48 protein-coding genes and 1 tRNA gene are annotated in these 57,118 nt (G+C 71.1%); 33 read left to right on the top strand and 16 right to left on the bottom strand.

Going from position 1 to position 57,118, the window contains the following annotated elements:
• Nucleotides 1-168 precede the first annotated feature (168 nt).
• A complete protein-coding gene (locus tag ACZ4XX_RS10040; protein WP_468507460.1) occupies nucleotides 169-1,305 on the bottom strand; it encodes a threonine synthase in 1,137 nt (378 codons plus the stop codon).
• A 175-nt stretch (nucleotides 1,306-1,480) separates the two neighbouring features.
• Between ACZ4XX_RS10040 and ACZ4XX_RS10045 the strand changes: the two genes are divergently transcribed.
• The gene (locus ACZ4XX_RS10045) at nucleotides 1,481-3,052 is read left to right on the top strand and encodes a S8 family peptidase (protein WP_468507461.1); all 1,572 of its coding nucleotides are present in this window, start codon (nucleotides 1,481-1,483) and stop codon (nucleotides 3,050-3,052) included.
• Between the two features lie 86 nt (nucleotides 3,053-3,138).
• On the opposite strand, the gene ACZ4XX_RS10050 is transcribed toward ACZ4XX_RS10045, so the two are convergent.
• Nucleotides 3,139-4,524, bottom strand: coding sequence for a serpin family protein (locus ACZ4XX_RS10050; RefSeq protein ID WP_468507462.1), 1,386 nt, complete (start codon nucleotides 4,522-4,524; stop codon nucleotides 3,139-3,141).
• A gap of 178 nt (nucleotides 4,525-4,702) precedes the next feature.
• On the opposite strand from ACZ4XX_RS10050, the gene ACZ4XX_RS10055 reads away from it, so the two are divergent.
• A complete protein-coding gene (locus tag ACZ4XX_RS10055; RefSeq protein WP_468507463.1) occupies nucleotides 4,703-5,803 on the top strand; it encodes a DUF4190 domain-containing protein in 1,101 nt (366 codons plus the stop codon).
• A gap of 294 nt (nucleotides 5,804-6,097) precedes the next feature.
• On the opposite strand, the gene ACZ4XX_RS10060 is transcribed toward ACZ4XX_RS10055, so the two are convergent.
• A complete protein-coding gene (locus ACZ4XX_RS10060) occupies nucleotides 6,098-7,435 on the bottom strand; it encodes a glycoside hydrolase family 18 protein (protein ID WP_468507464.1) in 1,338 nt (445 codons plus the stop codon).
• Nucleotides 7,436-7,716: 281 nt separating this feature from the next.
• Here ACZ4XX_RS10060 and ACZ4XX_RS10065 point away from each other — a divergent pair, with 281 nt between their 5' ends.
• The 5 genes from ACZ4XX_RS10065 (at nucleotide 7,717) to ACZ4XX_RS10085 (ending at nucleotide 13,096) form a co-directional block, all read left to right on the top strand.
• The gene (locus tag ACZ4XX_RS10065) at nucleotides 7,717-8,469 is read left to right on the top strand and encodes a GntR family transcriptional regulator (protein WP_468507465.1); all 753 of its coding nucleotides are present in this window, start codon (nucleotides 7,717-7,719) and stop codon (nucleotides 8,467-8,469) included.
• Between the two features lie 673 nt (nucleotides 8,470-9,142).
• Nucleotides 9,143-9,322 (top strand): SPOR domain-containing protein, encoded by a 180-nt coding sequence (locus ACZ4XX_RS10070; RefSeq protein WP_468507466.1) that lies wholly within the window; start codon nucleotides 9,143-9,145, stop codon nucleotides 9,320-9,322.
• A gap of 40 nt (nucleotides 9,323-9,362) precedes the next feature.
• Nucleotides 9,363-9,815 (top strand): (deoxy)nucleoside triphosphate pyrophosphohydrolase, encoded by a 453-nt coding sequence (locus ACZ4XX_RS10075; RefSeq protein ID WP_468507467.1) that lies wholly within the window; start codon nucleotides 9,363-9,365, stop codon nucleotides 9,813-9,815.
• 143 nt (nucleotides 9,816-9,958) lie between these two features.
• Nucleotides 9,959-10,381, top strand: a complete 423-nt coding sequence (locus ACZ4XX_RS10080; protein ID WP_468507468.1) for an ATP-binding protein — start codon at nucleotides 9,959-9,961, stop codon at nucleotides 10,379-10,381.
• Between the two features lie 144 nt (nucleotides 10,382-10,525).
• Nucleotides 10,526-13,096: a SpoIIE family protein phosphatase gene (locus ACZ4XX_RS10085; protein ID WP_468507469.1), complete on the top strand. Its 2,571-nt coding sequence runs from the start codon at nucleotides 10,526-10,528 to the stop codon at nucleotides 13,094-13,096.
• A 20-nt stretch (nucleotides 13,097-13,116) separates the two neighbouring features.
• Here the strand turns inward: ACZ4XX_RS10085 and ACZ4XX_RS10090 are convergent, their stop codons facing one another.
• Complete coding sequence (locus ACZ4XX_RS10090; protein WP_468507470.1) at nucleotides 13,117-13,824, bottom strand: PspA/IM30 family protein; 708 nt, start codon at nucleotides 13,822-13,824, stop codon at nucleotides 13,117-13,119.
• A 53-nt stretch (nucleotides 13,825-13,877) separates the two neighbouring features.
• A complete protein-coding gene (locus ACZ4XX_RS10095) occupies nucleotides 13,878-15,983 on the bottom strand; it encodes a TPM domain-containing protein (protein WP_468507471.1) in 2,106 nt (701 codons plus the stop codon).
• A 193-nt stretch (nucleotides 15,984-16,176) separates the two neighbouring features.
• Here ACZ4XX_RS10095 and ACZ4XX_RS10100 point away from each other — a divergent pair, with 193 nt between their 5' ends.
• The gene (locus ACZ4XX_RS10100) at nucleotides 16,177-17,175 is read left to right on the top strand and encodes a glycoside hydrolase family 18 protein (protein ID WP_468507504.1); all 999 of its coding nucleotides are present in this window, start codon (nucleotides 16,177-16,179) and stop codon (nucleotides 17,173-17,175) included.
• Nucleotides 17,176-17,268: 93 nt separating this feature from the next.
• On the opposite strand, the gene ACZ4XX_RS10105 is transcribed toward ACZ4XX_RS10100, so the two are convergent.
• From ACZ4XX_RS10105 to ACZ4XX_RS10120, 4 genes are all read right to left on the bottom strand, one after another.
• The gene (locus ACZ4XX_RS10105; protein ID WP_468507472.1) at nucleotides 17,269-18,042 is read right to left on the bottom strand and encodes a succinate dehydrogenase/fumarate reductase iron-sulfur subunit; all 774 of its coding nucleotides are present in this window, start codon (nucleotides 18,040-18,042) and stop codon (nucleotides 17,269-17,271) included.
• The gene (locus ACZ4XX_RS10110) at nucleotides 18,039-19,943 is read right to left on the bottom strand and encodes a fumarate reductase/succinate dehydrogenase flavoprotein subunit (protein WP_468507473.1); all 1,905 of its coding nucleotides are present in this window, start codon (nucleotides 19,941-19,943) and stop codon (nucleotides 18,039-18,041) included. Before ACZ4XX_RS10110 ends, ACZ4XX_RS10105 begins: the two co-directional genes overlap by 4 nt.
• A 1-nt stretch (nucleotide 19,944) precedes the next feature.
• Complete coding sequence (locus ACZ4XX_RS10115; protein ID WP_468507474.1) at nucleotides 19,945-20,766, bottom strand: hypothetical protein; 822 nt, start codon at nucleotides 20,764-20,766, stop codon at nucleotides 19,945-19,947.
• 67 nt (nucleotides 20,767-20,833) lie between these two features.
• Nucleotides 20,834-21,061, bottom strand: a complete 228-nt coding sequence (locus tag ACZ4XX_RS10120; protein ID WP_468507475.1) for a hypothetical protein — start codon at nucleotides 21,059-21,061, stop codon at nucleotides 20,834-20,836.
• Nucleotides 21,062-21,308: 247 nt separating this feature from the next.
• Between ACZ4XX_RS10120 and ACZ4XX_RS10125 the strand changes: the two genes are divergently transcribed.
• From ACZ4XX_RS10125 to ACZ4XX_RS10185, 13 genes are all read left to right on the top strand, one after another.
• Complete coding sequence (locus tag ACZ4XX_RS10125) at nucleotides 21,309-23,741, top strand: ABC transporter family substrate-binding protein (protein WP_468507476.1); 2,433 nt, start codon at nucleotides 21,309-21,311, stop codon at nucleotides 23,739-23,741.
• A gap of 321 nt (nucleotides 23,742-24,062) precedes the next feature.
• The gene (gene typA / locus ACZ4XX_RS10130) at nucleotides 24,063-25,964 is read left to right on the top strand and encodes a translational GTPase TypA (protein ID WP_468507477.1); all 1,902 of its coding nucleotides are present in this window, start codon (nucleotides 24,063-24,065) and stop codon (nucleotides 25,962-25,964) included.
• Nucleotides 25,965-26,638: 674 nt separating this feature from the next.
• The gene (locus tag ACZ4XX_RS10135) at nucleotides 26,639-28,276 is read left to right on the top strand and encodes a peptide ABC transporter substrate-binding protein (protein WP_468507478.1); all 1,638 of its coding nucleotides are present in this window, start codon (nucleotides 26,639-26,641) and stop codon (nucleotides 28,274-28,276) included.
• 174 nt (nucleotides 28,277-28,450) lie between these two features.
• The gene (locus ACZ4XX_RS10140; RefSeq protein ID WP_030320650.1) at nucleotides 28,451-29,383 is read left to right on the top strand and encodes an ABC transporter permease; all 933 of its coding nucleotides are present in this window, start codon (nucleotides 28,451-28,453) and stop codon (nucleotides 29,381-29,383) included.
• Entirely contained in the window at nucleotides 29,376-30,323 is a 948-nt protein-coding gene (locus ACZ4XX_RS10145) for an ABC transporter permease (RefSeq protein WP_468507479.1), read from the top strand. Before ACZ4XX_RS10140 ends, ACZ4XX_RS10145 begins: the two co-directional genes overlap by 8 nt.
• 14 nt (nucleotides 30,324-30,337) lie before the next feature.
• Nucleotides 30,338-31,396, top strand: coding sequence for an ABC transporter ATP-binding protein (locus tag ACZ4XX_RS10150; protein ID WP_468507480.1), 1,059 nt, complete (start codon nucleotides 30,338-30,340; stop codon nucleotides 31,394-31,396).
• Nucleotides 31,389-32,474 (top strand): ABC transporter ATP-binding protein, encoded by a 1,086-nt coding sequence (locus ACZ4XX_RS10155; RefSeq protein ID WP_468507481.1) that lies wholly within the window; start codon nucleotides 31,389-31,391, stop codon nucleotides 32,472-32,474. The genes ACZ4XX_RS10150 and ACZ4XX_RS10155 overlap by 8 nt, the downstream gene beginning before the upstream one ends.
• A 177-nt stretch (nucleotides 32,475-32,651) precedes the next feature.
• Nucleotides 32,652-34,277: a peptide ABC transporter substrate-binding protein gene (locus tag ACZ4XX_RS10160; protein WP_468507482.1), complete on the top strand. Its 1,626-nt coding sequence runs from the start codon at nucleotides 32,652-32,654 to the stop codon at nucleotides 34,275-34,277.
• A 128-nt stretch (nucleotides 34,278-34,405) separates the two neighbouring features.
• Complete coding sequence (locus ACZ4XX_RS10165) at nucleotides 34,406-35,329, top strand: ABC transporter permease (protein WP_187622344.1); 924 nt, start codon at nucleotides 34,406-34,408, stop codon at nucleotides 35,327-35,329.
• Complete coding sequence (locus ACZ4XX_RS10170) at nucleotides 35,322-36,317, top strand: ABC transporter permease (RefSeq protein ID WP_468507483.1); 996 nt, start codon at nucleotides 35,322-35,324, stop codon at nucleotides 36,315-36,317. Before ACZ4XX_RS10165 ends, ACZ4XX_RS10170 begins: the two co-directional genes overlap by 8 nt.
• A 6-nt stretch (nucleotides 36,318-36,323) precedes the next feature.
• A complete protein-coding gene (locus ACZ4XX_RS10175; RefSeq protein WP_468507484.1) occupies nucleotides 36,324-37,307 on the top strand; it encodes an ABC transporter ATP-binding protein in 984 nt (327 codons plus the stop codon).
• Nucleotides 37,300-38,397: an ABC transporter ATP-binding protein gene (locus ACZ4XX_RS10180; protein ID WP_468507485.1), complete on the top strand. Its 1,098-nt coding sequence runs from the start codon at nucleotides 37,300-37,302 to the stop codon at nucleotides 38,395-38,397. The genes ACZ4XX_RS10175 and ACZ4XX_RS10180 overlap by 8 nt, the downstream gene beginning before the upstream one ends.
• 349 nt (nucleotides 38,398-38,746) lie before the next feature.
• Nucleotides 38,747-39,685: a hypothetical protein gene (locus ACZ4XX_RS10185; protein ID WP_468507486.1), complete on the top strand. Its 939-nt coding sequence runs from the start codon at nucleotides 38,747-38,749 to the stop codon at nucleotides 39,683-39,685.
• 13 nt (nucleotides 39,686-39,698) lie between these two features.
• On the opposite strand, the gene ACZ4XX_RS10190 is transcribed toward ACZ4XX_RS10185, so the two are convergent.
• Entirely contained in the window at nucleotides 39,699-41,864 is a 2,166-nt protein-coding gene (locus tag ACZ4XX_RS10190) for a S9 family peptidase (protein ID WP_468507487.1), read from the bottom strand.
• Nucleotides 41,865-42,045: 181 nt separating this feature from the next.
• Between ACZ4XX_RS10190 and ACZ4XX_RS10195 the strand changes: the two genes are divergently transcribed.
• From ACZ4XX_RS10195 to ACZ4XX_RS10210, 4 genes are all read left to right on the top strand, one after another.
• Nucleotides 42,046-42,240, top strand: coding sequence for a hypothetical protein (locus ACZ4XX_RS10195; RefSeq protein WP_030320669.1), 195 nt, complete (start codon nucleotides 42,046-42,048; stop codon nucleotides 42,238-42,240).
• A gap of 36 nt (nucleotides 42,241-42,276) precedes the next feature.
• Entirely contained in the window at nucleotides 42,277-43,167 is an 891-nt protein-coding gene (gene mshB, locus ACZ4XX_RS10200; RefSeq protein ID WP_468507488.1) for an N-acetyl-1-D-myo-inositol-2-amino-2-deoxy-alpha-D-glucopyranoside deacetylase, read from the top strand.
• On the top strand, nucleotides 43,164-43,589 hold the full coding sequence (locus tag ACZ4XX_RS10205) for a DUF6113 family protein (RefSeq protein ID WP_468507489.1): 426 nt from the start codon (nucleotides 43,164-43,166) through the stop codon (nucleotides 43,587-43,589). The genes mshB and ACZ4XX_RS10205 overlap by 4 nt, the downstream gene beginning before the upstream one ends.
• Nucleotides 43,590-43,764: 175 nt before the next feature.
• Nucleotides 43,765-46,056, top strand: a complete 2,292-nt coding sequence (locus tag ACZ4XX_RS10210) for a peptidoglycan binding domain-containing protein (protein ID WP_468507490.1) — start codon at nucleotides 43,765-43,767, stop codon at nucleotides 46,054-46,056.
• Nucleotides 46,057-46,218: 162 nt separating this feature from the next.
• Here the strand turns inward: ACZ4XX_RS10210 and ACZ4XX_RS10215 are convergent, their stop codons facing one another.
• Entirely contained in the window at nucleotides 46,219-46,443 is a 225-nt protein-coding gene (locus tag ACZ4XX_RS10215; protein ID WP_468507491.1) for a hypothetical protein, read from the bottom strand.
• A gap of 47 nt (nucleotides 46,444-46,490) precedes the next feature.
• On the opposite strand from ACZ4XX_RS10215, the gene ACZ4XX_RS10220 reads away from it, so the two are divergent.
• Complete coding sequence (locus tag ACZ4XX_RS10220) at nucleotides 46,491-46,643, top strand: DUF397 domain-containing protein (protein WP_468507492.1); 153 nt, start codon at nucleotides 46,491-46,493, stop codon at nucleotides 46,641-46,643.
• Here ACZ4XX_RS10220 and ACZ4XX_RS10225 read toward each other — a convergent pair.
• The gene (locus tag ACZ4XX_RS10225) at nucleotides 46,637-47,002 is read right to left on the bottom strand and encodes a DUF1304 domain-containing protein (RefSeq protein WP_266968975.1); all 366 of its coding nucleotides are present in this window, start codon (nucleotides 47,000-47,002) and stop codon (nucleotides 46,637-46,639) included. The genes ACZ4XX_RS10220 and ACZ4XX_RS10225 overlap by 7 nt on opposite strands.
• A 296-nt stretch (nucleotides 47,003-47,298) precedes the next feature.
• Here ACZ4XX_RS10225 and ACZ4XX_RS10230 point away from each other — a divergent pair, with 296 nt between their 5' ends.
• The 3 genes from ACZ4XX_RS10230 (at nucleotide 47,299) to ACZ4XX_RS10240 (ending at nucleotide 49,451) form a co-directional block, all read left to right on the top strand.
• Complete coding sequence (locus ACZ4XX_RS10230) at nucleotides 47,299-47,754, top strand: hypothetical protein (RefSeq protein ID WP_468507493.1); 456 nt, start codon at nucleotides 47,299-47,301, stop codon at nucleotides 47,752-47,754.
• Between the two features lie 1,102 nt (nucleotides 47,755-48,856).
• A tRNA-Ala gene (locus tag ACZ4XX_RS10235) sits at nucleotides 48,857-48,931 on the top strand.
• A 25-nt stretch (nucleotides 48,932-48,956) separates the two neighbouring features.
• Nucleotides 48,957-49,451: an anthrone oxygenase family protein gene (locus ACZ4XX_RS10240; RefSeq protein ID WP_468507494.1), complete on the top strand. Its 495-nt coding sequence runs from the start codon at nucleotides 48,957-48,959 to the stop codon at nucleotides 49,449-49,451.
• 68 nt (nucleotides 49,452-49,519) lie between these two features.
• On the opposite strand, the gene ACZ4XX_RS10245 is transcribed toward ACZ4XX_RS10240, so the two are convergent.
• Together ACZ4XX_RS10245 and ACZ4XX_RS10250 are read right to left on the bottom strand one after the other, a co-directional pair.
• Nucleotides 49,520-50,446: a transglutaminase family protein gene (locus tag ACZ4XX_RS10245; RefSeq protein WP_468507495.1), complete on the bottom strand. Its 927-nt coding sequence runs from the start codon at nucleotides 50,444-50,446 to the stop codon at nucleotides 49,520-49,522.
• Nucleotides 50,447-50,453: 7 nt separating this feature from the next.
• On the bottom strand, nucleotides 50,454-51,455 hold the full coding sequence (locus tag ACZ4XX_RS10250) for a GNAT family N-acetyltransferase (protein WP_468507496.1): 1,002 nt from the start codon (nucleotides 51,453-51,455) through the stop codon (nucleotides 50,454-50,456).
• A gap of 112 nt (nucleotides 51,456-51,567) precedes the next feature.
• Here ACZ4XX_RS10250 and fdxA point away from each other — a divergent pair, with 112 nt between their 5' ends.
• Together fdxA and ACZ4XX_RS10260 are read left to right on the top strand one after the other, a co-directional pair.
• Nucleotides 51,568-51,888, top strand: coding sequence for a ferredoxin (fdxA, locus tag ACZ4XX_RS10255; protein ID WP_015035968.1), 321 nt, complete (start codon nucleotides 51,568-51,570; stop codon nucleotides 51,886-51,888).
• Nucleotides 51,889-51,996: 108 nt separating this feature from the next.
• Complete coding sequence (locus ACZ4XX_RS10260) at nucleotides 51,997-53,091, top strand: bifunctional succinyldiaminopimelate transaminase/glutamate-prephenate aminotransferase (RefSeq protein WP_468507497.1); 1,095 nt, start codon at nucleotides 51,997-51,999, stop codon at nucleotides 53,089-53,091.
• A gap of 75 nt (nucleotides 53,092-53,166) precedes the next feature.
• Here the strand turns inward: ACZ4XX_RS10260 and ACZ4XX_RS10265 are convergent, their stop codons facing one another.
• Nucleotides 53,167-53,628, bottom strand: coding sequence for an ATP-binding protein (locus ACZ4XX_RS10265; protein ID WP_468507498.1), 462 nt, complete (start codon nucleotides 53,626-53,628; stop codon nucleotides 53,167-53,169).
• Nucleotides 53,629-54,046: 418 nt separating this feature from the next.
• Nucleotides 54,047-55,003 carry a VldE C-terminal domain-containing protein gene (locus tag ACZ4XX_RS10270; RefSeq protein WP_468507499.1) on the bottom strand — a complete coding sequence of 319 codons (957 nt, stop codon included), beginning with the start codon at nucleotides 55,001-55,003 and terminating at the stop codon, nucleotides 54,047-54,049.
• A gap of 29 nt (nucleotides 55,004-55,032) precedes the next feature.
• On the opposite strand from ACZ4XX_RS10270, the gene dapE reads away from it, so the two are divergent.
• Both dapE and ACZ4XX_RS10280 read left to right on the top strand, forming a co-directional pair.
• Complete coding sequence (gene dapE / locus ACZ4XX_RS10275; protein ID WP_468507500.1) at nucleotides 55,033-56,127, top strand: succinyl-diaminopimelate desuccinylase; 1,095 nt, start codon at nucleotides 55,033-55,035, stop codon at nucleotides 56,125-56,127.
• A 107-nt stretch (nucleotides 56,128-56,234) separates the two neighbouring features.
• Nucleotides 56,235-56,984, top strand: a complete 750-nt coding sequence (locus ACZ4XX_RS10280; RefSeq protein ID WP_055603473.1) for an LOG family protein — start codon at nucleotides 56,235-56,237, stop codon at nucleotides 56,982-56,984.
• Nucleotides 56,985-57,118: the final 134 nt, after the last annotated feature.

Consider the following 57,118-nt stretch of genomic DNA (forward strand, 5'->3'; position numbering starts at 1 on the left):
CGGTCCGGTCTTCGACCCGGCCCCGCACGGCGGGACGACGGTGAGACCGGGTCACTGCGCCGGTCCGGTCTTCGACCCGGCCCCGCACGGCGGGACGGTGAGACCGGGTCACTGCGCCGGTCCGGTCTTCGCCCCCGCCCCGCACGGCGGGACGACGGTGAGACCGGGTCACTGCGCCAGTCCGGTCTTCGCCCCCGCCCCGCACAGCGGGACGACGGTGAGGCCGGGCCTCGGCGCAGCCGCCCGGATCGCCGCCCAGCAGGCCACTCCGGTGGACTCCACGAAGAGGCCGCGGCGCGCCAGATCCTTCTGGGCGTCGCGGATCTGGTCCTCCGTCACCGTCAGGAACGTGCCGCCGGTCTTCCGTACCGCCCGCAGGATCTGGTGGGCGCGGGGCGGCGCCGGGATCGCGATGCCCTCGGCGAGGGTGGGGCGGACGGGGAGGGCCTCGCCCAGCTCCTCCGCGCCCGCGTGGAACGCCGCGGCCAGCGGGGAGACGGCCTCCGCCTGGACGGCGACGAGGGCGGGGTGGTTGTCCGTGAGTCCGTGGCGGTGCAGCTCGTCGAGCGCCAGGGAGGCGCCGAGGAGCAGGGTGCCGTTGCCGACGGGGACGACGATCGTGTCCGGGAGGCGGCCGCCGAGCTCCTCCCACAGCTCGTAGACGTAGGTCTTGGTGCCGTGCAGGAAGTACGGGTTGTGGACGTGCGAGGCGTAGAAGGTGCCGGGCTCGTCGGCGGCCGTCCGTGCGGCGCGGGCCGTGGCCTCGCGGTCGCCGGGGACCTCGACGACCCGGGCCCCATGTGCCCGGATCTGCTCCAGTTTCTTGGGCGAGGTGCCCTCGGGGACGTACACGAGGCAGTCGAGTCCGGCCCGCGCGCCGTAGGCGGCGACGGCCGTGCCCGCGTTCCCGCTGCTGTCGGCGACGATCCGGCGGAGGGTGCCGTTCCCTGCGAGGCGGAGGGCGTGGGCGGCGAGCATCACCGCGCCGCGGTCCTTGAACGACAGGGTCGGCATGAGGAAGTCGAGCTTGGCGGAAACCGATCCCTCCTCCCCTGCCTCCAAGGGGACGAGGGGCGTACGGCCCTCCCCGAGGGTCACCTCGGGCGCGTGCGGCATCGGCGGCAGCGCCTCCTCGTAACGCCACAACGAATTTCGTCGTGACGCGAGTGACGTGAGGGGAACCGGCTCACCCGCGAACTCCAGGTCCCAGGGGCCGCGGCACTTCGGACAACACCAGGTGAGGGCGTCCGTCGGCGAGTGAACCCGGCAGCGAGGGCACGCGTAGGCGGTCATGAAGATCAGCATGTCAGTTGTGTGGCGCGGGTGTTGCGGGCCGTCGGAAGCCCTTGTGAGATTCCTATGGATCAGTCAATCTTTCGCTCGGCAGCCGGATGTCCGAGGCGGCGTGGAGCCACGTTGCTTTGTCATGTCCCTGCTAATCCCCCACAGCAACGCACCACCAATGAGGAGGACCCCTCACATGTCAGTGATGCGTGAATCACGGCGTCGAATAGCCACCGCCGCGGCCGTCGCCGTCACCGCCCTCACCCTCGGCACCCTCTCCGCCCTCCCGGCCGCCGCCTCACCGGCCGCCCCGGAGGGCGTCATCGAGAACGCGGGAGCCGAAGGAACGATCGCGGGCAGCTACATCGTCACCCTCGACGAGTCGGCGCAGGCGGAGACCGCCAAGGGCCGTGCCGTGGCCGCCAGGTTCGGCGCGAAGATCAAGCGGACGTACACCTCGGCGATCAACGGATACTCCGTCGAACTCTCCGAGGCGCAGGCGAGGAAGCTCGCGGCCGACCCCGCCGTGACCTCCGTCGTCCAGAACCGCGTCTTCACGGTCGACGGCACGCAGCCGTCCCCGCCGTCCTGGGGCCTGGACCGGATCGACCAGAAGGCCCTTCCGCTGAACCAGAGCTACACCTACCCGGACACCGCGGGCCAGGGCGTCACCGCGTACATCATCGACACCGGCGTACGCATCACCCACAGCGACTTCGGCGGCCGCGCCTCCTACGGCTACGACGCCATCGACAACGACAACACCGCACAGGACGGCCACGGGCACGGCACCCACGTCGCCGGTACGGTCGCGGGCACGTCGTACGGCGTCGCGAAGAAGGCGAAGATCGTCGGCGTCCGCGTCCTCGACAACTCCGGCTCCGGCACGACCGAGCAGGTCGTCGCGGGCATCGACTGGGTCACGCGGAACGCCGTGAAGCCGGCCGTCGCCAACATGAGCCTCGGCGGCGGCGTCGACACCGCCCTCGACACGGCCGTCCGCAACTCGATCGCCTCCGGCGTCACGTACGCGGTCGCGGCGGGCAACGACAGCTCCAACGCCTCCAACTACTCGCCGGCGCGCGTCTCCGAGGCCATCACCGTCGGCTCCACGACCAGCACCGACGCCCGCTCCAGCTTCTCCAACTACGGCACGGTCCTGGACATCTTCGCCCCGGGCTCCTCCATCACCTCGTCCTGGAACTCCAGCGACTCCGCCACCAACACCATCTCCGGCACGTCCATGGCGACCCCGCACGTCGCGGGCGCCGCGGCCGTCTACCTCGCGGGCAACCCGACGGCGACCCCCGCGCAGGTCTCCACGGCCCTGACGACCGCCGCCACCCCGAACGTCGTCACCAACCCGGGCTCCGGCTCCCCGAACCGGCTGCTCTACGTCGGCGGCGGCACCACCACCCCGCCCGGCCCGAAGTTCGAGAACACCGCCGACTTCGCCATCGCCGACAACGCGACCGTCGAGTCCCCGGTCACCGTCAGCGGCGTCACCGGCAACGCCCCGGCCGCCCTCCAGGTGCCGGTGAACATCGTCCACACCTACATCGGTGACCTCCAGGTCCAGCTGATCGCCCCCGACGGCTCGGCGTACACCCTGAAGGGCTTCGGCACCGGCGGCAGCTCGGACAACATCAACACCACGTACACCGTGAACGCCTCCTCGGAGGTCGCCAACGGCACGTGGAAGCTCCGGGTCACGGACAACGCGAACGCCGACACCGGCAAGATCGACTCCTGGGGCCTGCAGTTCTGACCTTCTGACCCCGGTCCCGGCGGTTCGTGAGCAGGACCGCTCGTGAGCGGTGAGGGGCGGTCGCCCGAAGGCGGCCGCCCCTTCCGTCATGCGTCCCCGCGTCCGTACCCGTCCCCGTACCCGTCTTCGTCCTCGGCCCCGTCCGTCCAGTCGTCCATGGAGTCGTCGTCCTCGTACGGGACCGGCTCGGCGACCCAGCCCGCCGACAGGACCAGCCGCGAGGTCCGGTGGACGGCCAGGAAACCGAAGGGGCGGTCGATGTCCAGCTCGACCGAGCGGACCCGGTACGGAGTGTGGGGGATGCCGGTCGCCAACCCCAGGGACGACACCGAGCCCGCCTCGAAGCCCCGTGCGTCGAACCGGGCCACGGCCGCCTGACGGGCCCCCTCGACCACGAGCGGGCTGCCGCTCATCCCGGGGAACGGCGCCGGATCGAGCGCGCACGCCGCGGTGAGCCCGAACACCCCCGCGTGGGCGAGCAGATCGTGGGACGCCGTGAGAGAGAACGGCGACGTGGAGACGGCCAGCGAGGGCTCGCGGCTCGTGCTCGGCCGGATCTCGATCCGCAGCCCGGGGCCGGGCGTTCCGAGCGGCAGCAGATCGCCCGGCACCGCCTTCCGAGCCCCCGACAGGACCTCGACGCCCGCCGCGAGGACGGCTCCGCCCGCCGCCGACTCCGGGCCGAGGAGGAGATGGACGTCGACCCCGGTGTTCCCGAGCACGCGCAGCACGGTGAGCGGACCGACGGCCGTCTCCGCCACGCCGACCCGGTCGAGCAGCGCGGTGCTCCGGTGGAGCCCGGCCAGCTCGCGCCCCGCCCAGGGGCCGGTCTCCGGTGACATCCAGCCCGCGTGGAAGGGCTGGAGCCACCGTGTCCGCAGTGCCTGGGCGACCGCGAGGACGAGGTCCGTGCCCTCGTGGACCGTGACCGGCATCGAGCGGATCAGGCCGCCCGTGTGCTCCGCCGCCCATGCGTCGAGCCGGCGCTGATCGGCCTCGGCTCCGGTGCCGTCGCCGCCGAGCCGGCCGAGCGCCGTCTCCGGCAGTCCCGCCCGCCATTCCTCCCGCAACTCCAGGTCGTGGCGCGTCCAGAGGCCGACGGCCGCCGCCGAGCCCCGTATCCGGGAGAGCGCGGCGAGCAGACCGCGGGCGGCCCCGGCCGCCTCCCCCGCCCGTATCCCGAGCGCCTCCTCCAACTCGGCGCGGGCGGGGCCGGCGGCGGCGTCCGCGAGGAAGCCGAGAAGCGGCCAGAGCCCGGCGGCGGAGAGGACGGTGCCGGAGGGGGCGGCGGCGCACGGTGGTGCTTCGGACGCGGCGGAGCCGGAGGGGGCCGCGTCGGAGGGGGCCGCGTCGGACGGGGCTGCGGGATCGGGGGTCGCGGGACCGGGGGTCGCGGCGCGGGCCCATCGGGCGGTGAGGCGGTTGACGGCTCGTACCGTCGCTGCCGGGATCGTCGGAGTTGTCCCCCGCATGTCGCCCCCTCCACCCGGCCGCGTACGATGCGCGACCGATCGTTTGTTCGCGTCGTTCGCCCCGAACAGGAGCACCGTACCCGTGGAGCCGACCCCGCCGACCCCACCGCCGTCGTCCCCTCAGGGCGGCCCGCAGCAGGGGGGTTGGCCCGCGCCGGGGCCGTACACCTCGCCGGGGATGCCGTACTCGGCCGGCCCCTACGCCGGGACGCCCGGCGGACCCGGCATGCCCGGCGTCGGTCCGTACGGGCAGCCGCCCCGGCGGACCACCAACGGGCTCGCCGTCGGCTCCCTCGTCTCCGGCATCGTCTGCTGCCTGCCGCCCCTCGGCCTGGTGCTCGGTCTCGTAGCCCTTCCGCAGATCAGGAAGCGGGACCAGGCGGGCAAGGGGCTCGCCGTCGCGGGCATCGCCCTCTCCGTCGTCAGCTCTCTGCTGCTCGTGATCGGCATCGCCACCGGCGGCATCAGTACGTTCTGGGGCGGCTTCAAGGAGGGCGTCGACGAGGCGGCCCGTTCGAAGTCCCCGTTCTCGCTGCGGACCGGCCAGTGCTTCACCCCCGACGGCAAGCTGGAGGAGTACGCGACGGACGTCACCGTCGTCGACTGCGACCGGCCGCACATCGGCGAGGTCACCGGCGGCTTCAAGGTGACCGGCTTCGACAAGTGGCCCGGTGAGGACGCGATCGACAGGATCGCGGAGAAGCGCTGCGAGACGGTCAACGGCGGTTACACGCTGGACACGTGGGCCGTTCCCGCGGACGTCTGGCTCTACTACTACCTTCCCAGCAGCCAGAGTTGGCGTCTCGGCGACCGCACGGTGACCTGCGCGTTCGCAAGCGAGAAGAAGCCGTTCAGCGGCTCCGTGCGCTCCGACGCGACCCTGCTCACCGACGACCAGGAGTCCTTCCTGAAGACCGTCAACCCGATCGAGACGGTGACGTACCGGGAACCGGAGGAGGACCCGGACGAGGACTTCACCGCCAACAAGGTGTGGGCCACGGAGCTCCTCGGCGCGATCAACACGGCGTACGCGGGACTGGGGCAGCGCACCTGGCCCGCCGAGTCGGCCCCGTCCGTCGCGGCGCTCCGGAAGGAGCTCGCGGCGGCGTCGAAGCAGTGGCTGAAGCTGGCGACGGCGGCCGACGCGGACGCCTACTGGGAGGCGTACGACCCGGCGTGGGAGGCCCTGCCGGAGGACCTGGGCGCGGACGCGCGCACCGCGCTCGACCTGACCGGCACACCGCCGGCCGGTGCGGCGGGCGAGGGCACCTCCGCCTGAGCCGGCGCGCCTGCTGGCCCCGTAGCGGACGTCGTGCGCCCGCATACGCGGACGGTCGTACATCCGCATGCGGGGACGCCGTGCGCCCGCGTACGCGACGGTCGTGCACCCGCGTACGGGAGACGGGGCCGGGCCTCCCTCGGGAGGCCCGGCCCCGTCGTCTGCGGACCGGGCGGTGGTCCGGGGGAGCGGCGGCCCGTGACCGACCGCCGCTGCCGGTCCACCGCGAGCGGCGGGGCCGGTCCGCGGTTCGGGGGCCCCGGCCACCGCCGGACGGCGGCCGGGGCGGGGGTGTCAGCGCCGGGTCAGGCCCCGGTCGATGGCGGTGATCAGCTCACCGTCCGCGGTGTCCCCGTCGAGGGACCAGATCATCGCGCCGCCGAGCCCGTTCTGCCGGACGTAGGACGCCTTGGTGCGCAGCACGGTCGGGTCGTCGTACGTCCACAGGTTGGTGCCGTCGAAGAGCCAGGCGTGGCCGTTGCGGTAGCCGCGGTGGAGCTTGTACGTCCCCGAATCCGACAGCTTCTTCAGGTGCTTGTAGTCCTCCGAGCCGGCCACCCAGGTCGCGGGAGCGGGGCCGGTCGCCGGCTGGCCGAGGCCGTCGCCGCCGCCGGTGACGCCGGTCCAGCCCTGGCCGTAGAACGGCATGCCGACCACGAGCTTGTGGGCTGGGGCGCCGCGCCGCAGCCAGGCCTTGACGGTCTGGTCGACGCTGAAGTCGTTCTTGGCGAAGAGCGCGGACTGCTGGGCGGTGGTCATCTCGCCGGAGACGTGGAAGTCGTAGCCCTGGAGGTTCACGAAGTCGAAGTCCCGCATGATCTTGGAGACTTCGAAGCCCGCGTCGATCTTGGCGGGCGCGGTGGGCACGTACGCGCTGAGCTCGTAGTGCTTGCGCTGCGCCCTCGGGAGCGAGCGGCCGTAGGCGTCGAGCTGGGTGCGGAACTCGCGTACCAGCTTGGTGAAGTTGGGCTTGTCCTCGGGGCGGATCACGTTCCCGGGGGCGCCGTCCGAGCCGGGCCACTCCCAGTCGAGGTCGACGCCGTCGAAGATCCCGGCGGCGGCTCCGGCGCCGCCGCGGCTGCCGTCGACGGGCAGGTTGCCCTTGATGTACGTGTCGATGCAGGAGGCGACGAGCGTCTTGCGGCCGGCGTCGGTGCGCACCGCGTCGGAGAAGTGCGCGGAGCCGGTCCAGCCGCCCAGCGAGATCATGACCTTGAGGCCGGGGTTCTCGGCCTTCAGTTCGCGCAACTCGTTGAAGTTTCCGGCCAGTCGCTGGTCGGCGGTGTCACCGACGCCGTCCACGGAGGTGGCGGCGTCGACCGGGCGCACGTAGTCGGCCCACGGGTCGGAGCCGGGTGCGTTGCCCATCAGGCACTTGCCGTCCGAACCGATCACGCCGAAGGCGTAGTTGATGTGGCTGAGCTTGGCGGCGGTACCGCTCGTCTCCAGGTCCTTGACCTGGAAGTTCCTTCCGTAGATGCCCCATTGGGTGAAGTAGCCGATGCGCTTCAGCTCGGGCTTGTGCCCGTTCGGCTGGTGCGCGTCGGCGGTGGGGGCCAGGGTGGCGAGGAGACCGAGAGTGGCCGCGGCGGCCGCACCGAAGGTCAGCTTGGTCATGGCTCTGGGACGCATGGGCTCGTTCCTGTGCGAGGCGGGATGGCGCGTGCGGTGGAGCGTGCGGAGGTCGCGCACGGTGGGGAGCACGCGTGCGCGGTGGAACGTGCTGAGCAGGAACGTATTGGTCTGTACCAATGCAGGTCAAGAGGGTCGACGTCGCCTACTCGGGGTGACCGCGGGTAGCAAGAGGTGTGATCTCGGAGTCATCACTTCGAGTGAAACTCTGGCCCATGCTTGCGGATCGCGACCGACGGTTGCCAGGCTGTAGCTGTAAGTCAACCTGAGGGGAGTGTCCAGTGACGTTCGGTGAGCAGCCCGCCTATCTGCGCGTGGCGAGCGATCTGCGGGAGAAGATCGCGAACGGCTCGCTGCCGCCGCATACCCGTCTCCCCTCGCAGGCGCGCATCCGCGAGGAGTACGGGGTGTCGGACACCGTCGCGCTGGAAGCCCGCAAGGTGCTCATGGCCGAGGGGCTGGTGGAAGGGCGCTCCGGCTCGGGCACCTACGTCCGGGAGCGTCCGGTGCCGCGCAGGATCGCCCGCTCCGGCTACCGCCCCGCGTCGGGCGCCAGCCCGTTCCGGCAGGAGCAGGCGGCCGATGGGGCCCGCGGTACGTGGGAGTCGAACAGCGAGCAGGAGCCGGTGAGCGGCGAGGTGGCCGAGCGGCTCGGCATCGAGCCGGGGGAGCGCGTGATGCGCACGCGGTACGTGTACCGGGACGGCGGCGAGCCCATGATGGTCGCCACCTCCTGGGAGCCGCTCGCCGTCACGGGCCGGACGCCGGTCATGCTGCCCGAGGAGGGCCCCCTGGGCGGCTGTGGTGTCGTCGAGCGGATGGCGGCCATCGACGTGGTCGTGGACAACGTCGTGGAGGAGGTCGGCGCCCGGCCCGGCCTCGCCGAGGAACTCCTGGCGCTCGGCGGGGTGCCGGGTCATGTCGTGATGGTCGTGGAGCGCACGTACTACGCGTCGGGGCGGGCCGTCGAGACCGCCGACGTCGTCGTCCCGGCCGACCGCTACCGCCTCTCGTACCACCTGCCGGTGCGGTGACCGTTCGGCGGACCATGCCGTCCGGGCGGTGTGACCTCGAGTCGACGGGCCGTCAACTCCCGTAACCCCGGTGCAACCGCTCCCCGTCGCCGTCCGTCACGACCGGCTCCTGCCTTCCCCGTCGTCGGTACCGACGCCCAGGCCTTCGCCACCTTCATCGCTGCCGGTCACTCCCTCGTCCTCTGCCCCCTCGTCGCCCGGGCCACCCGGGGCCGCCGCTACCTGGCCCGCCCGACACCGTGAACGGTCCGGCCGCCGCTGTCGTCGACGATGTCGTCACCGATGTCGTCGACGAGCGGGCGACCCGCACCTGCGCGGAGTGCGAGACCGCCTGCGAACTCCCCGACATCGCCGACTGCCCGGTGCGGTCCGGCCCGGTCTGCTCCCTCTGCTGCTCGCTCGACGCCTGCTCGCTCGACGCCACGTGCGGCGACGCCTGCCGCAAGGGTCCCGAGAGCGCCGACGGTCCCGTCCTGCCGCCCGTACCGACCGTGCCCGGGGCCGGCCCCCGGGGCGTGACTTCGGCCTCCCTCCGTCGGTTCCCGGCCGATCCGTATCTCTTTGTGCAATTCCGTATCCGCTGTGTGAAGGTCAGGCGTAAGCTCCGGCATATGCGGATTGCGGTTTCACGGAGATCCTCAACGGCGCCCGGACCGGCGGAGGGAGAAGCCAGATGACCGAGAGCGGCCCTGTCCTCGCCTGGCTCGTCATTCGGCAGGACGACAACGGCAACCGCTACCGGGTGGGGCGGTACGCGACCGAGGACGAAGCGCAGAAGATCGCGGACAGCCTCGACGACCGCGGCCACAAGCAGCTGTACTGGGTCGAGCGCATCAGCAGCCCCGCGCTCTGAGCCCGACGGGCACCGGCCGGGCCGGGCTACGCTCGCGCCCATGACCGAACGCACCACCGACCCCGCCGCGCCCCAGGAACCCGTCGTGGTCGTCGTCGCGGGCGCCCTGTACGACCGGGGGCGGCTGCTCGCCGCACGCCGCAGCGCCCCCGTCGAGCTCGCCGGTCGCTGGGAACTGCCCGGCGGCAAGCTCGAACCGGGCGAGAGCCCCGAGGAGGCCCTCGTCCGAGAGCTCCGCGAGGAGCTCGGCGTCGAGATCGAGCCGGGCGAGCGGATCCCCGGAGAGTGGCCGCTGAAGCCCGGGTACGTCCTCCGGGTCTGGACGGCCCGGCTGTTCTCGGGCGAACCGCGCCCCCTCGAGGACCACGACGCGCTGCGCTGGCTCACCCGGTCCGAGCTGGACTCGGTCGACTGGCTCGACCAGGACCGCCCCGCTGTCGCCGAGGCCGCCCGGAGGCTCCCCGCGACACCCGGCACCGGAGCGCGCGGCTGACTTTCTACGCCGTTCGTGCCACCGTGCGCCCGCTGCTGCGCCCAGCGCGATATCCCGCCCTATATTCCGGGTATGTCCTGATTGACCCGTTGAAAGAGGACGTGGGCCTTCCTGCTGACGCACGGCTGGGGAAGTGATCGGGTGTGATCGACACCGACGGCGACCGCGCCGAGTGGAACTTCCCGGCGGAGGCCAACGCCGTGCGCACGGCTCGCCATGCCGTGCGCGAGACGCTGCGCGCCTGGGACCTCGACTCGGCCCTCGGCGATGTGACCGTCCTGCTGGTCAGCGAGCTGGTGACCAACTCCCTGCGGTACGCGTCCGGACCGATCGGGGTCCGGCTCGTCCGCCCCCGGTTCGACGGCAGCGACCCCACCCACCAGCCCGCGCTGCTCGTGGAGGTTTCCGATCCGCTTCCGGATCCCCCCACCGCGCGTGCCCCCGGACCCGAGGACGAAGGGGGCCGCGGACTCGGTCTGGTGGCCTGTTCCGCACGCCGATGGGGCACCCGTAAAGGAAGGACCGGCAAAACCGTATGGTTCGAGCTGGCTCTCCCTGGTGAGTAAACAGGGTGGGACAACGATCACCGGCACTCGGCGCGAAGCGAACGAGACCACCCTGTGATCGTGAACGTCGTGCCGCCGGGGCCTGCCGTATTGAATACTGCGGGCATGGCCGGTCCGGTGCGGTGAGCTGGAGGGGACGGTCGCGTGAGCGAGATACCTGAGAAGGCGAGTGGCGGCGTCGTGTGGCAGAGCAGCCCGCCCGGCTCCATCTATGACTACATCCGGGTGGCGTCCTTCTCCATCGGGCCCGACGGACTCGTCGAGCAGTGGAGCCGACGGGCCGTGGACCTCTTCGGGGTCACCGCGGCGGAGGCCAGGGGCAAGGACCCCGTCGAGGCCTTCATGCCCGCCGACCTGCGCGAGCGCGGTCACCGGCGGGTCCGGGAGATCCTCGACGGCAAGGAGTGGACAGGCCTCGTCCCCTTCCGGATCCCCGGCGACGACCGGCCCCACGGCATCGCCGAGATGTACGTCATGCCGAGCGAGACGCAGACCGGTGAACGGGCTGCGCTCTGCATCGTCGTCGACGTCCGCGCCCTGCGCCGCATCGAGACGGACCTCGCCGCCTCCCAGGCGATATTCGGCCAATCCCCCTTCGGGTTTCTCCTCTTCGGCACCGACCTCACCGTGAAGCGGGCCAACCGGCGCTTCGCCACCGTCTTCGGCGGCTCCGCCGACGACCACCGCGGCCGCACCGTCCACGACTACCTCACCCTGCCCGAGGCCGACCGGATGACCGCGGCCCTCCGCGGCGTCCTGGAGACCGGGGAGTCCGTCACCGACTTCGAGATCGTCGGCGCCGCACCCGGCTCCCGCGACCGCCGCCACTGGTCCATCAACCTCTACCGCGTGCACAGCGGATCCGGCCGCCCGATCGGCGTCGCCGGCCTCGGCATCGACGTGACCCGCCGCCACAGCGCCGCCAGGGAAGCCGCCAGCGCCCGCCGCAACCTCGCCCTGCTCAACGAGGCGGGCGCCCGCATCGGCAACTCGCTCGACCTGGAGGCCACCGCCCGCGAGCTGCTCGACGTCGCCGTCCCCGGCTTCTGCGACCTCGCCTCCGTCGACCTCTACCAGGGCCTGCTCACCGGCGACGAGGCACCGCCCGGCCGATGGGGCAGCTCCCACGACGTCGGCTACGGGGCCGGCAGCGCCGAACTCCGCAGGGTCGCCTTCGCCAGCGCCGTCTCCGACACCCCCCTGAGAACCGACGAGGGCCACGGACCCGGCAGCGGCTGTTGCGGACCCGAACCGATCGAGGTCGGCGCCGTCCACCGCTACCCCTTCAACTCGCCCTGCGCCGGGGCCCTGCGCACCGGCCGCCTCCGCACCGTCTCCGGAGCCGACGGCGAACTCGTCCAGACCACCCTGGTCGTCCCGATGGTCGCGCACGACACCGTCGTCGGACTCGTCCAGTTCTCCCGCACCAAGGGCAGCGAGTCCTTCGGGGAGCGCGACCGCGCCCTCGCCGTCGAACTCGCCGCCCGCGCCGCCGTCTGCATCGACAACGCCCGCCTCTACCGCCGCGAGCACGAGCGGGCCCTCATCCTCCAGCGCAGCCTGCTCCCGCCCGGCGACCCCGAGGCCGCCGGTCTCGACATCGCCTGCCGCTACCTCCCCGGCACCGCAGCCACCGAGGTCGGCGGCGACTGGTTCGACGTCATCGAACTCCCCGGCCACCGCACCGCCCTCGTCATCGGGGACGTCATGGGCCGGGGCCTGCGCGCCGCCGTCGCCATGGGCGAACTGCGCACCGCCGTCCGCACCCTCGCCCAGCTCGACCTGGAACCGGCCGAAGTCCTCTCCCACCTCGACGAGATCGCCCGCGGCCTCGGCGCCCCCATCGGCGCCCAGCAGTCCCGAGGTCACAAGTCCCGCGGCCCCGAACTCTCCGAGGTCTACCTCGCGACGTGCGTCTACGCCGTCTACGACCCGGTCACCCGTCGCTGCACCTTCGCCAACGCGGGACACCTCCCGCCGGTGCTCGTCGAACCCGGCGAAGAGGCCCTGCTGCTCGACGTACCCCCCGGGATGCCGCTCGGGGTCGGCGGCGAACCCTTCGAGGAGGTCGAGGTCGAACTCCCCGAGGGAGCCCTCCTCGCCCTCTACACCGACGGGCTCGTCGAATCCCGCGACCATCCCCTCGACGAGGGCCTGAGCGCCTTCCGACGCGCCCTCACCGACCCCGCCCGCCCCCTGGAGGACGTCTGCGACCGGGTCCTGACCAGCCTGGAGACCGGACACGGCGAGGACGACATCGCCCTCCTCATGGCCAGGATCCAGGGACTGCCCAGCGAGGCCGTCGGCGACTGGCGGCTGCCCAGGGAACCCCGCTCGGTCGGCCGGGCCCGTGAACTCGCCCGCACCCAGCTGAAGGCCTGGGACCTCGAACCGCTCGTCGACACCGTCGAACTCCTCGTCAGCGAGCTCGTCACCAACGCACTGCGCTACGGCGAGGGCGAGATCCGGCTGCGACTGCTCCGCGACCGCACCCTCGTCTGCGAGGTCTGGGACTCCGGCCTGGTCCAGCCGCGGCGCCGCCGCGCCAAGGACACCGACGAGGGCGGCCGGGGCCTCCAGCTGGTCGGGCTGCTCAGCTCCTCCTGGGGATCGCGCCGCACCCCGCGCGGCAAGACCGTCTGGTTCGAACTGGCCTTGCCGGACGGCGAGGGAGCGGCGGAACCCACGGTGGAACAGCTCCTCAGCATGTTCTGACGCCCGCCGCACCCACCGGATCAGCCCTTGAGCGCCGCCAGCCGGGCCTCGATCTCCGCGCTGTCGCCCAGCGCGTCCAGCTGCTCGAACTGGGCGTCCAGGGAGGAAGCCGCGAGCTCCTGCTTGCCCATCGCCCGCGCCTCCTCCCGGCGCACCTTGTCCTCGAACCGGCTCAGCTCGCTCGTCGGGTCGAGCACGTCTATGTTCTTCACGGCGTCCATCATCGTGTTCTGCGCGTGCGCCGACCGGGCGCGGGCCACCAGCTCGTCGCGCTTCGCCTGCAACTCGCCGAGCTTGGCCTTCATCTGATCGAGGCCCGTCCTGAGCTTCGACACCACCTCCGTCTGCGCGACGATCGTCGGCTCCGCCGTCCGCGCCTCCTTCTCCGACTGGAGCTGACGGCCGAGCGCCACCTTCGCCAGATGGTCGAAGCGGTCCGCCTCCGCGGACTGCCCGCCGCTCCGCAGCTCGTCGCCCTTCCGGCTGGCGGCCAGCGCCTTGCCGCCCCACTCCTTCGCCGCCTCCACGTCCTCCTGGTGGTCCTGCTCCATCAGCCGGAGGTTGCCGATGGTCGCGGCCACCGCCTCCTCCGCCTCCGCGATGTTGCCGGAGTAGTCGCGGATCAGCTGGTCCAGCATCTTCTGCGGGTCCTCCGCCTGGTCCAGCAGCGCGTTGATGTTGGCCTTCGCCAGCTGGGTGACCCGGCCGAGGATGGTCTGCTTGCTCATGGCTCTTCTCCTTGAGAGGGACAGAAAAGGGGAGGACGCGCATCGCGCCGCCCTCAGAATCGGCCTCCGCCGCCCCGCCGGCCGCGCGTGCCGCTGCCGCCGAAGCTGCCGGGCCCGCCGCCGAGACCTCCGCCCCCGAACCCCCCGCCCGAACTTCCACCGAACCCCCCATGTCCGCCTCCCCTTCCCCCGCCGAACAGCCCGCCGAGGATGATGCCGCCGAGCACCGCACCGCCGAGCCCGCCGCCACCGCCCCCTCCTACCCCTGATACACCGCCCAGGCCGTTCGGGTTCCCATACCTCCGGACGTCCTGCTCGGCGAGGTCCTGCGCCCGCCGGGCGAGAGCGTCCGCCTGCTGGGCCTCCGCGAGAGCGGCCTGCGGGTCGTCGGCCTCGGCCAGCACCCGCGCCTTCTCCCAGCGACGCCGGGCCTCGGCCAGCCGCGTACGGGCCTCACTGCCCACCGCGCCCCGGTGGGTGGTGAGGTAGTCCGAGGCCGCCCCGATCGCCGAGCGCGCAGTCAGCATCGACTGGTCGAGGAGCGCGCGGGCGCGTCGGCCGCCCGACTCGCGCTCCCGCGCGCCCTCCAGCGCCTCGTCGAGCACGGCGTCGGCCTCCTCCACCCGGCGCAGGGAGTCGAGCGGGTCGTACCGTCCGGTGTCCATGACCCGCCGCACCTCGCCGAGCACCGATTCGGCGCGGGCGATCCGGCCCCGGAGATCGGCCGTCGACCCCTCGGTCGTCCCTTGCAGCAGCCCCCGGGCCTCGGCCAGGTCGGCGTCCGTCTCCGACAGGGCGCCCGGCAGTTTGCCGACCGCCTCGGCCAGTTCCTGCGCCCGCCGGTCCACCGCCTCGACCAGCCGGGCCGCCTGGTCCACGGCACCCTCGGCGGCCCGGATGTGGACGGCGGCCCCGCCGTTGTCACCGTCGTCGATCCGCTGCCGGGCCTGGTCGATGCGGGTCGTCGCGAAGACGAGCCGGTCCTTGGCCTGTTCGACGTCGCCTGCGACGGGCGCGGCGGCCGTCTCGGCGTACCTCTCGCGCATCGCCGTCAGGGCCGCCTCGGCCATGCCCATCCGGCCGTTCTGCTCCCGGACGGCGGTCTCGACGGTGGCCAGCGCCTCCGGCGCGGTCCGTTCCAGGGCCCGCAGCCGGTCGAAGTCCTCGCTCTCGGCGTCGAGGCGGGCGTCGGCCTCCGCGCAGCGCCGCAGGATCTCCTCCAGCATGGTCCGCCGGGTCGAGTCGTCCTCGGGGAACGCGTCGTCGAGCTTCTGCCGCAGCCGGAACGAGGCCGTCAGCTGCTCCTCGGCGAAGGCGACCGCCTCGGTGAAGGGACGGACGGCCTCGTCGCCGAACTGGGCGGTCGCGAAACCGAGTTCCTCCTGGCTGGTGCGGACGGCGTCGTCGGTGGCCACCAGTGTCCGCCGGGCCTGGCCGTCGAGCTCGTCGAGGGACGGCGGTGCGGGTCCCTTCGGCGGGCCCCAGCCCTGCCCGCCCTGCGGCGTGGTGCGGGTCCCGGTGCGCCGGCGCCGCTTGGCGAACGCGTAGGCCGCCACCGCGCCGGCGCCGCCGACCAGGACCACCGGCAGGACCAGATCGGTCGCCGAGGCGCCGTCGTCGACCGCGCCGCCCGGATCGGCGGGGCCGGGGGTGACGGCCGGAGCGGGAACGGGCTGCCCGGCGAGGACGGCGGAGTAGCCGTCGGCCGCGCCGATCGCGGCGCCCGCCCAGTCGTTCTGCCGCAGAGGCGGTTCGATCGCGGTCCTGGCCACGTCGTCGAGCTGCCCCTGGGTGAGGCGCGCGTCAGGGTCGGCGGAGTAGCCGTACCGGCGGTCGTGGGTGGCGACGGCCAGCAGCACGTCGTCGACCCCGAGCCCGTTGCGCTCGGCCGTGGCGTCGGCCCAGTCCTGGCCCGTGCGGCCGGAGAAGTCCCGTACGTAGACGACGAAGAGCTGGATCCGCCGGTCGTCGTAGAGCCGGTCGAGGGCCTGGACCACGGAGGCGCGGCGGTCGCCCAGCGCGTCCACCCGGTCGGTGATCTGCCCGTCCCGGGACAGGTCGACGGGGTCGTCGGCACGGGCACCGTGAACGGCGGGCACGAGGATCCACCACGCCGCCACCAGCACCGCGAGAAGGGCTCGGGTGGCTATTCGCGTCACAAGGGGGAGGTTATGTCCGTGTATGCCGCCTCGCGACCGGACGGCCCGGCGGGGCAGGAGTGTCATCCAGGCCCCACGGAAACCATTCTCCACAGGCCTGCGTCACTGTCGGTAGCCGCGGCTACGGTGAGAAGCGGCGGGACACGTGACACGACGGCACGAGGGGGCTCGGGTGAGTGGACGACTGAGGGGAATGTGGCGACGGGGGCGCTGGTTCGTGCTCGGTCTCGTCCTCGTCCTCGTGGTGCCCCCGCTGTTCGGCGCCCTCGCCCTGCGCGTCAGCTACGCGGGCGACCTCAGGGACGACGCGAAGACCCGGGACAAGGACGCCATCTGGCTCGGCCACGCCTGGGCCGACGGGCGGAAGAAGGACGCCGACCTCGCCGCGTTCGCCGCCCGGATCAAGGACACGGGCATACGCGACCTGTACGTCCACGCCGGGCCTCTGGAGCACGACGGCACCCTGCCCGCAGCCAAGTACCCGCGCGCCAAGTGGTTCATCGACGCCGTGCACCGCACGATGCCCGGGATACGGGTGCAGGCCTGGCTCGGCGACGTCCTGGCCAACGACGGACCCGACGGACTGCACCTCGACGAGGCCGGGACCCGTGCGGCCGTGGTGACCTCGGCCCGGCAGATCCTGGACGTCGGCTTCGACGGGGTCCACTTCGACCTGGAGCCGCTGCTCTCCGACGACGCCGACTACCTCTCCCTTCTCGACGACCTCGGGGAGGTAACCCGGCCGCGGAAGGCGCAGCTCTCGATCGCCGCCCACCAGATAGACCCCCTCCCCGGCCTGCACTCGGCCAACAGCCTGCTCACGGGCAAGGAGAAGTGGTGGTCGCAGGAGTTCTTCGGCCAGGTCGCCCGGCGCGTGGACCAGATCGCCGTCATGTCGTACGACACGTGGATGCCGCTGGAGAGCCTGTACGGCGGGTACGTCGCCCAGCAGACCAGCCTCGCCCTCGAAGTGACCCCCGAGTCGACCGACCTCCTGATGGGGCTCCCCTTCTTCCACGAGGACGACCTCGGCCACCACGAGAACGCGGAGACCGTCGAGGCCGCCGTCCGGGGCGTCCGGCTCGGCCTCGGGCGCACCGACCCCGACCGCGCACGGTTCGGGGTCGCGCTGTACGTCGACTTCGCCGCGGAGGAGGGCGACTGGGCGGCCTACCGCGCCAACTGGCACTGAGTCCGGCGGGCATGACGTCACGACCCGGGCACGACGCCACGGTGCCGGTGCCGGCGGGGCATCAGCCCGCGGGGCATCAGCCCGGTACCGGCCCTACGTCGTCCGCCGCCGCCTGATCGTGTTGCCGAGCCACACCAGCGGGTCGTACTTCCGGTCCACGACCCGCTCCTTCATCGGGATCAGGGCGTTGTCGGTGATGTGGATGGACTCCGGGCACACCTCCGTACAGCACTTGGTGATGTTGCAGTAGCCGAGTCCGTGCTCCTCCTGTGCCGTCCGCCGCCGGTCGAGGCCGGCCTCCTCGGCCGCGTCCAGCGGGTGCATGTCGAGCTCCGCGACCCGCATGAGGAACCGGGGCCCGGCGAAGGCCTCCTTGTTCTCCTCGTGGTCGCGCACCACGTGGCAGGTGTCCTGACACAGGAAGCACTCGATGCACTTCCTGAACTCCTGCGAGCGCTCCACGTCCTCCTGCCGCATCCGGTACTCGCCGGGACCCACCCCGGCCGGCGGCACGAAGGCCGGGATCTCCCGGGCCTTCGCATAGTTGAAGGACACGTCCGTGACCAGGTCGCGCACGACCGGGAAGGCGCGCATCGGGGTCACGGTGATCACCTCGTCCCGGGCGAACACCGACATCCGGGTCATGCAGAGCAGCCGCGGCCTGCCGTTGATCTCGGCCGAGCACGAACCGCACTTGCCCGCCTTGCAGTTCCACCGCACCGCGAGATCCGGCGTCTGGGTGGCCTGCAGACGGTGCACCACGTCGAGGACGACCTCGCCGTCGTGGACCTCCACCGTGTAGTCGGTCAGTTCGCCGCCGTCGGCGTCTCCCCGCCACACCCGGAACCGCGCGTCGTAGGTGCTCATGCGCCGTGCCCTCCTTCCAGGCCTTCCAGCTCGTCCTCGGCGAGGTACTTGGCCAGCTCCTCCTGTTCGAACAGCGCGAGCAGATCGGGCCGTACGGGCTCCGTACGGGTCCGTTCGAGGGAGATCCCGTCGCCGTCCAGACGGCACAGCAGGTTCACCGGGCGCCAGGCGCGGTCCATCGCCGGGTAGTCCTCGCGGGTGTGTCCGCCGCGGGACTCGGTGCGCTCCAGGGCGGCGCGGGCCACGCACTCGCCGACGAGCAGCATGTTCCGCAGGTCGAGGGCGAGGTGCCAGCCGGGGTTGAACTGCCGGTGGCCCTCCACGGTGACCTGCCGGGCCCGTTCCCGCAGGGCGGCGATGCGTTCGAGTGCCTCGGCCATCTCGCCCTCCCGCCGGATGATCCCGACGAGGTCGTTCATGGTCTGCTGGAGCTCCTGGTGGAGGGTGTACGGATTCTCCGGGGCATGCCCGTCGGGGGGACCGAACGGAGCCAGCGCCTCCGCCGCCGCGGCCTCGACGTCGGCCGCCACGATCCCGCCGCCGACCCCCGACAGCGCGTACTGGGCCGCGTACAGACCGGCCCGCCGGCCGAAGACCAGCAGGTCGGAGAGGGAGTTCCCGCCGAGCCGGTTGGAGCCGTGCATGCCGCCGGCCACCTCACCGGCCGCGAACAGTCCGGGCACCCCCACCGTCGCCGCCGTCTCGGAGTCGACGTTGACCCCGCCCATCACGTAGTGGCAGGTGGGGCCCACCTCCATGGCCTCCGCCGTGATGTCGACATCGGCCAGCTCCTTGAACTGGTGGTACATCGAGGGCAGCCGCCGCTTGATCGTCTCGGCCGGCATCCGGGTCGACACGTCCAGGAACACCCCGCCGTGCGGGGACCCGCGTCCCGCCTTCACCTCGGAGTTGATGGCCCGTGCCACCTCGTCGCGCGGCAGCAGCTCGGGCGGGCGGCGGTTGTGGTCGGGGTCCTCGTACCAGCGGTCGCCCTCCTCCTCCGTCTCCGCGTACTTCTCCTTGAAGACGTCGGGGACGTAGTCGAACATGAAGCGCCGGCCCTCGGAGTTCCGCAGGACCCCGCCGTCCCCGCGGACGGACTCGGTGACGAGGATGCCCTTCACCGACGGCGGCCAGACCATGCCGGTCGGGTGGAACTGCACGAACTCCATGTTCACCAGGGGTGCGCCCGCGAGCAGGGCGAGCGCCTGCCCGTCGCCGGTGTACTCCCAGGAGTTCGACGTCACCTTGAAGGACTTGCCGATGCCGCCGGTCGCGAGGACGACCGCGGGCGCCTCCAGGACGAGGAAGCGGCCGCTCTCCCGCTCGTAACAGAAGACCCCGGAGACCCGGCCGTCCCCGTCCTTGAGGATCCGGGTGACGGTGAACTCCTGGAAGACCTTCAGCCGGCCCTCGTGGTCGCCGGTCTCTCGGTGGTCCTCCTGCTGGAGTCCGACGGACCTCTGCTGGAGGGTGCGGAGCAGTTCGAGGCCGGTGCGGTCGCCGACGTGCGCGAGCCGCGGGTACTCGTGGCCGCCGAAGTTGCGCTGCGAGATCCGGCCGTCGGGGGTGCGGTCGAACAGCGCGCCCCAGGTCTCCAGCTCCCAGACCCGCTCGGGGGCCTCCTGGGCGTGCAGCTCGGCCATCCGCCACTGGTTGAGGAACTTCCCGCCGCGCATCGTGTCGCGGAAGTGGGTCTTCCAGTCGTCCTGCGGGTGCACGTTGGCCATGGAGGCGGCGATCCCGCCCTCGGCCATCACGGTGTGGGCCTTGCCGAAGAGGGATTTGCAGATGACCGCCGTACGGGCGCCCGCACGGCGTGCCTCGATCGCGGCCCGCAGCCCGGCGCCGCCCGCGCCGACCACGACCACGTCCCACTGCTCTCGCTCGACGTGCGTCATCTCAGAAGAACCTCGGGTCGTCGAAGGTGCCGGTGGCGAGCAGGTACACGTACAGGTCGCAGAGGGCGACGCTGATCAGGGAGGACCAGGCGAGCAGCATGTGGCGGGCGTTCAGCCGGCCCACCCAGGTCCACAGCCGGTAGCGGACCGGGTGCTTCGAGAAGTGCTTGAGCCGTCCGCCGACGATGTGCCGGCAGGAGTGGCAGGAGAGGGTGTACGCCCAGATGAGGGTGATGTTGACGAGGAAGAGGAGCGTCCCGAGCCCCGCGTGACCCCAGGCGTAGTCGGCGTTCCGGAAGGTGAGCACCGTGTCGTACGTGAGGATTCCGGCCACCGGCAGCGCCGCGTAGAAGAAGTACCGGTGGAGGTTCTGCAGGAGCAGCGGGAAGCGGGTCTCGCCGGTGTACGACGTGTGGGGCTCGGCGACCGCGCAGGCCGGGGGAGAGGCCCAGAAGCCGCGGTAGTACGCCTTCCGGTAGTAGTAGCAGGTCAGCCGGAAGCCCAGAGGGAAGACGAGGATCAGCAGGGCGGGGGAGAGCCCCCACCAGCTGCCGAAGATCTCCCAGTTCGGTCCGCCCTTCATGGGGACGCAGTTCTCCGCCAGACAGGGCGAGTAGAACGGCGAGACGTAGGGGGCGGCGTAGTAGTCGGCGTTGGCGAAGGCCCGCCAGGTCGAGTACGCGACGAAGGCGAGCAGTCCGGCGGCCGTCGCCGCGGGGGAGAGCCACCAGCGGTCGGTGCGCAGATGCCGGGCGGCGATGGCGGCGCGCGCCGGGGAGCGCACCCCCGTGGCGGATCCGGGCGGTTCCGTACCTGTGGCCAACAGGCCCTCCTACGGTCGGTTGCCGGTACGTCCAGCGGGCTCGGCGTCCTACGGCGCGCGGGGCGTCCTACGGCGCGTGGCGGTCGCGCGCTCCCAGTCCCTCGTCGTCCGTGTCCGTCCACAGCTCGCTGTCGTACGGGGTGTCGGGGATGGTCACCAGGTTTTCGGCGCGTCCCGAGGCCAGCGCGGCGGGTGCGCCCCGCTCGGCCGTGACGGAGCGCTCGAGCTGTCCGACGGTGCGGACCAGGTCTTCGAGGCAGCGCTTGACGGCTGCCAGATCGTCCTGCACGGACATGGTTGCCCTCACTTCCGCGAGCGGCTTCGGCAGGAGTGTCGCGCGTCACATTCCCGCTTGGGAAGCCATGTGCACGGGATTCCACTCGTCCGGAGCGCTCCTGCTCCGGCGGTTGGGCCGCACGAGTGGGGTTTTCCGGACGTGCCGCCGTGTCGCCGTGGCCGGATCCGCTCCGTCCTTTTCAGTGTATGAGCAATAGGTGTGATCATCTCCAAATGGAATGAATCTGGACGAAGGGGTACAAGTCATGTCCCAGATCGGCGCCCCTCGCGGGAGGACATGCTCCAGGAGCCCCCGCTCCCGCACGCTCCGCTCCGTCGCCACCCTCACCAGCGCCGTCCTCGCCGTCGCCGTCCTCGCCGGGTGCTCCGCGGACGAGGCCGACGAGGCCCGGGCCGCGGCCCAGGACAACGCGCCCGCCGCCCGCGACAAGGTCGCCGACGGAGGCACCCTGCGCTGGGCGGTCGACGCGCTTCCCACCACCCTCAACACCTTCCAGGCCGACGCCGACGGCACCACCTCCCGGATCGCCGGGGCCGTGCTCCCCGCCCTCTACACCATCGACGAGCGCGGCCGGCCGCAGCGCAATCCCGACTACCTGGAGTCCGCGCAGGTCGTCGAGACGGAGCCCAAGCAGGTCGTCCTCTACAAGCTCAACCAGCAGGCGGTGTGGAGCGACGGACGCGAGATCGGGGCGCCCGACTTCGTGGCCCAGTGGCGGGCGCTGAGCGGCCGCGACACCGCGTACTGGACCGCGCGGAACTCCGGCTACGAACGGATCGAGAAGATCGAGCGGGGCAAGAACGACCTGGAGGTACGGGTCACCTTCTCCAAGCCGTACGCCGACTGGCAGTCCCTGTTCACCCCGCTCTACCCGAAGCAGGTGATGGGCTCCCCGAACTCCTTCAACGACGGGGCCCGCACCACCCTCAAGGCCACCGCAGGACCGTTCCTGCTGAAGGCGATCGACCGCAAGAACGGCGATGTCACCCTCGCCCGCAACCCCCGCTGGTGGGGACAGCCCGCCAAGCTCGACACCATGGTCCTCAAGGCCGTCGCCCGCGCCGACCGTGCGGACGCCCTCGCCGCCGGCACCCTCGACCTGGCCGAGATTGATCGGTCCACCGCCGAACGCATCTCCCTCGCACTCCGCGACGCCCGCGCCGGACGCAACGGCGCCCAGGCCGCCCTCGCCCACGGCCCCGGCTCCTCGATCACCCCCTCCAAGGCGCTGAAGTCCTGGGCGCTCGCCCACGGCTCCGACGAGGGGAAGGCGCAGGAGATCCAGGCCGCCCGCGAGACGAACCAGAAGGCCGTCGCCGCGTACGCGACCGCACAGGACACCCTGGCGAAGTACGTCGTCCGCAAGTCCCTGGAGCCCGCCTACACCCAGCTCTCGCTGAACGGCGAGTCCGGGCCCCTCGCCGACGAGCGGGTACGGCGCGCGGTGGCCCGCGCGATCGACCGCCGGGAACTGGCCGAATCCGTACTCAAGCCGCTCGGCCTCCCCGCGGACCCCCCCGGCAGCCACCTGGCCCTCGCCGGCCAGGCCGCGTACGCGGACAGCAGCGACGCCCTCGGCAGCCAGGACACCGCGGAGGCGCGGGCCCTCCTCACCGACGCGGGCTGGGTCCCCGGAGGCGCGGCCAGGAAGCCCGCGGACGCGGGCACCAAGGCGGGCAGCGAGGCCGAGAAGAAGGCCGCGGAGCAGAAGGCCGGTGAGAAGGAGAAGGCCGGCGTGGAGGGCGCCAAGAAGGACGCGGCCAAGGACGACGCCGCCAAGGACGGCGCCGACGCCGAGAAGCAGGCCCCCGACACCGCCTCCGACGAGGGCCTCTACATCGTCGGCGACGACAAGCCGGGCGAGCGACGGGCCGCCCCCGCCCCCGTCATCGGTGCCGGCGGCCCCGAGAACGGCACCAACATCCTCGCCCCGGCCCCCGCGGCCGCACGCCAGAGCGCCGCGCTCCTCGCCCGCGCCGAGGCGCTCGACACCGGTACGGGCGCCGGCGCCCACGTCGCCCAGACGGTCCCGCGCACGGACAAGGGCGTCGCCGGGGCCTACGCCCCGCTCGGCACCGCCGCCCCCGTGACGGCGCCCGAGGCGAGCAAGGCCCTCGGCAAGGACGGCAAGGCGCTCAGCCTCCGCTTCGTCCTGCCGTCCGGACCCGGCTCGGAGTCGCTGCGGGCCGTCGGCGACCGCATCGTCCGGATGCTCGACGCGGTCGGCATCCGTACCGAGGTCACCAAGGTCTCCGACGACAGCTTCTTCAAGGACCACGTCGCCTCGGGCGACTACGACCTGGCCCTCTACTCCTGGCCCGCCTCCGCCTTCCCGGCGACCGACGCCCGCCCGATCTTCGCCAAGCCCGAGCCCGCGTCGGACGGCTCCCTCCTGGTCGAACAGAACTACTCGCGGGTCGGCACCGACCGCATCGACCAGCTCTTCGACCAGGCGGCGGGGACACTGGACGAGGAGGAGGCCCGGGAGCTGGTGCGCCAGGCCGACGCCCGGATCTGGGCCGCCGCCGGCTCCATTCCCCTCTACCAGCGCCCGCAGCTCGTCGCGGCCAAGGCGGACCTGGTGAACGCCGGCGCCTGGGGCCTGGCAGGCCCCCGCTACCAGGACATCGGCTTCAAGAAGCGCGAGACGACCGAGGGCGCCGAGCGCACCCCCTGAGGCCACCGGGCCGATCACCGGGGGCACCGAACGCATGGAAAGCCCCTGAATGCCCTGAAACCGCAGGTCACAACCTCAGAACCAGCTCAATTTCCTTGCCCGCCGGTGATCCCGGCGGGCAGGATCGCGTCGGCCCCTTGACCCGGTCGCACGACCTTCCCCACACCCTTGCTCAACAGCAGTACAACTTCTCGGATCTTGGCCGGGGAAGCCCCTTGCGCGGCAGCCCCGTACCATAGGACATAGCCGTGGCGCGTCCGCCCGGCGGGCGTACGAGGAACTGACGCCGCATCCCACGATCCGAGAGAAGCGCAAGCACCCATGCCCACGCGCCACGACATCCGTAACGTCGCCATCGTCGCCCACGTCGACCATGGCAAGACGACCATCGTCGACGCCATGCTCAAGCAGGCCGGTGCCTTCGCCGCCCACCAGCACCTCGACGACCGCATGATGGACTCGAACGACCTGGAGCGTGAGAAGGGCATCACGATCCTCGCCAAGAACACGGCGGTGAAGTATCACCCCAAGGACGGCGGGGCCCCGATCACGATCAACATCATCGACACCCCCGGTCACGCCGACTTCGGTGGCGAGGTCGAGCGCGGTCTGTCGATGGTGGACGCGGTCGTCCTCCTCGTCGACGCCTCCGAGGGTCCCCTCCCGCAGACCCGCTTCGTGCTGCGCAAGGCCCTCCAGCAGCGCCTGCCCGTCATCCTCTGCATCAACAAGACGGACCGCCCGGACTCCCGGATCGACGAGGTCGTCAACGAGACCTACGACCTCTTCCTGGACCTGGACGCGGACGAGGACCAGATCGAGTTCCCGATCGTCTACGCCTGCGGCCGTGACGGCATCGCCTCGCTGACCAAGCCGGAGAACGGCACGGTCCCGGCGGACAGCGAGAACCTGGAGCCGTTCTTCTCCACCATCCTGGAGCACGTCCCGGCCCCGACGTACGACGAGGAGGCCCCGCTCCAGGCCCACGTCACCAACCTGGACGCCGACAACTTCCTCGGCCGCATCGCGCTGCTCCGCGTCGAGCAGGGCGAGCTGCGCAAGGGCCAGACGGTCGCGTGGATCAAGCGGGACGGCACGATCTCCAACGTCCGCATCACCGAGCTGATGATGACCGAGGCGCTCACCCGCAAGCCCGCCGAGGTCGCCGGCCCCGGTGACATCTGCGCCGTCGCCGGTATCCCCGACATCATGATCGGCGAGACCCTGGCCGACCCGGAGAACCCGATCGCGCTTCCGCTGATCACGGTCGACCAGCCGGCCATCTCCATGACCATCGGCACCAACACCTCGCCGCTCGTCGGCCGCGGTGGCACGGGCAAGGGCGCGGAGGCCAAGTCCGCGGTCAAGCAGCGCAAGGTCACCGCCCGCCAGGTCAAGGACCGTCTGGACCGCGAGCTGATCGGTAACGTCTCGCTCCGCGTCCTCGACACCGAGCGCCCCGACGCCTGGGAGGTCCAGGGCCGTGGTGAGCTCGCGCTCGCCATCCTGGTCGAGCAGATGCGCCGCGAGGGCTTCGAGCTCACCATCGGCAAGCCGCAGGTCGTCACCAAGGAGGTCGACGGCAAGACGCACGAGCCCGTCGAGCGCCTCACGGTCGACGTCCCCGAGGAGCACATGGGCGCGGTCACGCAGCTCATGGGCGTCCGCAAGGGCCGCATGGACAACATGTCGAACCACGGCTCCGGCTGGGTCCGCATGGAGTTCGTCGTTCCGTCCCGTGGCCTCATCGGCTTCCGTACGGAGTTCCTCACCAACACCCGCGGTACGGGCATCGCCCACTCGATCCACGAGGGCCACGAGCCGTGGTTCGGCACGCTGACGACCCGTAACAACGGTTCGCTGGTCGCCGACCGCGCCGGCGCCGTCACCGCCTTCGCGATGACGAACCTCCAGGAGCGCGGTGTCCTGTTCACCGACCCCGGCACCGAGGTGTACGAGGGCATGATCGTCGGCGAGAACTCGCGCTCCGACGACATGGACGTGAACATCACCAAGGAGAAGAAGCTCACCAACATGCGCTCCGCCTCCGCCGACTCCTTCGAGGCGATCGTCCCGCCGCGGAAGCTCTCCCTGGAGCAGTCCCTGGAGTTCTGCCGCGACGACGAGTGCGTCGAGGTCACCCCGGAGGCCGTGCGCATCCGCAAGGTGATCCTGGACCAGAACGCGCGTGGCCGCGCGTCCTCCCGCGCCAAGAACAACTGATAGCGGAGCCTGTGGTGCGGCCGGAGTGACAGCACCGGTCCATGCGACAGCACCGGTCGATGCGACAGCACCGGTCGATGCGACAGCACCGGTCGATGAGACAGCACCGGCCGGAGCAGTAGGACGGCCGGAGCGGCAGTACGGCCGAGTTGGCCGAAAACAGTACGGCTGAGCCGGCCGAAGATCGGCTGAGTTCGACCGCATGCGGCCGATGGCAGTGGGGTAGATCACGATCCTGTGATCTACCCCGCTTTCGGTTCGACACGTCGTCAGCACCGGAGCCCGGACCCCTCGCATGGAGTGGGGGAGTCCGGGCTTTTCGTCAACTTCCGTCAACTTCATTTCAGAGGCCGGGTGTCCGCATATCGGCCATCGCTCTCCGGTACGTGTGTTAACGGTCCGTTTCGGGGGTGTCTGTCTGTGCTCAGTTTGTCCGGATTTCGGTATCCGGGGGTGTGGTGATGTTGTCAAAACGAGACCACTTAAGTGTGGTTTACAGCCCGGACGTACTTAATAGTTGGCTCCATTGAGCTCGGGTCAATGGGTCACGCACTGTGGGGAGTGCCGACTCACGAGCACACTCGGGGCACTTGAGTGCAATGCCGTCAGGGGTGTCGGCAGAACTCGGAGTGCCCCTCTTGTAGTGACAAAAGTGGACTCATGAGGAGGAACCCATGCGCGGTGCCAAGAGCGCCAAGTGGGTAACGGGCGCGATCATCGTTGCCCTTGCTGCGACCGCCTGTGGCGGGGGTAAGAGCGACAGCGGCGACGCCAAGGGCGCTGTTGACCCGAACGGAATCTTCTCCATCGAGCTGGGTGAGCCTGAGAAGCCCCTGCTCACCGGTGACACGATGGAGTCCAACGGCTCCGCCGTGATGGCCGGCCTGTTCTCGACCCTGGTCGACTACAAGGCCGACGGTTCCCTGGAGATGATCAACGCCGAATCGGTCACCACGACCGACTCGAAGACGTGGACCGTCAAGCTGAAGCCGGGCTGGACCTTCCACGACGGCACCCCGGTGACCTCCAAGTCCTACGTGGACGCGTGGAACTGGAACGCCAACGTCAAGAACGCCCAGGGTCTGTCCTCGTGGTTCGCGGACATCAAGGGCTACGACAAGGTCCACCCCGAGGCCGAGGGCGCCAAGCCCACCGCCGACAAGATGGACGGTCTGACGGTCGTCGACGAGACCACCTTCAAGATCGAGCTCACCAAGGCCGTTCCGTACTTCGGCCACAAGCTCGCCTACATCGTCTTCGCCCCGCTGGCCGAGTCCTTCTACAAGGACCCGGAGGCCGGTGGCCAGAAGCCGGTCGGCAACGGTCCCTACAAGTTCAAGAGCTGGGACCACAAGAAGAAGATCGAGATCACTCGATTCGACGGCTACAAGGGCCCGAACAAGGCGAAGAACGGCGGTGTGGTCTTCAAGAACTACACCACCCTCGAGGCCGCGTACGAGGACCTGAAGTCCGGCAACGTCGACGTGCTCCGTCAGATCGCGCCGAAGGACCTCCCGGTCTACCGCCAGGACCTCGGCGACCGCGCCGTGGACCAGCCGTACTCCGCGATCCAGACCATCGCCGTCGCCTTCTACGCCGACCAGTGGAAGAAGCCGAAGCAGATCGACCCGCGCGTCGTGCAGGGTCTGTCGATGGCGATCGACCGCGCCACCATCACCAAGACGGTGCTGCAGGGTACGCGTGAGCCCGCGACCGGCTGGGTCGCCAAGGGTGTCCTGGGCTTCCAGGAGGACGGTGGCGCCGGCGTCACCAAGTTCGACCCCGCGAAGGCCAAGGAGCTCATCAAGGCCGGCGGTGGCGTCCCGAACAACAAGATCTCGATCCAGTTCAACGCCGACGGTGGCCACAAGGAGTGGGTGGACGCTGTCTGCAACTCCATCCAGCAGGCCACCGACGTCCAGTGCGTCGGCGACGGCAAGCCGGACTTCCAGGCCGACCTGACCGCTCGTAAGACGAAGCAGGTCAAGTCCCTGTACCGCTCCGGCTGGGTGCTCGACTACCCGGTGAACGCCAACTTCATCTCGGACCTGTTCCGTACGGGTGCGGCGGGCAACCAGGGTGACTTCACCAACAAGGAGCTCGACGCCAAGATCGCCAAGGCGGACTCGGCTGCGACCCTCGACGAGTCGGTGAAGCAGTTCCAGGCCATCGAGAAGGACCTGGTCAACTACATGCCGTCCATCCCGCTCTGGTACTACAAGGTCAACGCGGGCTACTCCGAGAAGGTTTCGGGCGTGGCGTACGGACAGGACGGCGACCCGATCCTGACCGGCGTCGAGGTCAAGAAGTAATCACCCAAGCGTAGTCCGCCTGCCGATGCGGGGCTGACGGGATGTCAGCCCCGCGTTCGGCGCCTTACGTATGTGGCTGGGGGGCCCTTCCACGACATTCGCGTACCCGTTCCGGGTCGCGGTTGCCGAGGGAGGGCCCGTCGGTTGCTGCTGTCATATTTCAACGGAGGCATGATGGGGCGCTATGTCGCACGACGACTGCTCCAGATGATCCCGGTTTTCCTCGGGACCACCCTGCTGATCTTCCTCATGGTCTACAGCCTGCCCGGCGACCCCGTGGCGGGTATGTTCGGGGACAAGGGCGCTGACCCCGCGACCCTCGCGAAGATCAGACACGATCTGGGACTGGATCTGCCGCTCTGGCAGCAGTACTGGAACTACATGACCGACATCATCCTGCACTTCGACTTCGGGACCCAGATCCGCAACGGTCGCCCGATCACCGAGGTACTGGGTGAGGCGTTCCCCGTCACTCTGCAGCTCGCCGCTCTGGCGTTCGCTTTCGAGCTGGTCTTCGGCATCGGCCTCGGCATCATCGCCGGTCTCAAGGCCGGCCGTCTCGCCGACAACGCGATCCTCATCTTCACGCTGCTGATCATCTCGATCCCGGTCTTCGTCCTCGGCTTCATCATCAAGATGGTGTTCGCCTTCGAACTGGGCTGGATCGAACCGAACGTCAGCAACGACCAGTTGGTGTCCGAGATGATCGCTCCGGCCATTGTGCTGGGCGGTCTTTCCCTTGCCTATGTGGCCCGGCTCACCCGGACCTCCATGGCGGAGAACCTGCGCGCCGACTACATGCGTACGGCCGTCGCCAAGGGCCTGCCCCGCCGTCGTGTCATCGGCGTGCACCTGATGCGCAACTCGATGATCCCCGTGGTCACCTTCCTCGGCACCGACATCGGCGCCCTCATGGGCGGCGCGGTCGTCACCGAGCGCATCTTCAACATCAAGGGCGTCGGTGGCCTCATCGCCGAGTCGATCACCCGGCGTGAAGGTTCGACCCTGGTCGGCCTCGTCACCATCCTGGTGATCATCTACCTCGTCACCAGCCTGCTCATCGACCTGCTGTACGCGGTCCTGGACCCGAGGATCCGGTATGCCTGACGTGACCAAGACCGCGACCGCCGTCGAGGACGCCGTCGCGCTTCCCGCCGACCCGGCTCCCGCCGCGAAGCAGGAGAAGGCCCGCAGCCTCTGGGGCGACGCCTGGGTCGACCTGCGCCGCAACCCGTACTTCCTCGTGGCGTCGGTGCTGATCTTCTTCCTGCTGCTGATCGCCGTCTTCCCGAGCATGTTCACCAGCGCGTCGCCGACCAAGGGCGACCTGGTGAAGCACTTCCTCGGCAAGCCGGAGCTCGGAGCCATCGGCTCCGAGGGCTGGCTCGGCTACGACGGCCAGGGCCGCTCCGTGTACGCCCGACTGATCTACGGCACCCGTGCCTCGATCATCGTCGGTGTCGCGGTCACGGCGATCGTCACCCTCGTCGGTGGCGTGATGGGCATGCTCGCCGGCTACTTCGGCGGCTGGATCGACGCGCTGCTCTCGCGTCTGACCGACATCTTCTTCGGCATCCCGTTCCTGCTCGGCGCCATGGTCGTCCTGCAGTCCTTCGTCGAGCGCACGGTCTGGGTGGTCGTCTTCGCCCTCGCGTTCCTCGGCTGGACCCAGATGGCCCGCGTCATGCGCGGCGCCGTGATGACCGTCAAGCAGGCCGACTACGTGCACGCGGCCAAGGCGCTCGGCGCCGGCACGACCCGCATCCTGGTCCGGCACATCCTGCCGAACGCCATGGCTCCGGTGATCGTCGTCGCCACCATCGCCCTCGGCGGGTACATCTCCGCCGAGGCCACCCTCTCGTACCTGGGCCTGGGCCTCGCCGCCCCGACCGTCTCGTGGGGTGTGGACATCTCCACCGGTGTCGACCAGATCCGAGTGGCGCAGCACATCCTGCTGTGGCCCTCGATCATGCTCAGCATCACCGTTCTGGCGTTCATCATGCTCGGCGAAGCCGTACGCAACGCCCTCGACCCGAAGCTGCGCTGAGGAGGGCGTAAAAGATGAGCATCATCGACAAGACCGCGGCCGTCCCCGCGCCCCGCGACGGAGCCGGCCACAACGGTCCGCTGCTCGAAGTCCGTGACCTGCACGTCGAGTTCCACACCCGCGACGGTGTGGCCAAGGCGGTCAACGGTGTCAACTACTCGGTGAACGCCGGCGAGACCCTCGCCGTCCTCGGCGAGTCCGGCTCCGGCAAGTCCGTCACCGCGCAGGCCATCATGGGCATCCTCGACATGCCGCCCGGCAAGATCCCGCAGGGCGAGATCCTGTTCCGCGGCCAGGACATGCTGAAGATGTCCGAGGAGGAGCGCCGGAAGATCCGCGGCCGGAAGATCGCGATGATCTTCCAGGACGCGCTGTCCTCCCTCAACCCGGTCCTCAGCGTCGGCTACCAGCTCGGCGAGATGTTCCGGGTGCACCACGGCCTCTCCAAGAAGGACGCCACGGTCAAGGCCATCGAGCTGATGGACAAGGTCAAGATCCCCGCCGCCAAGGCGCGGGTCTCCGACTACCCCCACCAGTTCTCCGGCGGTATGCGCCAGCGCATCATGATCGCCATGGCGCTCGCCCTGGAGCCGGACCTGATCATCGCCGACGAGCCCACCACGGCTCTCGACGTGACCGTCCAGGCCCAGGTCATGGACCTCCTCGCGGAGCTCCAGCAGGAATACAACATGGGCCTGATCCTGATCACCCACGACCTCGGCGTCGTCGCCGACGTCGCGGACAAGATCGCCGTGATGTACGCCGGCCGGATCGTCGAGCAGGCGCCGGTGCACGAGCTCTACAAGCGCCCGGCCCACCCCTACACCAAGGGGCTCCTGGAGTCGATCCCGCGCCTGGACCAGAAGGGTCAGGAGCTCTACGCGATCAAGGGCCTCCCGCCCAACCTGCTCCGTGTGCCCACCGGCTGCGCCTTCAACCCGCGCTGCCCCAAGGCCGACGACATCTGCCGCACGGAGATCCCGGCCCTCGTGCCGGTCACCGAGCAGGACGGCGCGGATCTTCCGGGCCGTACGAGCGCCTGCCACTTCTGGAAGGAGACGATCCATGGCTGACCTCAGCAAGAACGACGAGGCCGTGGCCGCCGTCGAGGCCCCCGTGGGCCGCGGCGAGCCGATCCTCCAGGTGCGCAACCTGAAGAAGCACTTCCCGCTGACGCAGGGCATCCTCTTCAAGAAGCAGGTCGGCGCGGTCAAGGCCGTGGACGGGGTCTCCTTCGACCTCTACCAGGGCGAGACCCTCGGCATCGTGGGCGAGTCCGGCTGTGGCAAGTCCACGGTCGCCAAGCTCCTGATGAACCTGGAGCAGGCGACCGCCGGCGAGGTCTTCTACAAGGGCCAGGACATCACCAAGCTGGGCGGCCGCGCGCTGAAGGCCGTGCGCCGCAACATCCAGATGGTGTTCCAGGACCCGTACACCTCGCTGAACCCGCGCATGACGGTCGGCGACATCATCGGCGAGCCCTTCGACATCCACCCCGAGGTGGCCCCGAAGGGCGACCGGCGCCGCAAGGTGCAGGAGCTGCTCGACGTCGTCGGTCTGAACCCGGAGTACATCAACCGGTACCCGCACCAGTTCTCCGGCGGTCAGCGCCAGCGCATCGGCATCGCCCGCGGCCTCGCGCTCAACCCGGAGATCATCATCTGCGACGAGCCGGTCTCGGCCCTGGACGTCTCCGTCCAGGCGCAGGTCATCAACCTGATGGGGAAGCTCCAGGACGAGTTCAACCTCTCCTACCTCTTCATCGCGCACGACCTGTCGATCGTCCGGCACATCTCGGACCGCGTCGGCGTCATGTACCTCGGCAAGATGGCCGAGATCGGTTCGGACGAGCAGATCTACGAGCACCCGACGCACCCCTACACCCAGGCGCTGCTCTCCGCGGTGCCGGTGCCGGACCCGGAGGCCCGCGCGCACCGCGAGCGGATCATCCTGACCGGTGACGTCCCCTCGCCGGCGAACCCGCCGTCGGGCTGCAGCTTCCGCACCCGTTGCTGGAAGGCGCAGGAGAAGTGCTCGCAGGAGACGCCGCTCCTGGCGATCCCGCAGCGCTTCTCCGGTCAGGACACCCCGGCCGCCCACCTCTCGGCGTGCCACTTCGCCGAGGAGAAGCAGGTCGTGCCGGTGCACTGACGCACCGACCGGCAGACAGCACGAAGGGCGCCCCGTTCCGTACGTACGGAACGGGGCGCCCTTCGTGCTGTCCTCCCGCGCCCCGGGGCACCGTCCGGCGGCCGTAAAAGTGCAGCACCGTCAATATCGGGTGATATTGGGGCCTAAGTCAGACTTAGGACATTCGGGAGGCACTCCATGCGCGGAGCCACGCACGCCAAGTGGGCCGCTCTGGCCACCGCAGTCGCCCTCGCGGCGACCGGCTGTGGCGGCGGCGACGACAGCGGTGGCGGAGGGGCCGACGGCATCGTGAGTTCCTCGTGGGGCGACCCGCAGAACCCGCTGGAGCCCGCCAACACCAACGAGGTCCAGGGCGGCAAGGTCCTCTCCATGATCTTCCGAGGGCTCAAGCAGTACGACCCGAAGACCGGCGAGGCCAAGGACATGCTCGCCGAGAAGATCGAGACCACCGACTCGATCAACTTCGCCATCACGGTCAAGGACGGCTGGACCTTCTCCAACGGTGAGAAGGTGACCGCCAAGTCCTTCGTCGACGCGTGGAACTACGCCGCCGATCTGAAGAACAACCAGAAGAACGCCTACTTCTTCGGCCAGATCGAGGGCTACGACAAGGTCCACCCCGAGCAGGGCGAGCCGTCCGCCACCTCCATGTCCGGCCTCAAGGTCACCGGCCCCCAGACCTTCACGGTCAAGCTCACCCAGAAGTTCTCCACCTGGCCCATCACCCTCGGCTACGCGGCCTTCTCGCCGCTGCCCCAGGCCTTCTTCGACGACCGCCAGGCCTGGCTGTCGAAGCCGATCGGCAACGGGCCGTACACCGTCGACTCGTACTCCAAGGGCTCCCAGATGGCCCTCAAGCGCTGGGACGCCTACCCCGGCCCCGACAAGGCCCAGAACGGCGGCATCACCCTCAAGGTCTACACGGACAACAACACCGCCTACACCGACCTGACGGCCGGCAACCTCGACCTCGTCGACGACGTCCCCGCCTCCCAGCTCAAGAACGTCGAGGCCGACCTCGGCGACCGGTACATCAACGTCCCCGCCGGCATCATCCAGACCCTGTCCTTCCCGTTCTACGACCCGGCCTGGAACAAGCCCGGACAGGAGAAGCTCCGTCAGGGCCTCTCCATGGCGATCGACCGCAACCAGATCACCGAGACGATCTTCCAGAAGACCCGGACACCCGCCGTCGACTGGACATCCCCGGTCCTCGGCGAGGACGGCGGCTTCAAGGACATCTGCGGCGACTTCTGCAAGTACGACGCCGACGAGGCGAAGAAGCTCGTCGCCGAGGGCGGCGGCATCCCCGGCGGCACCATGAAGATCTCGTACAACGCCGACACCGGCTCCCACAAGGAATGGGTCGACGCGGTCTGCAACTCCATCAACCGGGCCCTCGGCAACAACAAGGCCTGCGTCGGCAACCCGGTCGGCACCTTCGCCGACTTCCGCAACCAGGTCACCCAGTCGAAGATGGACGGCCCGTTCCGGGCCGGCTGGCAGATGGACTACCCGCTCATCCAGAACTTCCTCCAGCCGCTGTACTACACCAACGCCTCGTCCAACGACGGAAAGTACTCGGACCCCGAGTTCGACAAGCTGGTGAACCAGGCCAACGCCGAGGCCGACACCGCGAAGGCCGTCGGGCTCTTCCAGCAGGCCGAGGAAGTCCTCCGGGACGACATGGGCGCCATTCCGCTCTGGTACCAGAACGGCAGCGCCGGCTACTCGGAGCGGGTCAGCAACGTCTCCCTGAACCCGTTCAGCGTCCCGGTCTACGACCAGATCAAGGTCAACTGACGTCGTAGCAGGTCGGAGGCGTACGGCCCGGCCCGCGGACCCCCGCGCCGCCGGGCCGCACGTCTTCTCCGCACCCCACCGCCACGCGGAGCCACCCCTCTTCCCGGAGCCAACCCCCGGAGCCCCCCATGGGTCGATATGTGATCCGGCGGCTGCTGCAGATGATCCCGGTCTTCTTCGGCGCCACGCTGTTGATCTTCCTGATGGTGAACGTGATGGGCGACCCCATCGCCGGACTGTGCGGCGACCGCCAGTGCGACCCGGCGACCGCCGCCCAGCTGGAGAAGGAGTTCGGTCTCGACAAGCCCGTCTGGCAGCAATACCTCACCTACATGGGCAACGTCTTCACCGGAGACTTCGGCACCGCCTTCAACGGGCAGCCCGTCACCGAACTGATGGCCAGCGCCTTCCCCGTCACCATCCGGCTCACCATCGTCGCGATCTTCTTCGAGATCGTCATCGGCATCAGCCTCGGCGTGGTCACCGGCCTCAAGCGGGGGCGCCCCGTCGACACCACCGTCCTGCTGCTGACCCTGGTCGTCCTCTCCGTCCCGACCTTCGTCACCGGCCTCCTCGTCCAGCTGCTCCTCGGCGTCAAATGGGGCTGGATCAAGCCGGCGGTATCGCCCGAGGCCACCTTCAGCGAACTCATCGTGCCCGGCCTGGTCCTCGCCTCGGTCTCCCTGGCCTACGTCACCCGGCTCACCCGGACCTCGATCGCCGAGAACAAGCGCGCCGACTACGTCCGCACCGCCGTCGCCAAGGGCCTGCCCCGCCGCCGGGTCATCAGCCGGCACCTGCTCCGCAACAGCCTCATCCCCGTCGTGACGTTCATCGGCGCCGACGTCGGCGCCCTCATGGGCGGAGCAATCGTCACCGAACGGATCTTCAACATCCACGGCGTCGGCTACCAGCTCTACCAGGGCATCGTCCGCCAGAACACCCAGACCGTGGTGGGCTTCGTGACCATCCTCGTACTGGTGTTCCTGCTGGCCAACCTCCTGGTCGACCTCCTGTACGCCGTCCTTGACCCGAGGATTCGCTATGCCTGAGCAGCCCGAGCCGCTTGAGTCGTACGAAGAGGGCCGAGCCATCGCACCCACCGGCGCCGGCGGTGCGTCCGATCTCGCGACGGCCGAAGGGGAGACCCTGGAGAAGACCCCCGGCGGCCCCCTGGGCACCGGCGCCGACAAGAAGCCCCGCTCCCTGTGGTCCGACGCCTGGCGCGACCTGCGCCGGAACCCGATCTTCATCATCTCCTCGCTGGTGATCCTCTTCCTCGTCGTCATCTCCATCTGGCCCCAGCTGATCGCCTCGGGTGACCCCCTCGACTGCGACCTCTCCAAGGCCCAGGAGGGTTCCCAGCCCGGCCACCCCTTCGGCTTCAACGGCCAGGGCTGCGACGTCTACACCCGCACCGTCTACGGCGCCCGGACGTCCGTGACCGTCGGCGTCCTCGCCACCCTCGGCGTGGCCGTTCTCGGCAGCATCCTCGGCGGACTCGCCGGCTTCTTCGGCGGCGCCTGGGACGGCGTCCTCTCCCGGATCACCGACGTCTTCTTCGCCATCCCCGTCGTCCTCGGCGGCCTGGTGCTCCTCTCCGTGGTGACCAGCTCCAGCGTCTGGCCCGTCATCGGCTTCATGGTGCTGCTCGGCTGGCCGCAGCTCTCCCGCATCGCCCGCGGCTCCGTCATCACCGCCAAACAGAACGACTACGTGCAGGCGGCCCGGGCCCTCGGCGCCTCCAACTCCCGGATGATGCTCCGCCACATCACGCCCAACGCCATCGCCCCGGTGATCGTCGTCGCCACCATCGCCCTCGGCACGTACATCGCGCTGGAGGCGACCCTGTCCTACCTCGGTGTCGGCCTGAAGCCGCCGACCGTCTCCTGGGGCATCGACATCTCCTCGGCGTCGCAGTACATCCGCAACGCGCCGCACATGCTGCTCTGGCCCGCCGGCGCGCTCGCCATCACCGTGCTCGCCTTCATCATGCTCGGCGACGCCGTCCGCGACGCCCTCGACCCGAAGCTGAGGTAGGGACCCATGCTGCTCGAAGTGCGCGACCTGCACGTGGAGTTCCACACCCGCGAAGGCGTGGCCAAGGCCGTCAACGGCGTCGACTACTCCGTCGACGCGGGGGAGACCCTCGCCGTCCTCGGCGAGTCGGGCTCCGGCAAGTCCGTCACCGCCCAGGCCGTGATGGGCATCCTCGACGTCCCCCCGGGCAGGATCAGCCAGGGCGAGATCCTCTTCCAGGGCCAGGACCTGCTGAAGCTCAAGGAGGACGAGCGGCGCAAGATCCGCGGCGCCAAGATGGCGATGGTCTTCCAGGACGCGCTGTCCTCCCTCAACCCCGTCATCAGCGTCGGCGAACAGCTCGGCGAGATGTTCCAGGTCCACAAGGGCATGTCGCGCAAGGACTCCAAGGCCAAGGCCGTCGAACTGATGGACCGGGTCCGCATCCCCGCCGCCAAGGAACGCGTCGGCCAGTACCCCCACCAGTTCTCCGGCGGCATGCGCCAGCGCATCATGATCGCGATGGCGCTCGCCCTCGAACCCGAACTGATCATCGCCGACGAGCCCACCACCGCCCTCGACGTCACCGTCCAGGCCCAGGTCATGGACCTCCTCGCCGAACTCCAGCGCGAACTCAACATGGGCCTCATCCTCATCACCCACGACCTCGGGGTCGTCGCCGACGTCGCCGACAAGATCGCCGTCATGTACGCGGGCCGGATCGTCGAACAGGCCCCCGTCCACGAGATCTACAAGGCCCCCGCCCACCCCTACACCCGAGGCCTGCTCGACTCCATCCCACGCCTCGACCAGAAGGGTCACGAGCTCTACGCGATCAAGGGCCTCCCGCCCAACCTCCTCGCCATCCCGCCCGGCTGCGCCTTCAACCCCCGCTGCCCCATGGCCCAGGACGTCTGCCGCACCGACGTGCCCCCGCTCTACGACGTGACCGAGTCCCCGGTGAAGCGCTCCAGCGCCTGCCACTTCTGGAAGGAGTGCCTCCATGGCTGAGGCGATTCTCGAAGTCCGGGACCTCCACAAGCACTACCCGCTCACCCAGGGCATCGTCTTCAAGAAGCAGGTCGGCTCGGTCAAGGCGGTCGACGGCGTCGACTTCGACCTCCAGGCCGGCGAAACCCTCGGCATCGTCGGCGAGTCCGGCTGCGGCAAGTCGACGGTCGCCAAGATGCTGGTCAACCTCGAACGGCCGACATCCGGCGCGATCCGCTACAAGGGCGAGGACATCAGCAGACTCTCCCCCCGCGCGCTCAAGGCCGTCCGCCGCAACATCCAGATGGTGTTCCAGGACCCGTACACCTCGCTCAACCCGCGCATGACCGTCGGCGACATCATCGGCGAGCCGTACGAGATCCACCCCGAGGTCGCCCCCAAGGGCTCCCGCCGACAGAAGGTCCAGGACCTCCTTGACATCGTCGGCCTCAACCCCGAGTACATCAACCGCTACCCGCACCAGTTCTCCGGCGGCCAGCGCCAGCGCATCGGCATCGCCCGCGGCCTCGCCCTCCAGCCCGAGATCATCGTCGCCGACGAGCCGGTCTCGGCCCTCGACGTCTCCGTCCAGGCGCAGGTCATCAACCTGATGGGGAACCTCCAGTCCGAGTTCTCCCTGTCGTACGTCTTCATCGCCCACGACCTGTCGATCGTGCGCCACATCTCCGACCGGGTCGGCGTCATGTACCTCGGCCGGATCGTCGAGATCGGCAGCGACGCCCAGATCTACGACCACCCCACCCACCCCTACACACAGGCGCTGCTCTCCGCCGTCCCGGTCCCCGACCCCGAGGCGCGCGCCCACCGCGAGCGGATCATCCTCACCGGCGACGTCCCCTCCCCGGCCAACATCCCCTCGGGCTGCCGCTTCCGCACCCGCTGCTGGAAGGCCCAGGAACGCTGCACCCTGGAGGTCCCGCTCCTCGCCGTCCCGGCCGTCTTCCGCCTCACGGACAGCCCGGCGAAGCACGACTCGGCCTGCCACTTCGCCGAGGAGAAGCACGTCGTCCCCTCTGAGGACGCCGACGGCGGACCCGAGACACCGCCGGACGACCGCGCCGACCCGTTCAGGAAGCCCGAATCGCCTTAACGCACAGGCAACTTCACCGAATCGGCTCCGATATACGAACAGGCCAGACTGCACAGCGTACGGCCGTGCGGGTGCCGTGAACCGGGCCGGGGCGCACCATGTCGCCCCGGCCCGGCCACACCCCCTTTTCGCGGGGCTCGGTTCGCCTCCGGGCACCTGGTGCCGGGCTCACAGCCCCGACCGCGCTCGGCCCGACCGTTCCTCACGGGCCTCTGCGCGCTCGGGCCGTTCCCCCGGCGCGCCCTTCGGCTCACCCGCCGGCCCTTGGGGGTGGGCGCCCCGCAGCGGTACCGGCCGGGTTTCGCGGAACCGCTTGTTTCGGTTGATGGCGACCGTGAGTATCGGGATCGTGACTGTGACACGACCGGCACGTCTCACGGGCGCCGCGCTCTGCGCCGCGCTCGCCCTCACCGCCGCGGTGTGGATCCTCAAGGACCTCGCCGTGCTCGGCTCACCCGCCGACCTCGCCTGGTACTGGGCCGGGGACCACCACTTCCTCATCCGGGGCCGGTCCGCCACCTCCCTGATCGACGCCGTGCTGCTCGTCGTCTCCGCCGCCGCCGCGGCCGCCGCGATCCGCTCCCGCCACGCGGCCTCCGCGCTCGCCGCCACCGGCATCGTCACGTTCGCCCTGCGCCTGCCCGGCCTCTGGGAGCCCGACAGCGGCGCCCTCGTCACCGCCCTCGTCGAACTCGCCCTCGCCGCCGGGCTGATCGTCACCGCCGCCGTCGGCCGCCGCCCGGCCGTCGACTCCTACGAACCGCTCCCCACCCGCCCGCGTCCGGGCCCCGCCGTCGCCGCCGGAATCCTCCTCGCGACCGGCGCGCTCGTCGTGACCCTGTGGCAGCTGTACTGGGCCACCGAACTGCCCCTGCAGTTCACCGTCGACCGCTTCACCGGCGGCCGGTCCATCATGAAGGCGACCCTCGCGCCGCCGCCCGGCTGGCTGTCGCTGATCCTCGTCGCCCTGTACGGGACCGCGGCCGTCTCCGCCTTCGTACGGGCCCGCCACAGCCGGGCCTTCGGGCTGCTCGCCGGGGCGTTCCTGGCGGCCGGCGGCATCGCCGAGGTCGCCAGGAACACCCGCTACGGACTCATGGGCGACTTCGTGGACCTCCCGGGCACCGCCCAGCTGAGCATCCTCACCGCCTTCTTCGGACTGCTCGCGGGCATCGCGGTGCTCGTCCTGCTCGCCGGGCGCGGCGCCCCCGCCGGTGCGCCGAGCCCGTACCCGCCGGCGGGGATGCCGCCCCCCGCCCCGCCCTACCCGCCGCCGCCGGGCTGGTGACCCGGCCGGTGACTCAGCCCCGCATCCCGCCGAGGGACCGCTTCAGGAAGTCCACCTGGAGCAGCAGCAGGTTCTCCGCGACCTGCTCCTGCGGTGTCATGTGCGTGACCCCCGACAGCGGCAGCACCTCGTGCGGCCGGCCCGCCGCGAGGAGCGCCGAGGAGAGCCGCAGCGCGTGCGCGACGACCACGTTGTCGTCCGCGAGACCGTGCACGATCATCATCGGCCGCACGGGCACCTCCGGCGCCGAGAGCCCGTCGTCGGTGAGCAGCGACTGCGCCGCGTACACCTCGGGATCGTCCTGCGGAGTGCCGAGGTACCGCTCGGTGTAGTGGGTGTCGTACAGCCGCCAGTCCGTCACCGGCGCCCCCACCACCGCCGCGTGGAACACGTCGGGGCGCCGCAGCACCGCCCGCGCCGCCAGATAGCCGCCGTACGACCAGCCCCGGACCGCCACCCGCTCCAGATCCAGCGGGAAGCGGCCGGCGAGCCCCTGGAGCGCGTCCACCTGGTCGTCGAGGGTCGGCCCGAAGTCCCGCGCGATCGACTTCTCCCAGGCGGGGGAGCGGCCCGGCGTGCCCCGTCCGTCCGCCACGACCACCGCGAAGCCCTGGTCGGCGAACCACTGGGACGTCAGATGCGCGTTGTGCGCGGCGAGCACCCGCGGCCCGTGCGGACCGCCGTAGGGGTCCATCAGGACCGGCAGCGGCCCGTCACCCTCCTCGTACCCCGACGGCAGCAGCACCGCGCACGGGATCCGCCGCACGCCCGCCTCCGTGAGCCGCACGCGCGCGCGAAGCACCGGATCCTGGGCGTACGAGGCCACCACGGCGACCTGCTCGCCGTCCCGCAGCACCCGCGCCACGCTCCCAGGCGTCTCCGGGCGCGCCGACACCAGCACGGTCACCGCGCCCGCACGCACCGCGCCGTGCACGCCGACGCCCTCGGAGAGCCGCTCCGCGCCCCCACCGGTCACCCGGTACACATGGACCTCGCCGGTCTCCGGGACAGCCGCCTCCCCGCCCGCCGACGCCGACACGAGGACGTCGTCCTCCCCGACGTCGAGCACCGCCCGGACGTGCAGCGCGGCATCCGTCAGCACCTCGTCGCCCACGGCCAGGGCCCGCGCCCCGGTCTCGTCCGTGAGCCGTACGAGCCGCCCGTCCGGAGCCCACGACGGCACCCCCGGCAGCAGCTCCAGCCACACCGGGTCCCGCTCCGCCCGTACCGTCCTCGTCTCCCCGGACTCCGGGTCCACCGCCAGGAACAACTGCTCCCGCTGGTCCCGCGCCTGGACGAGCAGCAGCGGCGCCCCGGCCGCCGACCAGTGCACGCGCGCGAGGTACGGATACCGCTCCCGGTCCCACACCACCTCCGTGCGGGCCCCGGCGAGATCGATGACGAACAGCCGCACGTCCGCGTTGGCCGTACCCGCCGCCGGATACCCCACCGGCTGCGGCTCCCGGTCCGGATGCGCCGGATCGGCGATCCACCAGCGCCGCACCGCCCGGTCGTCGGCACGCGCCACGAGCAGCCGGTCCGAGGCGGGCGACCACCAGAAACCCCGGTCCCGGGTCATCTCCTCCGAGGCGATGAATTCGGCCAATCCGTAGGACACGTGCGGCTCCTCCGGAACGGCCAGCTCCCGGTCGCCCGAACCGTCCGCTCCCACCACCCGCAGCGCGCCCTCCGTCACGTACGCGACCAGGCGTCCGTCCGGCGAGGGCCGGGGATCGATCACCGGCCCAGGCACCGACAGCTCCCGCGCCGTCCCGGCCCGCAGCTCCGCCGCGAACAGCCGCCCCGACAGGGCGAAGGCCGCCAACTCCACCGCCCCGTCCACCGCGTACGCCACCACACCGGCCGAGCCCTCCCGGCTCCGCTCCCGGCGCGCCCGCTCCTGCGGCGACAACTCCTCCTCACCGCCCGCGAGCAGCACCTCCGGGTCGGCCGCCACCCGCTCCACGGGCGCGCCGCCGTCGCGGGGCAGGTCGAGAACCCAGAGCCGGTGCGTACGGTCCACACCGGACGCGGCCCTGACGAACACGACGCGCTCCCCGTCGGGGGAGACCGAGAAGGCACGCGGAACGCCCAGGGAGAACCGCTGGGTACGGGCGTGACGGCGGGGGAAGGAGAGCCCGGCAGGGGGTGTCGCCGGCTGCTGTCGAGACGAGGTCATGCGGCTGAAACTAGCGCTGTGCGCCCCCCTCGTGCCTCCGTCCGCCGATCGATGCGGCCGCACGGATAGTTATGATCCGTAGCGCTAGGTGGGTATGCATCCGACGGGCCTGCCCCCTGGCACATGCTGATCGACCGAACCACTCGAATATCCGACCGAAGAAGTGTGGAGGTGAACCGCCGTGGCACTCTCGATCTCCGTGGTGGTGCTGCTGGCGATCGTCGTCTTCCTTCTGATCCGGAAATCCGGGTTGAAGGCGGGACACGCGGCGATCAGCGCACTCCTGGGCTTCTACCTGGCGAGCTCGTCCATCGCCCCCTCCATCAGCACCCTCACCACGAACGTGGCGAACATGGTCGGCGGCCTCAAGTTCTGAGAGCGCCCCCGCGCGCCGACCTCGTAGGGTGGGGACATGTCCGATCTCCCCGCCCGCCGTCTGCTGCTCGTGCACGCGCACCCGGACGACGAGTCGATCAACAACGGCGCCACCATGGCCAGGTACGCGGCCGAAGGCGCCCTCGTCACCCTGGTCACCTGCACGCTCGGCGAGGAGGGCGAGGTCATCCCGCCCGAGCTCGCCCATCTGGCCCCCGACCGGGAGGACCGGCTCGGCCCGTACCGGGTCGGCGAACTCGCCGCCGCGATGGCCGAGCTCGGTGTCACCGACCACCGCTTCCTCGGCGGCCCCGGCCGCTTCCGCGACTCCGGAATGATGGGCGTCGAGCAGAACAAGCGCGCCAACGCCTTCTGGAACACGGACGTCGACACCGCCGCCCCGTACCTCGTCGAGGTCATCAGGGAGACCCGCCCGCAGGTCCTCGTCACCTACGACCCCGACGGCGGCTACGGACACCCTGACCACATCCAGGCCCACCGGGTCGCCACGCGCGCCGCGGAACTGGCCGCCGACCCCGCCTACCGCCCCGACCTCGGACCTGCCCACACGATCGCCAAGATCTACTGGAACCGGGTCCCGCGCCCCGTCGCCGAGGCCGGCTTCGCCCGGCTGAGCGCCGAGGGCTCCGCCTTCCCGGCCGCCGCCGCGATCGACGACGTCCCCGGCGTCGTCGACGAGGACCGGATCACCACCGAGATCGACGCGGGACCGGAGCACGCGGCCCGCAAGAGCGCGGCGATGGCCGCGCACGCCACCCAAGTCGCGGTCGACGGCCCGTTCTTCGCCCTCTCGAACGACCTCGGCCAGCCGATCTTCACCACCGAGTACTACGAGTTGGTACGAGGCGTCCCGGGCGCCCCCGCGGGCACCCGCGAGACGGACCTCTTCGCCGGAGTGACCGCATGAGCCCCACGCCGCCCGCGACGCCGGCGAAGCCCACCCCGCCCCCCACGCCGGCCGCGCGCACCGCGTCCACCGTCTCCCGTAACGCCCGATTCGCCTGGTACGCGGGCCTGACCGTCCTCGGCGTCCTCGTCGGAACCGCCGGCGCCCTCGTCCAAGCCGCCTGGCTCCCCGTCGGCTTGATCCTCGCCCTCCTCGCGACCGCCGCACTCTTCTACGGCGGACTGCGGGCCACCGAGACCCAGGTCGGCGTCGTCGCGGGCGGCATCGGCTGGCTCGTCGCCGTCATCCTGCTCAGCTTCGGACGGCCGGAGGGCGACGGGGTGTTCAGCGGAGGCGTCGGAGAGCTGCTCTTCCTCTTCGGCGGCATGGCGATCGCTGTGATGTGCACCACGCTGGCCCGACTGCCCCGACCGATCCCGTGAACAGGACGACTTGAGTCCGCGGACGCCCTGACTTCGGCCGGATTGACCGTCGTCAGTCACCCGGGGGTCAGCTATGTGAGGGCGGCGCCCAGTATGGTGGTGCGCGCCGCCGAACCGCCCGGGTCATACGAGCATCAGCAAGAGCGGGCGGTGGAGCCAACCGGGAGATCCTGCTTTGAGTCGTGAAACTGGTCGAGAGACTGACAGTTCGTCCTCCGGCGCCCAGGGGCGCGGTGGAGCCGCGTACCCGTCGGGTACACCGCCGTACGGATCCCGCCAGTATCCGTCGCTCCACCCCTCGCAGGACGCGCCGGAGGAGACCGCCGCCGCGCCCGCACCGCCGGAGGAGCCCAAGACCGAGACGACGCTGACGACCCGGATCCGGATCAACATCCCGGGTTCGCGTCCGATCCCGCCGGTCGTGGTCCGCACCACGGTCAACGAGTCGCCCACGGCGTCGCCGGCCGCCGCGCCGGAGCCCGCTCCCGCCCCGGAGCCGGAGCCCGAGCAGGCGGCGGCCCCCGAGCCGCCGCAGGCCGAGGAGGCCCCGAAGGCGAAGGAGACGAGCGACTGGTTCGCGCCCCGCAAGGCGGCGCCCCCGAGCCCGGCCCCCGAGCCCGCGCTGCCCCCGGCACCCGCGCCGGCCCCGAAGCCCGCTCCGGCCACCACCGGACCGGACGACCGCGGCACCGGCTTCGCCGGCTCCGCGACCTCCGGCGTCCCGACGGTCGGCACCGCCCCGTCGAGCCGCCCGCTCCAGGGCAGGCCCGCGCCGGGCAACCCGCTGTACGACGGCGGCACGCCCGCGGGCGGCACCCCCATGTACACGGGCACGCCCGCGGGCGGCACCCCGATGTACACGGGCACGCCGCCCGGCGGGACCCCGATGTACGACGGAACCCCCGCCGGTGGCTCGCCGAGGTACGACGGCCAGGGCGGCGCACACCCGGGCGCCGGAAACCCGCTCTACGCCGGCACCCCCGCCGCAGGCACCCCTATGTACACGGGCACGCCGCCCGGCGGCACGCCCGCGCACCGCGGCCCCGCCGCGCCGACCGGCCCCACGACGGGCCCGGTCACGGGCACGGCGTCGCTGGGCGGTCAGCCGGGCGGCCAGGGCGGACTCGCAGGCCTTGCCGGAACCTCCGGACCGGGCCAGGGGCAGGGTCAGGGCCGGGGTCAGGGTCAGGGCCCGGGCTCCCCGTTCCACGGCGGCCCCGGCGGAGCGCCCGGCGGCGCTCCCCGCATGACCGACGACACCGCGATCCTCACCCCGCAGGCACCCGCGCCGACCGCCCCCGGGCGGGGCGGTCCGGGCGGTCCCGGCGGAAAGCGCGGACCGGGAGGACCGGCCGACGGCGGCAACGGCCACGTCTCCGGCGACACCCTCACCAGCGGCATCCCGGTCGTCCCGCCGAAGGCGGCCCGCCCGAACCTCACCCCCCGCATCGAGGAGCAGGCGACCCCGGCCCCCGCGCCGCGCCCCGCACCCGCCGCCAACCGCGCCGCCCCGGCCAAGAAGGGCCGCTCCAAGCTGGTCCTCGTCGCCGTCGGGGTCTTCGGCCTCGCCGGCATCGCCTACGGCGCCGGACTGCTCCTCAACCACTCCGACGTCCCGAAGGGGACCACGGTCCTCGGCGTGGACATCGGCGGCGGTACGAAGGAGGAGGCCGTCAACAAGCTGGACGCGGCCCTCGGCAAGCGCGCCGGGACCCCGCTCCAGCTCGGCATCGGCGGCAAGAAGGTCCAGCTCGCCCCGGACAAGGCGGGCCTGGCGCTCGACAGCGTGGAGACCGTCCGCGCCGCCGCGGGCAGCGACTACAACCCCGTCTCGGTCATCGGCTCCCTCTTCGGCGGCGAGCGGATCGCCAAGCCGGTCTTCCCGGTCGACGAGGAGAAGCTCGCCGTCACCCTCGCCGACCTGGCCGGCACGTCCGCGTCGGCGACCGAGGGCACGATCCTGTTCGCCCCGAACAAGGTGACCCCGGTCGAGGGCAAGCCCGGCAAGGGCCTCGACGTCCAGCGCTCGATGATCTCCGTCCGCGACGCCTTCCGCGCCCAGGTGGAGACCGGCCGGACCACGCTGGTCGAGCTGCCGGTCACCAACCGCCAGCCGAGCATCTCCAAGGCCGAGGTGGACCGGGCGATGAAGGAGTTCGCGACGCCCGCGATGTCCGACCGCATCACCATCCGGGCGGGCGGCAGGGAGATCCAGTTCGGCCCGGCGCGCTCGCTGCCGCAGATCCTCTCCATGAAGGCCACCGACGGCCGCCTGGAGGCGGTCTACGACACGAAGGCCATCGAGCGGCTCCTCGACGGCGCCTTCAAGGGCATCCTGATCACCAAGGCCGACGGCACCAAGCAGGAGGTCTCGCCCGACGACGTGGCCGCCGTCATGCGCGAGGCGCTCCTCGGCAAGACCAAGGGCGAACGCACCAAGACGATCGACCTGAACCCGAAGGGCTGACAGCCCGAGCGACCCACCCCGAGCCCCCGCCCGAACACATCGGCCGGGGGCTCGGCGCGTGGCGGGGAGGCGGGGCCGGTGGGGAGGCGGTTCCGGGGCGCGGCCGGAGGACACGGCGGGGCGACCAGGTGCGGCCGCCGTCGCGGCAGGCACGCGGGGTGATCACCACTGGCCCCCGTACCGCTGCTGCCTGGCCCGCAGCCAGGCCTGGATCTCCCGGGTCTCGGCGGGGGAGGCGGCCCGCAGGGCGGAGGCGTGGACCGTCGCCACGAAGTGCGTGAACCGCACCCGCCGATGGGCGCCGTCCACGGAGATGACCTTGCCGGGACCGTAGACGTCGGTGCCCGTATGGGCGACGAAGGCGCCCGGGCCGTGAGGGGTGTGCATCGCGAGCCTTTCGCTCTGTGTGGTCTCCGGTCGCACGTCACGCGCTTATGTGGTTCGAGGATCAGCCGCCGATCGCGTACGCGGAAGGCCTCGAGTCCGGCCGGTTCTGGGACTCGAAGGTCCCGAGCGGTCCCGCGTTGTCGTTCGGTGCCGTCGCCTGGGCGCGGTTCGTGGACGGTCTGAAGCGGTCGTCTCAGTAGTGGGCGACGAGGACGGCGGAGAGGGCGAGCGCGCCGGGTAGGGCCTGGGCGAAGAGGATGCGGCGGTTGGCCGTGGCGGCGCCGTACAGGCCGGCGATGACGACGCAGGACAGGAAGAAGACCCGGACGCGGAAGGCGATCGGGTCGTCGGCGATGAGACCCCAGACGAGCCCGGCGGCCAGGAAGCCGTTGTAGAGCCCTTGGTTGGCGGCCATGGCCGCGGTGTCTCGCGCCGTCTTCGCGTCGAACCCTGAGAAGCGACGGCCGGTCTCCTTCTCCCAGAGGAACATCTCCATCACCAGGATGTAGGCGTGCAGCAGGGCGACGAGGGCGACGAGGATGTCTGCGGTCAGCGGCATGGCCGCATTCTGCCGCCGGGCGTCCGAGGGTCGGGGGAAGGCGCGCAATGACTTGCGCGGTCCGGTTCGCGAGAATGAACGGTTAATTCCGGATCCCGAAGTCACCATCAGGAAATAGTCTTAAAAGCTCGACGGCGGAGCCCCCGGACCGGGAAACTGTCTGCAACGGGCCTGCATACAGGCCTCGTTGGACAACACTCGCATCACATCCGGGGGATGAAATGGCAGGAACTGCTCGTCGTTGGGCTGCGCGCATATCGGGCGTGGGAGCCGCTTCGGCAATGATTTTCGGGGGGATGGCGGGCACGTCGTTCGCGATCGAGAACCCGCCCACGGTCACCATCAGCGTGAACTTCGGCGTGGTCGCGACCACGCACCCGGATACCGTGGGCTGTAACGGCTACAAGGTGGTCGGGACGGGGACCGCCGGTGGTGCGCCGGTCAACGGGGCCGCCTGGGCGCAGGACGAGGTGGCGTGTACCGCGACCGTCCCCGGCAAGTACGACATCAAGGGGACGGCGACGCTCACCGAGAGCGACGGCGACAAGCTCTTCATCAGCTACGAGCTGTCCGCGCCGCTGACGTCGGACACGATGGTCTACCCGTCCGGCACGTTCAAGATCCTGCGGGGTGAGGGCAACTTCGAGGACTCGACCGGTGGCGGCCAGATGAACGCCAAGGTCAACCTGCTGGACCACGCTCACGCCAGCGCCACGCTGACGGGGTACATCCGCAAGTACTGGCAGGTCTGATCGTCCACCGCCACCACCGGCACTGCCACCGCCCGCCGGGGATGCTCGGCGGGCGGTGCGGGTTCTTTGGGGTGCGGGTCTTTGGGGTTCTGGGGGTGGGCCGGGTGTGTGGGCTTCTGGTGGGACCGCCCTCTTTCCGAGAGTCGCTCCTTCCGGTGGTGCGTCAAGGGCGCTCCCTGCGGTCGCGTCGCTGCGCGATGGGCTGCGCCCACCCTTGACCCACCACCTCCAGGAGCGAAGACACTCTCGGAGGGCGGTCTGGGGGGCGGGGTCCACGCCGGGCTTCGGGCAGCGGTCGGGATGGGAGGGCGTGTGCCGGTCGGTGGGTGGGGGCTTGGTTTGCGGCGGGGGTGGGGGGGCGCCTCCCCCTTGGTTCGGCGTGCGCGGTTGTTGGATGGGGCGGTCGGGCTCCGGCTCAGCGGCGAAAGGCCGTCCGGGGTGGGGCTTCAGGCCCCGCTGGTCACTCCTGGCGAGTGGGGCGTGAGTAACTGCGCATTACTCCGAGTAACACACCTCGGGGAATAGGAACATGCAGGACTAATCACCCTTTTCGGGCGGTGAAAGTGCAGGAAACTCCCCCGACCGGCTCCCCACCACCCACCAACAGCGACCAGCGGGGCCTGAAGTCCGGCCCGAGGACTTCGGCCGGCCGCCAAGCACCGCCCAACCGCCCCATTCAACGACCGCGCACCCCGAACCCACCAGCACCGCGCCCACCGACCCCCGCCGCTAGCCGAGCCCCCACCCACCGGCCGACGGGCGCAGGCGGCGAGCGGCCACTGCCCGAAGCCCCGCGCGGCCACGCCCCCCGGGCGCCCTCCGAGTGTGAAAAGGCGGCCTCCGCCGCCGGGTCAAGGGTGGGCGCAGCCCATCGCGCAGCGACGCCGAAGGCGCCCTTGACGCGGTGGTGGAGGCCGCCACTCTCGGAAAGAGGGCGGCCGCACCAGAAGCCCACAAAGCCGGTCCACCCCCAGGACCCACCCCCACCTCCCCCACCACGACAACAGGTCCTGGACCGCCCAGGCGTGCGTGATCGCTGGTGCGGATCTCTCCGAAATTCCTTCGCCCCCACAGCCTTTCCCCCGTTAAGATCTTCCCAAGGGCGGGGTCGTAGCACAGAGGTAATGCGCCGCGATGGCATCTCGGAGGACGCCGGTTCGAATCCGGTCGCCCCGCCCCCTTCAAGCTCGGAGGCGGCGCTCGTGCGCGTACGGATGGCCCAGGGCGTCGCTCTGCTCTCCACCGGGCTGCTCACCGGCGCCTTCGGTTACGGCGCGGCCAATCTCGTTCCCACCTTCCGCGCCGTGCCCCTCGACATGCGGCTGGACTTCCACACCCAGCTGATGATGATGAACGGCATCACCATGCAGACGGCCATGGCACTGTCCTTCCTCAGCTCCCTGGCCCTGGCCGTCCTCGACCGGGGCCGTGCACGGCTGCTCGCCGGCGTCGCGGCGCTGCTGGTCCTGGCGTCCTTCCTGATCACCCGGTTCGGCAACGTGCCGATCAACGGCCGGATCAAGGAATGGGCCGCCACCTCGGCCCCTGCCGACCACGCGGAGATCCTGCATCGCTGGGAGCTCTTCAACCTCGCGCGCACGTCCACGGCCCTCGTCGCCTTCGTCCTGCTGATCGCCCTCGTCGTGAGCGCGCCTCGCGCGCCCCGCGCGGACCACGGCGCTTCCCGCGCCGCGTAGTCGGACCCGCCCGCGCACCGCGACCCTTACCCAACGGCCTCACCTGCGACCGGCCCGCAGCTCCCGCGTCAGTTCAGCCGTGCCCGCGCCGCCTGTGCCCGGCGTCGGACCGCCGTCGCCGACTCCGGGTCCACCGCGTCCATGACCTGCGCGTACGCCTCCATCTCCGTCGCCCCCGTCAGGAAGTCCCCGCGCTGCACGAGCAGCTCGGCGCGCTCGTAGCGGAGTCTGGCCGGGTGGGAGGGGAGGAGCAGGGAGAGTTCCACCGCCCACAGGGCCACGTCGGAGCGCTCGGGGCGGGGTGCCGCCCAGGCGCGGATGTTGTTGAGTACCCGCAGCACGATCGCGCCCGGCTCGGCGGGCCGGAGCATCGAGCGGTCGAGGGCCTCGCCCGTCGCGCTCGTCACCAGGAGCTCCGCGTCCGGGCCCGTCATGGCGCGGCCGCCCGCGAAGGGGTCGGCGAGGTTCAGGTCGGCGGGGTCGCCGAAGCCCACGACGAAGTGGCCGGGCAGCCCGAGCCCGTACACCGGAGCGCCGGCCCGTCGTGCGACCTCCATCCAGACGACGGAGAGCAGGATCGGCAGGCCCCGGCGGCGCCTGAGCACCTCGTGCAGCAGCGAGGACTCCAGGCGCTGGTAGTCGGCGGGCACGCCCTCGAAGCCCTCCCGGTTGCCGAGGAGCTCGGCGAGGGCGGTGGTCCAGTCGCCGAGGATCCGGGTGGCGTACGGGACGAGCCCGGCGAGGCGGTCGAGTTCGATCTCGGCCTCGTTCAGGACGTGCCGGGTGACGGTGGGGTCGGCCACCGCTCCGATCAGCAGGCAGAGCCGGGCGAGGTCGGGCCGCTCCGACCGCGCCTCCTCCGCGAACTCCCGCCGCCAGTCGGGCGCGTCCGGGCTCTCGTGGGCGTCCTCACCCGCTGCCCCGTCCCGCCGTGGTGGTCCGTCCTCCGGTCCGTGCTCCGGCCCGTCCTCCGGTGGTGGTACGTCCTCCGTCACGCCTCTGTCACGCCTCCGCCCATCGGTAGTGGTGGTAGTGGTGGTGCGGAGCGAAGCCCATCCCGTCGTACAGGGCCCGTGCGCCGTCGTTGTCCGCCTCCACCTGGAGCCAGGCCGCCGACGCGCCCTCGTCGAGGGCCTGTCGGGCGAGTGCCGTCATGACGGACGTCGCCAGGCCCCGGCGCCGCTGCTCCGGGTCCACCTCGACGGCCATGAAGCCGGCCCAGCGTCCGTCGACCACGCACCGTCCGATCGCCGCCGGTACCTCTCCCGTGCCCGCCACGGATGCGAACCACACACTCGGGCCGGACGTCAGCACCGACCGTACCGCCGGGCCCGGTTCTCCGAAGCGCTGATAGCGGCGGAGCCACGCGTCGTCGACGGTGCGGGAGAGGTGTACGGCGGTGACGTCGGCGTCCAGGTCGCCGATCGGGGCCAGTGCCGCGATCCGCACCTCTGCGGACACCTCGCGCCGCCAGCCGTGCCGGTCGAGGGCCGCGCAGAGCAGCTCCTGGGTGCCCTCGGCGCCGGTGGCGGTCTGGATGTACGCGGGGAGCCTCCTGGCCTCGTACCACGCGCGTACGTGCGCCAGGGCGTCGGCGACCGGCAGTCCCGGATCGCCGAGCGGGAGCACCGAGTTGGCCCGCCGGGTGAAGCCGTCGGAGGCCCGCAGGGTCCACTCGCCGAGCGCCTCGCTCTCGACCGGCCGCCATGCGCGCGCGGTGGCGCGGGCGAGCTCGGGGAAGGTGGCGGAGGGGCCGCGTCGGCGGGCCGGGGCGGGCGGGACGATCTTCCCGGCGACCAGGGTGGATTCCGCGATCCGGACGCTCTCGCCGCTCTTTCGTGTGATCAGCAGCACAGAGTTGTCCCATGATGTGAGAACGCCGACCGCGTCGGTGAACTTCTCACCCGCCGCCGCTGAGTCCGTCACGTACCGAACGGAGACACGTTTTCCCACGTCAGCGCTGGTGATTCGGACCTCAAGGCGTCCTCCGCCGGTGAATTCCACAGCTTCTCCGCCCCTCCTGTTCGGATCGCCCCCAAGAACGGAGATACTAGGTGCGGGCATCGACGACGCCGCGCTCCCGCGCAGACCAGCCCTATCGAGGAGGAACGACAGCGTGACCTACGTCATCGCGCAGCCTTGTGTCGACGTGAAGGACAAGGCGTGCATCGAGGAGTGCCCCGTCGACTGCATCTACGAGGGCAAGCGGTCCTTGTACATCCACCCGGACGAATGCGTCGACTGCGGGGCCTGTGAGCCGGTCTGCCCGGTCGAGGCGATCTTCTACGAGGACGACACCCCGGAGGAGTGGAAGGACTACTACAAGGCGAACGTCGAGTTCTTCGACGAGCTCGGTTCGCCCGGTGGTGCCTCCAAGCTCGGCGAGATCGAGCGCGACCACCCCTTCATCGCCGCCCTGCCGCCGCAGAACGGCTGATCGACCGCTTCAGGTCGCATCCGGTCCCGTACGGCGTCGGCCGCCGTACGGGACCGAGGCGTTTCCCGACGCCTCACCCGCGTACGTACAGGAAGTGAGAGCCAACCCGTGAGCGCAGTCTCTTCGCGCCTGCCCGTCTTCCCCTGGGACAAGCTGGAGCCGTACAAGAAGACGGCCGTGGCGCACCCCGACGGAATCGTGGACCTCTCGGTCGGCACGCCCGTCGACCCGGTCCCCGCGTTGATCCAGGAGGCCCTGGTCGCGGCGGCGGACTCGCCGGGCTATCCGACGGTGTGGGGCACGAAGGAGCTGCGGGACGCGCTGACCGGCTGGTGCGGGCGGCGGCTGGGCGCGGTGGACTTCGCCCATGAGAACGTGCTGCCGGTGGTGGGCTCCAAGGAGCTGGTGGCCTGGCTGCCGACGCAGCTGGGTCTCGGCGCGGGCGACCGGGTGGCGTACCCCCGGCTCGCGTACCCGACGTACGAGGTCGGCGCGCGGCTCTGCGGCGCGGAGGCCGTGGTCTACGACGACCCGACGGAGCTCGACCCGGCCGGGCTCAAGCTGCTCTGGCTGAACTCCCCGTCCAACCCGACCGGCAAGGTCCTCTCCAAGGACGAGCTGACCCGGATCGTGGCCTGGGCGCGCGAGCACGGTGTCCTCGTCTTCTCCGACGAGTGCTACCTGGAGCTGGGCTGGGAGGCCGACCCGGTCTCCGTGCTGCACCCGGACGTCTGCGGCGGTTCGTACGAGGGCATCGTCGCCGTCCACTCGCTGTCCAAGCGCTCCAACCTGGCCGGCTACCGGGCCGCGTTCGTCGCGGGTGACGCGGCGGTGCTCGGTGAGCTGCTCCAGATCCGCAAGCACGGCGGCATGATGACCGCGGCGCCGGTGCAGGCGGCGACGGTCGCGGCGCTCGGCGACGACGCGCACGTGGCCGAGCAGCGCGAGCGGTACGCGGCCCGCCGGGCGGCGCTGCGGGCGGCCCTGGAGGCGCACGGCTTCCGGATCGAGCACAGCGAGGCGAGCCTGTACCTGTGGGCGACCCGGGACGAGCCGTGCTGGGAGACCGTGGCGTACCTGGCGGAGAAGGGCGTTCTCGTGGCGCCGGGCGACTTCTACGGCGAGGCGGGGGAGCGGTTCGTGCGGGTCGCGTTCACGGCGACGGACGAGCGGGTCGCGGCGGCGGTCAAGCGGCTCGGCTGACCGTCCACGGCGTACGGAAGGGCCCGGGGAGCATCCGCTCCCCGGGCCCTTCCGCGTGACTGCTTCCCGGGCGGGTCAGCCGCCGACGGGCAGGCCTCCGAGGGTCTGGCCGGTCGGGAGGCCGCCGAGGCCGCCGCCCAGGGCGCCGCCGGTCGGGCCCTCGGCGCTCTCGGTGGCGGCGCCGGCGGTCTTGCCGACGACCTCGCCCGCGCTGCCGGCGGTCTCACCGGCGACCTGCTGGGCGGCCGGGGTGGCGGTCTTGCCGGCGGCGCCGACGGTCTTGCCGGCGGCGGGGACGGCCGTGCCGACGGCCTCGCCGCCGGTGGCGCCGACGACGCCGGTGGCGGTCTGCGAGGCGCTGTCGACGGCGGTGCCCGCACCGGCGGCGTCCAGGGCGCTGATGCCGCCGAGGGCGCCGGTCGGCGCGAGGCTGTGGTCCAGGGCGCTCGCGGAGCCGGCCGCACCGACCACGGGGGCTGCTCCGGCCGCGATGAGGAGGGCGGCGCGGGCGATCCGACGGGTCAGGGGGAGGGACATGGTGCTCCTTCGACGAGGTGCGAGGTGTTGTTCGGACGCAGTGACAACCGGCCCTGGGGCGGGTTGGGTTGCGGCGGTCGAAGGTAAAGAATTGGTAATGCGTCGTATTGTCGGGTGGGGAGGAAAACGGACGAACGCGTCATTGCGCAGTTGTCTGGCGAACCGTCACTCCCCTTGTCCTGCAAGGGAATTGGGAGGGCGGGGCGCGGTGCGTGAAAGGCGGCGCGGAAGGGTCGCGAATTCCTCCGGGCGCGCACCGGTCCCATGCCACGGGCGAGTGAATCACCGTACGGGTGACCGGCTGCTGATCGACCGGAGAACGACATGAGCGCGGAGCCAGGGGCGGCCGGATCGGGCCGGAGCCAGGGGCGGGCCGGACATCCGACCGGAGACCGGATGCCGAGAAGTCTCCGGGCGGCTACGGGGCGAGCCGCATCCGGACGGATTCCGCGCCGGAGGCGGGTGCGCCCAGGGCCTTGGAGGCCCCCGAGACCTTCGACCAGCCTCCCCGCGCCTCACCCGCCCGCCACACCCGGTCCCCGTACACGACCTCCGTGATGCGCAGCGTCTCCGCCCGCGCCACGGCCCACTGCGCCAGCTCCCAGCCGCGCCGCGCGTCCGCTGCAGCGCCCACGGACCCGGCCGTCGACCGGACCGGCACCACGAGCACCGGCGGCTCGGCCGCCGACCGGCCCGCGCTCGGGCCGCCCGTCACGGCCGCCGGCGCCGACTTCTCGCCGAAGGCGCGTACCAGCTCCGCGCGCACCTTCTCGGGATCGCCCGGAAGGCCCTCGGTGTCGCTCGCCGTACAGGAGAGGGCGGCCGGGGACCGGCCAGTCAGCGCGGCCGAGAGCAGAGTGGCGTCCGGCTCGTGCTTCGCGTACGCCTGCGGGAAACCGCTCTTCTGCACCTTCTGCGCCGCCACCGTCAGCGGCAGCCGCGAATACCCCGGGACCTTCTCGAGACCGTCGTAGAACTTCCCCGACGCGTACACCGGATCCATGATCTGCGCCGGCGTTCCCCAGCCCATCGAGGGCCGCTGCTGGAAGAGGCCGAGGGAGTCCCGGTCGCCGTGCTCGATGTTCCGCAGCGCCGACTCCTGGAGCGCCGTCGCGAGGGCGATGGTCACCGCCCGCTCCGGCAGGCCCCGCGTGGTGCCCACGGCGGAGATCATCGCGGCGTTCGACGCCTGCTCCGGGGTGAACTCGTACCGGTTGTCCCCGGTGCCCACGAAGCACCGGGGCGTGCCGGTACTCCCCGTCACCTGGTGGAAGGCCACGTACGAGGCAAGGCCGAGGAGCGCGGCGAAGGCGGCCGCGGAACGGGCGAGGCGGCCGCGACGGCGGGGGCGGGTGGGCTCGGACACGGGGCCCACCGTACTGGAGGCCGCGTTAGGGTCGGCACATGGCTGACATCACCCCGCTCGACACGCCCCTCGACCTGTCCCAGGACGGGGCCGCGCTCACCGCCGCCCTCGTCGACTTCCCGTCCGTCAGCGGGACCGAGCAGCCGCTCGCGGACGCCATCGAGCAGGCGCTGCGCGCCCTGCCGCACCTCACGGTCGACCGGTACGGGAACAACGTGGTCGCCCGCACGAGCCTCGGCCGCGGCGAGCGGGTCGTCCTCGCCGGTCACATCGACACCGTGCCGATCGCCGACAACGTGCCCTCGCGACTCGACGAGGACGGCATCCTGTGGGGCTGCGGCACCTCCGACATGAAGTCCGGGGTCGCCGTCCAGCTGCGGATCGCCGCCACCGTCCCCGAGCCCAACCGCGACCTCACGTTCGTCTTCTACGACAACGAGGAGGTCGCCGCCCACCTCAACGGCCTCGGGAAGATCGCCGAGGCGCACCCCGACTGGCTGGAGGGCGACTTCGCCGTCCTCCTGGAGCCCTCCGACGCGCAGGTCGAGGGCGGCTGCCAGGGCACGCTGCGCGTGATCCTGCACACCGCGGGTGAGCGGGCCCACTCCGCGCGCTCCTGGATGGGCTCCAACGCCATCCACACCGCCGCCCCGATCCTGGCCCGCCTCGCCGCGTACGAGCCGCGCAAGCCGGTCATCGACGGCCTGGAGTACCACGAGGGTCTCAACGCCGTCGCGATCCAGGGCGGCGTCGCCACCAACGTCATCCCCGACGCGTGCACCGTCACGGTCAACTACCGGTACGCCCCCGACCGCTCGCCGGCCGAGGCGCTGGCGTACGTCCGCGAGTTCTTCGCCGACTGCGACATCGCCGACCTCGTGATCGACGACGAGAGCCCCGGCGCCCTGCCCGGCCTCTCCCACCCGGCGGCGGAGGCGTTCATGAAGGCCGTCGGCGGCAGCGCCCAGCCCAAGTTCGGCTGGACCGACGTCGCCCGCTTCAGCGCCCTCGGGGTGCCCGCGGTCAACTACGGCCCCGGCGACCCCATGTACGCGCACAAGCGGGACGAGCACGTGCCCGTCGACCGGATCCACCACTGCGAGGCACGGCTGCGCGACTGGCTGACCGCCTGACCGCCCGACTTCCCTCGTCCCGACTCCCGTAATTTCGCATTTCGTCACCTCTGTGGTCCTACGCTGACCGGACCAGAAGATCGTTGGATCGACGGAGGGAGCAGGCCATGGGTATCCCTGAAGGGGAGACGAAGCCGGAGGAGCAGCGGCTCGGGCCGGTGCTCAGGCGCCGGGACCAGGTCCAGCCGGGCACCACGGACCAGCGGCTGCTCGACACCGAGGGCGACTCGGAATGGGTGCACACCGACCCCTGGCGGGTCATGCGCATCCAGTCCGAGTTCGTCGAGGGCTTCGGCGCCCTCGCCGAACTGCCGAGCGCGATCAGCGTCTTCGGCTCGGCCCGCACGAAGCCGGACTCGCCGGAGTACGAGGCGGGTGTACGGATCGGCAGGGCGCTCGTCGAGGCCGGCTTCGCGGTCATCACGGGCGGCGGCCCCGGCGCCATGGAGGCGGCCAACAAGGGGGCCCGGGAGGCCAAGGGCGTCTCGGTGGGCCTCGGCATCGAGCTCCCCTTCGAGCAGGGTCTCAACCCGCACGTCGACATCGGCGTGAACTTCCGCTACTTCTTCGTCCGCAAGACGATGTTCGTGAAGTACGCGCAGGGCTTCGTGGTCCTGCCCGGCGGACTCGGCACCCTCGACGAGCTCTTCGAGGCGCTGACCCTGGTCCAGACCCGCAAGGTCACCCGCTTCCCGATCGTCCTCTTCGGCACGGAGTACTGGAAGGGCCTCGTGGACTGGCTCCGCGACTCGGTCGTCGCGGGCGGCAAGGCCTCGGAGCGGGACCTGCTCCTCTTCCACGTCACGGACGACGTGGACGAGGCGGTGGCGTTGGTGACGAAGGAGACGGGCAAGTAGCGGCCCACGGGGGGGGGGGGGGGGGGGGGGGGGGGGCCCCCCCCCCCCCCCCCTCCCTTTCCCCCCCCCCCCCCCCCCTCTCCCCTCCCCCCCCCCCCCCCCCCCCCCCCCCCCCCCCCCCCCCCCCCCCCCCC

This window comes from Streptomyces sp. NPDC029956 (genome assembly GCF_055574655.1).

Coding starts and splice junctions, on each gene's coding strand:
- ACZ4XX_RS10040 (WP_468507460.1), bottom strand. CDS start 1,305: ATGCTGATCTTCATGACCGCCTACGCGTGCCCTCGCTGCCGGGTTCAC.
- ACZ4XX_RS10045 (WP_468507461.1), top strand. CDS start 1,481: ATGTCAGTGATGCGTGAATCACGGCGTCGAATAGCCACCGCCGCGGCC.
- ACZ4XX_RS10050 (WP_468507462.1), bottom strand. CDS start 4,524: ATGCGGGGGACAACTCCGACGATCCCGGCAGCGACGGTACGAGCCGTC.
- ACZ4XX_RS10055 (WP_468507463.1), top strand. CDS start 4,703: ATGCCGTACTCGGCCGGCCCCTACGCCGGGACGCCCGGCGGACCCGGC.
- ACZ4XX_RS10060 (WP_468507464.1), bottom strand. CDS start 7,435: ATGCGTCCCAGAGCCATGACCAAGCTGACCTTCGGTGCGGCCGCCGCG.
- ACZ4XX_RS10070 (WP_468507466.1), top strand. CDS start 9,143: ATGACCGAGAGCGGCCCTGTCCTCGCCTGGCTCGTCATTCGGCAGGAC.
- ACZ4XX_RS10075 (WP_468507467.1), top strand. CDS start 9,363: ATGACCGAACGCACCACCGACCCCGCCGCGCCCCAGGAACCCGTCGTG.
- ACZ4XX_RS10090 (WP_468507470.1), bottom strand. CDS start 13,824: ATGAGCAAGCAGACCATCCTCGGCCGGGTCACCCAGCTGGCGAAGGCC.
- ACZ4XX_RS10100 (WP_468507504.1), top strand. CDS start 16,177: ATGTGGCGACGGGGGCGCTGGTTCGTGCTCGGTCTCGTCCTCGTCCTC.
- ACZ4XX_RS10105 (WP_468507472.1), bottom strand. CDS start 18,042: ATGAGCACCTACGACGCGCGGTTCCGGGTGTGGCGGGGAGACGCCGAC.
- ACZ4XX_RS10110 (WP_468507473.1), bottom strand. CDS start 19,943: ATGACGCACGTCGAGCGAGAGCAGTGGGACGTGGTCGTGGTCGGCGCG.
- ACZ4XX_RS10120 (WP_468507475.1), bottom strand. CDS start 21,061: ATGTCCGTGCAGGACGATCTGGCAGCCGTCAAGCGCTGCCTCGAAGAC.
- ACZ4XX_RS10125 (WP_468507476.1), top strand. CDS start 21,309: ATGTCCCAGATCGGCGCCCCTCGCGGGAGGACATGCTCCAGGAGCCCC.
- typA (WP_468507477.1), top strand. CDS start 24,063: ATGCCCACGCGCCACGACATCCGTAACGTCGCCATCGTCGCCCACGTC.
- ACZ4XX_RS10135 (WP_468507478.1), top strand. CDS start 26,639: ATGCGCGGTGCCAAGAGCGCCAAGTGGGTAACGGGCGCGATCATCGTT.
- ACZ4XX_RS10140 (WP_030320650.1), top strand. CDS start 28,451: ATGGGGCGCTATGTCGCACGACGACTGCTCCAGATGATCCCGGTTTTC.
- ACZ4XX_RS10145 (WP_468507479.1), top strand. CDS start 29,376: ATGCCTGACGTGACCAAGACCGCGACCGCCGTCGAGGACGCCGTCGCG.
- ACZ4XX_RS10150 (WP_468507480.1), top strand. CDS start 30,338: ATGAGCATCATCGACAAGACCGCGGCCGTCCCCGCGCCCCGCGACGGA.
- ACZ4XX_RS10155 (WP_468507481.1), top strand. CDS start 31,389: ATGGCTGACCTCAGCAAGAACGACGAGGCCGTGGCCGCCGTCGAGGCC.
- ACZ4XX_RS10160 (WP_468507482.1), top strand. CDS start 32,652: ATGCGCGGAGCCACGCACGCCAAGTGGGCCGCTCTGGCCACCGCAGTC.
- ACZ4XX_RS10165 (WP_187622344.1), top strand. CDS start 34,406: ATGGGTCGATATGTGATCCGGCGGCTGCTGCAGATGATCCCGGTCTTC.
- ACZ4XX_RS10170 (WP_468507483.1), top strand. CDS start 35,322: ATGCCTGAGCAGCCCGAGCCGCTTGAGTCGTACGAAGAGGGCCGAGCC.
- ACZ4XX_RS10175 (WP_468507484.1), top strand. CDS start 36,324: ATGCTGCTCGAAGTGCGCGACCTGCACGTGGAGTTCCACACCCGCGAA.
- ACZ4XX_RS10180 (WP_468507485.1), top strand. CDS start 37,300: ATGGCTGAGGCGATTCTCGAAGTCCGGGACCTCCACAAGCACTACCCG.
- ACZ4XX_RS10190 (WP_468507487.1), bottom strand. CDS start 41,864: ATGACCTCGTCTCGACAGCAGCCGGCGACACCCCCTGCCGGGCTCTCC.
- mshB (WP_468507488.1), top strand. CDS start 42,277: ATGTCCGATCTCCCCGCCCGCCGTCTGCTGCTCGTGCACGCGCACCCG.
- ACZ4XX_RS10205 (WP_468507489.1), top strand. CDS start 43,164: ATGAGCCCCACGCCGCCCGCGACGCCGGCGAAGCCCACCCCGCCCCCC.
- ACZ4XX_RS10215 (WP_468507491.1), bottom strand. CDS start 46,443: ATGCACACCCCTCACGGCCCGGGCGCCTTCGTCGCCCATACGGGCACC.
- ACZ4XX_RS10220 (WP_468507492.1), top strand. CDS start 46,491: ATGTGGTTCGAGGATCAGCCGCCGATCGCGTACGCGGAAGGCCTCGAG.
- ACZ4XX_RS10225 (WP_266968975.1), bottom strand. CDS start 47,002: ATGCCGCTGACCGCAGACATCCTCGTCGCCCTCGTCGCCCTGCTGCAC.
- ACZ4XX_RS10230 (WP_468507493.1), top strand. CDS start 47,299: ATGGCGGGCACGTCGTTCGCGATCGAGAACCCGCCCACGGTCACCATC.
- ACZ4XX_RS10265 (WP_468507498.1), bottom strand. CDS start 53,628: ATGTCCCTCCCCCTGACCCGTCGGATCGCCCGCGCCGCCCTCCTCATC.
- dapE (WP_468507500.1), top strand. CDS start 55,033: ATGGCTGACATCACCCCGCTCGACACGCCCCTCGACCTGTCCCAGGAC.
- ACZ4XX_RS10280 (WP_055603473.1), top strand. CDS start 56,235: ATGGGTATCCCTGAAGGGGAGACGAAGCCGGAGGAGCAGCGGCTCGGG.